Annotated in this window: 50 protein-coding genes (1 of these 50 running past the window's edge); 29 read left to right on the top strand and 21 right to left on the bottom strand. The window is 70.5% G+C overall.

Features of this window, described 5'->3' with window-relative positions; all coding sequences use genetic code 11:
- The 3 genes from IE246_RS15260 to IE246_RS15250 form a co-directional block, all read left to right on the top strand.
- Nucleotides 1-1,198: the 3' portion of a monovalent cation:proton antiporter-2 (CPA2) family protein gene (locus tag IE246_RS15260; protein ID WP_189991121.1), read on the top strand. 638 nt of this gene lie to the left of the window's left edge; 1,198 of the gene's 1,836 nt are visible here — the last part of the coding sequence; the start codon falls outside the window, past its left edge; it ends in the stop codon at nt 1,196-1,198.
- Between the two features lie 103 nt (nt 1,199-1,301).
- Nucleotides 1,302-2,840: a putative bifunctional diguanylate cyclase/phosphodiesterase gene (locus IE246_RS15255; RefSeq protein ID WP_189991119.1), complete on the top strand. Its 1,539-nt coding sequence runs from the start codon at nt 1,302-1,304 to the stop codon at nt 2,838-2,840.
- A gap of 81 nt (nt 2,841-2,921) precedes the next feature.
- On the top strand, nt 2,922-3,905 hold the full coding sequence (locus IE246_RS15250; RefSeq protein WP_189991117.1) for a DMT family transporter: 984 nt from the start codon (nt 2,922-2,924) through the stop codon (nt 3,903-3,905).
- Here IE246_RS15250 and IE246_RS15245 read toward each other — a convergent pair.
- Entirely contained in the window at nt 3,884-5,035 is a 1,152-nt protein-coding gene (locus IE246_RS15245; RefSeq protein ID WP_189991115.1) for an alpha-D-ribose 1-methylphosphonate 5-triphosphate diphosphatase, read from the bottom strand. The genes IE246_RS15250 and IE246_RS15245 overlap by 22 nt on opposite strands.
- Nucleotides 5,036-5,153: 118 nt before the next feature.
- Between IE246_RS15245 and IE246_RS15240 the strand changes: the two genes are divergently transcribed.
- Nucleotides 5,154-5,894 (top strand): DUF1045 domain-containing protein, encoded by a 741-nt coding sequence (locus IE246_RS15240; protein ID WP_229837213.1) that lies wholly within the window; start codon nt 5,154-5,156, stop codon nt 5,892-5,894.
- Nucleotides 5,895-5,916: 22 nt separating this feature from the next.
- On the opposite strand, the gene IE246_RS15235 is transcribed toward IE246_RS15240, so the two are convergent.
- Entirely contained in the window at nt 5,917-6,951 is a 1,035-nt protein-coding gene (locus IE246_RS15235; RefSeq protein ID WP_189991111.1) for a GlxA family transcriptional regulator, read from the bottom strand.
- A 178-nt stretch (nt 6,952-7,129) separates the two neighbouring features.
- Nucleotides 7,130-8,353: an imidazolonepropionase gene (gene hutI, locus IE246_RS15230; RefSeq protein ID WP_189991109.1), complete on the bottom strand. Its 1,224-nt coding sequence runs from the start codon at nt 8,351-8,353 to the stop codon at nt 7,130-7,132.
- Between the two features lie 83 nt (nt 8,354-8,436).
- Here hutI and IE246_RS15225 point away from each other — a divergent pair, with 83 nt between their 5' ends.
- From IE246_RS15225 to IE246_RS15200, 6 genes are all read left to right on the top strand, one after another.
- Nucleotides 8,437-9,783, top strand: coding sequence for a formimidoylglutamate deiminase (locus tag IE246_RS15225; RefSeq protein WP_189991107.1), 1,347 nt, complete (start codon nt 8,437-8,439; stop codon nt 9,781-9,783).
- Between the two features lie 96 nt (nt 9,784-9,879).
- Complete coding sequence (locus IE246_RS15220; RefSeq protein ID WP_189991105.1) at nt 9,880-10,242, top strand: ArsR/SmtB family transcription factor; 363 nt, start codon at nt 9,880-9,882, stop codon at nt 10,240-10,242.
- 34 nt (nt 10,243-10,276) lie between these two features.
- Nucleotides 10,277-10,615, top strand: coding sequence for a rhodanese-like domain-containing protein (locus IE246_RS15215; RefSeq protein WP_189991103.1), 339 nt, complete (start codon nt 10,277-10,279; stop codon nt 10,613-10,615).
- Nucleotides 10,616-10,722: 107 nt separating this feature from the next.
- Nucleotides 10,723-11,646, top strand: coding sequence for a sulfite exporter TauE/SafE family protein (locus IE246_RS15210; protein WP_189991101.1), 924 nt, complete (start codon nt 10,723-10,725; stop codon nt 11,644-11,646).
- On the top strand, nt 11,643-12,410 hold the full coding sequence (locus tag IE246_RS15205) for a TIGR02186 family protein (protein WP_189991100.1): 768 nt from the start codon (nt 11,643-11,645) through the stop codon (nt 12,408-12,410). Before IE246_RS15210 ends, IE246_RS15205 begins: the two co-directional genes overlap by 4 nt.
- A gap of 43 nt (nt 12,411-12,453) precedes the next feature.
- Nucleotides 12,454-12,948: a universal stress protein gene (locus IE246_RS15200; RefSeq protein ID WP_189991098.1), complete on the top strand. Its 495-nt coding sequence runs from the start codon at nt 12,454-12,456 to the stop codon at nt 12,946-12,948.
- A gap of 171 nt (nt 12,949-13,119) precedes the next feature.
- Here the strand turns inward: IE246_RS15200 and IE246_RS15195 are convergent, their stop codons facing one another.
- Together IE246_RS15195 and IE246_RS15190 are read right to left on the bottom strand one after the other, a co-directional pair.
- A complete protein-coding gene (locus IE246_RS15195) occupies nt 13,120-14,211 on the bottom strand; it encodes a TauD/TfdA family dioxygenase (protein ID WP_189991096.1) in 1,092 nt (363 codons plus the stop codon).
- Nucleotides 14,212-14,362: 151 nt separating this feature from the next.
- Nucleotides 14,363-14,701, bottom strand: coding sequence for a P-II family nitrogen regulator (locus IE246_RS15190; RefSeq protein WP_189991093.1), 339 nt, complete (start codon nt 14,699-14,701; stop codon nt 14,363-14,365).
- A 126-nt stretch (nt 14,702-14,827) separates the two neighbouring features.
- Here IE246_RS15190 and IE246_RS15185 point away from each other — a divergent pair, with 126 nt between their 5' ends.
- From IE246_RS15185 to IE246_RS15175, 3 genes are all read left to right on the top strand, one after another.
- Complete coding sequence (locus IE246_RS15185; RefSeq protein WP_189991091.1) at nt 14,828-17,707, top strand: molybdopterin oxidoreductase family protein; 2,880 nt, start codon at nt 14,828-14,830, stop codon at nt 17,705-17,707.
- A gap of 187 nt (nt 17,708-17,894) precedes the next feature.
- Nucleotides 17,895-18,704, top strand: a complete 810-nt coding sequence (locus tag IE246_RS15180) for a 4Fe-4S dicluster domain-containing protein (protein WP_189991089.1) — start codon at nt 17,895-17,897, stop codon at nt 18,702-18,704.
- Between the two features lie 13 nt (nt 18,705-18,717).
- Nucleotides 18,718-19,665 (top strand): dimethyl sulfoxide reductase anchor subunit family protein, encoded by a 948-nt coding sequence (locus tag IE246_RS15175; RefSeq protein ID WP_189991086.1) that lies wholly within the window; start codon nt 18,718-18,720, stop codon nt 19,663-19,665.
- 29 nt (nt 19,666-19,694) lie between these two features.
- Here IE246_RS15175 and IE246_RS15170 read toward each other — a convergent pair whose 3' ends face one another.
- The 4 genes from IE246_RS15170 to IE246_RS15155 form a co-directional block, all read right to left on the bottom strand.
- Nucleotides 19,695-20,078 carry a type II toxin-antitoxin system VapC family toxin gene (locus IE246_RS15170; RefSeq protein WP_189991084.1) on the bottom strand — a complete coding sequence of 128 codons (384 nt, stop codon included), beginning with the start codon at nt 20,076-20,078 and terminating at the stop codon, nt 19,695-19,697.
- Entirely contained in the window at nt 20,078-20,314 is a 237-nt protein-coding gene (locus IE246_RS15165) for a type II toxin-antitoxin system Phd/YefM family antitoxin (RefSeq protein WP_189991082.1), read from the bottom strand. The genes IE246_RS15170 and IE246_RS15165 overlap by 1 nt, the downstream gene beginning before the upstream one ends.
- Before the next feature lie 68 nt (nt 20,315-20,382).
- On the bottom strand, nt 20,383-20,853 hold the full coding sequence (locus tag IE246_RS15160; RefSeq protein ID WP_189991080.1) for a GNAT family N-acetyltransferase: 471 nt from the start codon (nt 20,851-20,853) through the stop codon (nt 20,383-20,385).
- Nucleotides 20,850-22,115: an MFS transporter gene (locus IE246_RS15155; protein WP_189991078.1), complete on the bottom strand. Its 1,266-nt coding sequence runs from the start codon at nt 22,113-22,115 to the stop codon at nt 20,850-20,852. Before IE246_RS15155 ends, IE246_RS15160 begins: the two co-directional genes overlap by 4 nt.
- A 96-nt stretch (nt 22,116-22,211) precedes the next feature.
- On the opposite strand from IE246_RS15155, the gene IE246_RS15150 reads away from it, so the two are divergent.
- Nucleotides 22,212-22,424, top strand: coding sequence for a DUF2842 domain-containing protein (locus IE246_RS15150; RefSeq protein ID WP_229837211.1), 213 nt, complete (start codon nt 22,212-22,214; stop codon nt 22,422-22,424).
- Here IE246_RS15150 and IE246_RS15145 read toward each other — a convergent pair.
- Nucleotides 22,421-23,008: a thiamine pyrophosphate-dependent enzyme gene (locus IE246_RS15145; protein ID WP_229837209.1), complete on the bottom strand. Its 588-nt coding sequence runs from the start codon at nt 23,006-23,008 to the stop codon at nt 22,421-22,423. The genes IE246_RS15150 and IE246_RS15145 overlap by 4 nt on opposite strands.
- Before the next feature lie 281 nt (nt 23,009-23,289).
- Between IE246_RS15145 and dctP the strand changes: the two genes are divergently transcribed.
- From dctP to IE246_RS15130, 3 genes are all read left to right on the top strand, one after another.
- A complete protein-coding gene (gene dctP / locus IE246_RS15140) occupies nt 23,290-24,336 on the top strand; it encodes a TRAP transporter substrate-binding protein DctP (protein WP_189991074.1) in 1,047 nt (348 codons plus the stop codon).
- A 132-nt stretch (nt 24,337-24,468) separates the two neighbouring features.
- Complete coding sequence (locus IE246_RS15135) at nt 24,469-25,059, top strand: TRAP transporter small permease subunit (RefSeq protein ID WP_189991072.1); 591 nt, start codon at nt 24,469-24,471, stop codon at nt 25,057-25,059.
- Nucleotides 25,052-26,428, top strand: coding sequence for a TRAP transporter large permease (locus IE246_RS15130; protein WP_229837208.1), 1,377 nt, complete (start codon nt 25,052-25,054; stop codon nt 26,426-26,428). The genes IE246_RS15135 and IE246_RS15130 overlap by 8 nt, the downstream gene beginning before the upstream one ends.
- 65 nt (nt 26,429-26,493) lie before the next feature.
- On the opposite strand, the gene IE246_RS15125 is transcribed toward IE246_RS15130, so the two are convergent.
- Together IE246_RS15125 and pseB are read right to left on the bottom strand one after the other, a co-directional pair.
- Nucleotides 26,494-26,997 carry a thiamine pyrophosphate-binding protein gene (locus IE246_RS15125; protein WP_189991070.1) on the bottom strand — a complete coding sequence of 168 codons (504 nt, stop codon included), beginning with the start codon at nt 26,995-26,997 and terminating at the stop codon, nt 26,494-26,496.
- 33 nt (nt 26,998-27,030) lie between these two features.
- Nucleotides 27,031-28,053: a UDP-N-acetylglucosamine 4,6-dehydratase (inverting) gene (pseB, locus tag IE246_RS15120; RefSeq protein WP_189991068.1), complete on the bottom strand. Its 1,023-nt coding sequence runs from the start codon at nt 28,051-28,053 to the stop codon at nt 27,031-27,033.
- A gap of 383 nt (nt 28,054-28,436) precedes the next feature.
- Here pseB and IE246_RS15115 point away from each other — a divergent pair, with 383 nt between their 5' ends.
- The 5 genes from IE246_RS15115 (at nt 28,437) to IE246_RS15095 (ending at nt 34,735) form a co-directional block, all read left to right on the top strand.
- A complete protein-coding gene (locus tag IE246_RS15115; RefSeq protein ID WP_189991066.1) occupies nt 28,437-30,020 on the top strand; it encodes an ABC transporter substrate-binding protein in 1,584 nt (527 codons plus the stop codon).
- Nucleotides 30,021-30,189: 169 nt separating this feature from the next.
- Nucleotides 30,190-31,131 (top strand): ABC transporter permease, encoded by a 942-nt coding sequence (locus IE246_RS15110; protein ID WP_189991064.1) that lies wholly within the window; start codon nt 30,190-30,192, stop codon nt 31,129-31,131.
- Between the two features lie 92 nt (nt 31,132-31,223).
- On the top strand, nt 31,224-31,997 hold the full coding sequence (locus tag IE246_RS15105; RefSeq protein ID WP_189991062.1) for an ABC transporter permease: 774 nt from the start codon (nt 31,224-31,226) through the stop codon (nt 31,995-31,997).
- 38 nt (nt 31,998-32,035) lie between these two features.
- Nucleotides 32,036-33,670: an ABC transporter ATP-binding protein gene (locus IE246_RS15100; protein WP_189991060.1), complete on the top strand. Its 1,635-nt coding sequence runs from the start codon at nt 32,036-32,038 to the stop codon at nt 33,668-33,670.
- Nucleotides 33,671-33,943: 273 nt separating this feature from the next.
- Nucleotides 33,944-34,735 carry a 2-keto-4-pentenoate hydratase gene (locus IE246_RS15095; protein WP_189991058.1) on the top strand — a complete coding sequence of 264 codons (792 nt, stop codon included), beginning with the start codon at nt 33,944-33,946 and terminating at the stop codon, nt 34,733-34,735.
- Nucleotides 34,736-34,912: 177 nt separating this feature from the next.
- On the opposite strand, the gene pseC is transcribed toward IE246_RS15095, so the two are convergent.
- The 4 genes from pseC to IE246_RS15075 all read right to left on the bottom strand — a co-directional run bounded on the left by pseC (nt 34,913) and on the right by IE246_RS15075 (nt 40,058).
- On the bottom strand, nt 34,913-36,136 hold the full coding sequence (gene pseC, locus IE246_RS15090) for a UDP-4-amino-4,6-dideoxy-N-acetyl-beta-L-altrosamine transaminase (protein ID WP_189991056.1): 1,224 nt from the start codon (nt 36,134-36,136) through the stop codon (nt 34,913-34,915).
- A gap of 4 nt (nt 36,137-36,140) precedes the next feature.
- Nucleotides 36,141-37,496: an HlyD family type I secretion periplasmic adaptor subunit gene (locus IE246_RS15085; protein ID WP_189991054.1), complete on the bottom strand. Its 1,356-nt coding sequence runs from the start codon at nt 37,494-37,496 to the stop codon at nt 36,141-36,143.
- A 16-nt stretch (nt 37,497-37,512) separates the two neighbouring features.
- A complete protein-coding gene (locus IE246_RS15080; protein ID WP_189991052.1) occupies nt 37,513-39,675 on the bottom strand; it encodes a type I secretion system permease/ATPase in 2,163 nt (720 codons plus the stop codon).
- A gap of 89 nt (nt 39,676-39,764) precedes the next feature.
- Nucleotides 39,765-40,058, bottom strand: coding sequence for a hypothetical protein (locus tag IE246_RS15075; protein ID WP_189991050.1), 294 nt, complete (start codon nt 40,056-40,058; stop codon nt 39,765-39,767).
- A 230-nt stretch (nt 40,059-40,288) separates the two neighbouring features.
- Here IE246_RS15075 and IE246_RS27920 point away from each other — a divergent pair, with 230 nt between their 5' ends.
- Entirely contained in the window at nt 40,289-43,882 is a 3,594-nt protein-coding gene (locus tag IE246_RS27920; protein WP_229837205.1) for a glycosyltransferase, read from the top strand.
- Nucleotides 43,883-44,062: 180 nt separating this feature from the next.
- On the opposite strand, the gene IE246_RS15065 is transcribed toward IE246_RS27920, so the two are convergent.
- Nucleotides 44,063-47,659 carry an ABC transporter ATP-binding protein gene (locus IE246_RS15065; protein ID WP_189991048.1) on the bottom strand — a complete coding sequence of 1,199 codons (3,597 nt, stop codon included), beginning with the start codon at nt 47,657-47,659 and terminating at the stop codon, nt 44,063-44,065.
- Between the two features lie 136 nt (nt 47,660-47,795).
- Here IE246_RS15065 and IE246_RS15060 point away from each other — a divergent pair, with 136 nt between their 5' ends.
- From IE246_RS15060 to IE246_RS15045, 4 genes are all read left to right on the top strand, one after another.
- On the top strand, nt 47,796-48,713 hold the full coding sequence (locus IE246_RS15060) for a LysR family transcriptional regulator (protein WP_189991045.1): 918 nt from the start codon (nt 47,796-47,798) through the stop codon (nt 48,711-48,713).
- A gap of 79 nt (nt 48,714-48,792) precedes the next feature.
- Entirely contained in the window at nt 48,793-49,086 is a 294-nt protein-coding gene (locus IE246_RS15055) for a BrnT family toxin (RefSeq protein ID WP_189991043.1), read from the top strand.
- Nucleotides 49,079-49,390, top strand: a complete 312-nt coding sequence (locus IE246_RS15050; protein ID WP_189991041.1) for a BrnA antitoxin family protein — start codon at nt 49,079-49,081, stop codon at nt 49,388-49,390. Before IE246_RS15055 ends, IE246_RS15050 begins: the two co-directional genes overlap by 8 nt.
- A gap of 121 nt (nt 49,391-49,511) precedes the next feature.
- Nucleotides 49,512-49,991 (top strand): GFA family protein, encoded by a 480-nt coding sequence (locus IE246_RS15045; protein ID WP_189991039.1) that lies wholly within the window; start codon nt 49,512-49,514, stop codon nt 49,989-49,991.
- A gap of 4 nt (nt 49,992-49,995) precedes the next feature.
- Here the strand turns inward: IE246_RS15045 and IE246_RS15040 are convergent, their stop codons facing one another.
- The 4 genes from IE246_RS15040 to IE246_RS15025 form a co-directional block, all read right to left on the bottom strand.
- Nucleotides 49,996-51,234 (bottom strand): MFS transporter, encoded by a 1,239-nt coding sequence (locus IE246_RS15040; RefSeq protein ID WP_189991038.1) that lies wholly within the window; start codon nt 51,232-51,234, stop codon nt 49,996-49,998.
- A complete protein-coding gene (locus IE246_RS15035; protein WP_189991035.1) occupies nt 51,231-52,514 on the bottom strand; it encodes an adenylate/guanylate cyclase domain-containing protein in 1,284 nt (427 codons plus the stop codon). Before IE246_RS15035 ends, IE246_RS15040 begins: the two co-directional genes overlap by 4 nt.
- The gene (locus IE246_RS15030) at nt 52,514-53,617 is read right to left on the bottom strand and encodes a Rieske 2Fe-2S domain-containing protein (protein WP_189991033.1); all 1,104 of its coding nucleotides are present in this window, start codon (nt 53,615-53,617) and stop codon (nt 52,514-52,516) included. Before IE246_RS15030 ends, IE246_RS15035 begins: the two co-directional genes overlap by 1 nt.
- A gap of 71 nt (nt 53,618-53,688) precedes the next feature.
- Nucleotides 53,689-54,153, bottom strand: a complete 465-nt coding sequence (locus tag IE246_RS15025; protein WP_189991031.1) for a hypothetical protein — start codon at nt 54,151-54,153, stop codon at nt 53,689-53,691.
- A gap of 317 nt (nt 54,154-54,470) precedes the next feature.
- Here IE246_RS15025 and IE246_RS15020 point away from each other — a divergent pair, with 317 nt between their 5' ends.
- Nucleotides 54,471-55,091 carry a carboxymuconolactone decarboxylase family protein gene (locus IE246_RS15020; protein WP_189991029.1) on the top strand — a complete coding sequence of 207 codons (621 nt, stop codon included), beginning with the start codon at nt 54,471-54,473 and terminating at the stop codon, nt 55,089-55,091.
- Nucleotides 55,081-56,157, top strand: coding sequence for a hypothetical protein (locus IE246_RS15015; RefSeq protein ID WP_189991027.1), 1,077 nt, complete (start codon nt 55,081-55,083; stop codon nt 56,155-56,157). The genes IE246_RS15020 and IE246_RS15015 overlap by 11 nt, the downstream gene beginning before the upstream one ends.
- The last annotated feature ends 98 nt before the right edge of the window (nt 56,158-56,255 follow it).

Here is a 56,255-nt window from a genome sequence, read left to right as displayed (position 1 = left end):
GCTGGTGGCCGCCGCCGACGTGCCGGAGCTGTTCACCGCCGCCGCGCTCCTGGTGGTGCTCGGCATGGCGCTGCTGATGGAGAAGATCGGGCTGTCGACGGCGCTCGGCGCCTTCCTGGCCGGCGTGCTGCTGGCCGACAGCCAGTACCGGCACCAGCTCGAGGGCGACATCGAGCCGTTCAAGGGCCTGCTGCTCGGGCTGTTCTTCATCGCCGTCGGCATGTCGATGGACCTCGGCCTGCTGGCGGAGGAACCGGTCGCGATCCTCGGCGTCGCCGTCGGCCTGATGGCGATCAAGCTGGTGGTACTGCTGGTCCTGGGACTGGCGGTCGGCATGCGCTGGGACGCGGCCCTGGCGCTGGCCGCCGTGCTGCCGCAAGGGGGCGAGTTCGCGTTCGTGCTGTTCGGCCAGGCCACCAGCGTCGGCGCGGTCGACCGGCCCATCGCCGACTTCCTGATCATGGCGGTCGCGGTCTCGATGGCGCTGACGCCGCTCTCGGTCGCCCTGGCCGATCGGGTTCGCCACGCCTTGCGGAACGGCGACGACGCGGCGGCGGCCCCGCTGCCGGAGGTCGACGAGCACGACCCGCGGGTGGTGATCGCCGGCTTCGGCCGGTTCGGGCAGATCGTCGGCCGGGTGCTGAACGTCCGGCGCATCAAGTTCGTGGCGCTGGATTCCGACAACGCCCGGATCGAGGTGGCGCGCCGGTTCGGCAACCTGGCGTATTTCGGCGACGCCAACCGGCTGCAGGTGCTGGAGGCCGCCGGCACCGGCAAGGCCGAGATCTTCGTGATCGCCGTCGACAACCCCGATCGGGCGGTCGAGATCGCCCGGATGGTGCGGATGCACTTTCCCGGAATCCGGGTATATGCCCGGGCGGCCGACCGGTTCCATGCCTACCGGCTGATGGAGGTCGGCGTCGACGCCGTGTTCCGCGAGATGTTCGGCTCCAGCATCGACATGGCGAAGGCGGTGTTCATCGGACTCGGCATGCCGTATCGGCGCGCCGACGAAATTACCCGTACCTTCAAGGAACATGACGAAACCTTGGTCCGCGAGCAGTACCGCCTGCAGGGCGACGAGTCGGCGATCATCCAGTCGACGCGGGAAGCCGCCAGTCATCTGGCGGGGCTGTTCGAGCACGACCGGGAGCTCTCCGGGGACGATGCCGACGGCAGCCGCGAGGCCGCCGAATAGTCGAAAAGCCCGATTCGAATAAGGTTCCGTTAACCAAATGCCTTTACGGTATCGAAAGATATCGTGAGCAGAGTGCGCCGACGCGAGGGAGATACGCGCGCATATGGCTGACACCACGTTCCAGGCGGTCATAGAGGCCGCCCTGCATGCCGCGCCCTGGCTGGCCGCCGGATGCGTGCTCGGACTGGTCGCCGCGCGATACCTGCGACGGCTGCCCAGAACGCTGCAGATCAGCGCCGGCCCGACCGGCCCGGGGCCCGATCCCCAGGGCGCCGAGCGGACCGGCCGCGAGGCCCTGTACCGGCGCCTGGACGCGGCCCTGGCCGGCGAGCGCGACGGCGACGGGGCCCCGGCGCTCATCGTGCTGAACCTGGACAACTTCCGCTTCATCAACGACGGCTTCGGGCACGCCGCCGGCGACGCGGTGCTGGCGGAGGCGTCGCGGCGGATCCGCCGCACGCTCCGCCACACCGACACGCCGGCCCGGATCGGCGGCGACGAGTTCCTCGTCCTGCTGGAGAACACCGCCGGCGCCGCCCCGTCGCTGGCGGTCGCCGAGCGGCTGCGCGCCGCGCTGTCCCGCCCCTACGATGTCGCCGGCCAGCGCTTCCAGCTGTCGGCCAGCGTCGGCATCGCCCTGGCCCCCCGCCACGGCCGCACCGCCGAGGACCTGACCCGAAGCGCCACCGCCGCGATGTCGGCGATCAAGCGGCGCGGCGGCGACGGGGTCGAACTGCCGACCATGATCGCGATGGCGGACGTGTCCGAGCGGCTGCGCCTGGAGGCCGACCTGCGTCTGGCCCTCGACCGCGGCGAGTTCGAGCTGCACTACCAGCCGAAATTCTCGCTCGCCGGCGGCACGCCGGAGCTGATCGGCTCGGAGGCGCTGCTTCGCTGGAACCACCCCGAGCGCGGCCTGATCCCGCCCGCCGCCTTCATTTCGGTCGCCGAGGAGACCGGCCTGATCGTCCCGATCGGCGACTGGGTGCTGCGCGAGGCGCTGGCCGCCGTGAAGCGCTGGAACGCAGCCGCCGACGACGCCGGGCCACGGCCGTCGGTCGCCGTGAACCTGTCGTTCAAGCAGTTCGACCGGCCCGACTTCTTCGAGTTCGTGCGCGACACGCTGCAGGAGGCCAAGGTCGATGCCAGGCTGCTGGAGCTGGAGCTGACCGAGAGCATCGTGATGCGCAACGCCGACAGCACGGTCGACGTGCTGCGCCGGCTGCGGGCCCTGGGGGTGCGGCTGTCGATCGACGACTTCGGGACCGGCTATTCGTCCCTCAACCTGCTCAAGCGCCTGCCCGTCCAGTGCCTGAAGATCGACCGGTCGTTCATGCGCGACGTGACGGTCAGCGACGAGGACGCTGCGATCGCGACCGCCATCCTCGGCCTCGCCCACACCCTCGGACTGGAGGTTGTGGCCGAGGGCGTGGAGACCGAAGCGCAGCTCCTGTTCCTGCGGGCTCGGAACTGCGACGCGGTACAGGGCTATCTGCTCGGCCGACCGATGCCGGAAACGACGTTCCGCTCGGCCCTCGACGAGGCCGCGCGACGGGCGGGACCGCGCGGGGCCGACCCCGGCCCCGCAATCGCCGGCGGTCTGTTCCCGCTCTCGGTGCCGTTGCCGGCCGCCAGCGACTGACCGTCACCCCGGGCGCCCCCGCTTGGCCGTACCGGCCGGGCACGCTAGAGAAGGCACCCGCCGCCCCGGAGTCCACCGATCATGACCCTGTCGAGTCCGGCCGTGCGCGCCGTCCTGCTCGGCAACGCGGCGCTGATCGTGACCGTGCTGTGCTGGGGCTCGATGCCACCGCTCATGCACGAACTGCTGAAGCGCTACGAGGCGGTGGAGATCGCGGTGCTGCGCTACACCGTGGCCGCGCCGATGCTGATCGCGATCCTGGTCTCGCCGATCGGCGGCCGGCCGCCGGCCTCGGGAACCATCGCCGGCGCCCTGCCCCGCCTGGTCGGGCTCGGCGGGCTCGGCGTCGTGGCGTTCGCCAGCGCCTATACCTTCGGCATCTACTACGCCGGCCCGGTGCAGGCCTCGATCGTCAGCAGCGCCGCCCCGGTGATCGCCGTGGCGATCGGCTGGCTGGTGCATCGCGACGTGCCGGATCGCACCCTTCTGCTGGGCATCGCGGTCGCAGCACCCGGGGCGGCGGTCGCGCTCGGCGCCGGCAACGCCGGCGCGACGGCGGCCGCGAGCCCGTGGACCCTGGCGCTCGGCGTGGCACTGGTGCTGCTGGCGAACGTTTCCTGGACGATGTACTCGGCGCTGGCCCGCCGCTGGCTCCCCGGCTGGCCGCCGGTCGCCCTGACGGCCGCGACCATCGCGTCCGGCGGCATCCTGTTCACGGTCGCCTACCTGATCGCCGGGTTCGCCGGCCTGGTCCGGTTCCCGCCGCCGGCCCCGACCGCGCTCGACGCCGGGCTGTTCACCGCCGTCGCGATGTTCGGGATCTGCCTGGGCGTGGTGTGCTGGAACTTCGGCGTCGGCCGGCTCGGCCTGTCGCTCGCCGCGCTCTACCTGAACCTGCTGCCGGTCGTCGCCATCGGCCTGTCGGCGATGCTCGGGGCCGCCGTTACGGCGCAGCATCTGCTCGGGGCCGGCCTGGTGATCCTCGGCCTCGGCGGCGCCCAGCTCAAACGCCTGTACGATGCCCGCGCCGCCGACGGCAGGCGTCAGGCGGCCGCCGAACGGTAGACGGCGGCGCCCTCGACCAGGGTGGCGGTCACCCGCACCGGGCCGACGCCGGGATCCTGCACCACCGCGAGATCGGCGCGCGCGCCCTCGGCGATCGTCCCGCGATCGTCCAGCCCGGCGGCCCGCGCCGGATTGCCGGACACCAGCGCCCAGGCCTGCGGGAACGCCGCGTCGCCGTCGCGGGCCAGCCGGAACGGCGCCTGCGCCAGGGCCGGGTAGTAGTAGTCCGACACCAGGATCGTGCAGCGCCCTTCGCGGATCTCGCGGGCCGCCAGGATGCCGTCGGGGCCGAGATGGCTGCCGCCGCGCACCACGTTCGGGGCGCCGCAGATCACCGGGTCGCCGAGCGCCACCGCGGCCTCGGCGGTCGCGGTGTTCATCGGGAACTCGGCGATCCGGCAGCCCATGGCGTGGAAACGGCGACGCATCTCCGGGGTGTGGTCGTCGTGGCTGGCCAGCGCCACGTCGTGCGCGACCGCCGCCGCCGCCAGCCGCTCGACCGAGGCCGGCACCGCCGGCTTGCCGTCCGCCACCCGGTGCAGCAGGGCGATGAACTCGTCGTGGCTGAGGCCAGTCCGGGCGGTGTAGGTGGCGGTCGACTTGCCCTTGGTCAGGATGCGGTCGAGGATCATGTCGGTGTGGTCGTTGAACGCCAGCAGGTCGACGCTGCCGTCGGCCAGCCAGTCGATCACCTCGCCCTCGGCCGCCAGGTTGTGGGTCTCGTGCCGCAGGTGGAAGCGGGTGTCGCAGGCCAGCCGCGGCTTCATCTCGGCCAGCGCCGCTTTCAGCGCGCAGGTCGACTCGCGGCCGCGCAGCCCCGGCTCCCAGGAATAGGTGACGCCGTGGTAGGCGGTGCTGACGCCGTTGGCGATCAGCTGGGCGTCGGTGTCCAGCAGGGCCAGGTCGGTCGGGAAGTGCACGCCCGGCCGCGGCATCATCTGGCGCTCGAAGGCATCGCCGTGCAGGTCGACGATGCCCGGCAGCAGCCAGGCGTCGCCGACGTTCCACTCCTCGCCCCGGCAGGCCTGGCCGATGCCGGCGATCCGGCCGTCCTCGACGGTCACGGTGGTGTCCTCGACGGACCCGTCGGCCAGCAGCACGCGTCGGCTCGCGATGGTGCGGGTGGTCACCGGCCTTCTCCTCGTCCGGGGGGCGTGCCATAACCCCGGCCGGGGTCGACGCCTCCTTGTTAGCGCCCGGCGCCGGCGAGCGCCAGACCCCGGATCGCCGTTTAACAGGAGTGTCACGGTGGCCGAGTTCCCCGCATTCCCGAACGGTCCGGTCGAGCCGGAGCCGGCATGGCCGCGCTACGCCGTGTACTATGCGCCGGAGCCGGGCTCGCCGCTCGCCGAGTTCGGCGCCGACTGGCTGGGCCGCGACTGCGCGAGCGGGGCGGAACGGCCGCTGCCGACGGTTCCGGGCGTGCCGCCGGAGCGGTTCGCCGAGATCACCGAGAGCGCGCGCGGCTACGGCTTCCACGCCACCCTGAAGCCGCCGTTCCACCTCAAGCCCGGCCGAAGCCCCGACGAGCTGGCGGAGGCGGTCGCCGGCTTTGCGGCGACCCGCGCGCCGATCGAGGTCCGGCTCGGCCTGCGCTCCCTCGGCGGATTCCTGGCGCTGATGACGACCCCGGCCGACCATCGGGTCTCGGCGCTGGCCGCCGACGTGGTGCGCGAACTGGACGGCTTCCGGGCCTTGCCCGGCGACGCCGAGCTGGCGCGCCGCCGCAACGCCGGGCTGTCGGCACAGCAGGAGGAGCTGCTGCAGCGCTGGGGCTACCCCTACGTGATGGGCGAGTTCCGGTTTCACATGACCCTGACCGCGCGGCTGCCGGAAGGGCCGGAGCGCGAGGCGATCGTGGCCGCCCTGGAACCGCGGGTCGCCGCGGTGACCGGGGAGCCGATCGCGATCGACGCGGTCGCCGTGTTCCGGCAGGACCGGCGCGGCGGGCCGTTCGCGATGACGGGGCGGTTCCCGTTCCGGGGCTGACGGCGCAGCGGCCGACCCGGCCTCAGAACTGGCCGGCCAGCCGGATCGGCAGGTCGGGCGCGGGCGGCGCCGAGCCGGACGAGGTGCCGGTCACGCCGCCGATCGCCCGCTCGGCCCGCGGGGTGCGGCCGAAGCACTCGCGGTAGCACTTCGAGAAGTGGCTGGCCGAGACGAACCCGCAGGCCAGTGCCACCGACAGGATCGACATCGAGGTCTGGACCAGCAGCTGGCGGGCGCGGTGCAGCCGCAGGGTCAGGTAGTAGCGGGTCGGCGTGGCCCCGAGATACTTGCGGAACAGCCGCTCGAGCTGCCGGGTCGACAGCCCGGCCCGCTCGGCCAGGTCGGTCTGGGTCAGCGGCTCCTCGAGGTTGCCCTCCATCTCGCCGATCACCGAGATCAGTTTCGGGTGGCTGACGCCGAGGCGCGACCGCAGCTCCATGCGCTGGTGGTCGTGCGGCTCGCGGATGCGGTCGTGGATGAACTGCTCGGACACCTGGTTGGCCAGCGCCTGGCCGTGCTGCCGGCCGATCAGGTGCAGCATCATGTCGAGCGCCGCGGTCCCGCCGGAGCAGGTGAAGCGGTCGCGGTCGATCTCGTACAGGTCCGAGGAGACCTCGATCTCCGGGAAGTCCTCGGTGAAGCCGCCGAGGTTCTCCCAGTGGATCGTGCAGCGCCGGCCGTCCAGGAGGCCGGCCCTGGCCAGCAGGTGGCTGCCGGTGCACAGCGCGCCCATGGTCGCGCCCTGCCGGGCCATCCGGCGCAGGAAGCCCAGGATCCGCTCGTCCTCGTAGCGCTGGACGTCGATGCCGGTGACGACCACGACGATCTTCTCGCGGTCGACCTCAGCCATCGACTTGTGCGGCACCACCTCGATGCCGTTGCTGGCGGCCACCGGTTTGCCGTCCGGGCTGAAGATCTGCCACTCGTAGAGGGTCCGGCCGGCCATCCGGTTCGCGGAGCGCAGGGGCTCCACGGCCGAGGTGAAGGCCATCATCGAAAAGTTCCGGATCAGAAGGAACCCGATTCGGGTCGGGACCGCGTTCGGATCGTCGAACATGGATCGGGCGCGCTCCGGAACCGCCTTTATTTCCTGGTCTTCGCGTCGGACGCCGGCCAGCGAAACGTCCCGACGAGATTACTTCGAACACACCGCACTATGCATTCGGAAAATATCGAAAAAAAGACACCGGCGTCGCCGCTTTCGCACCCGCTCGCGACGGCATCCGCGGCCCGCTCTAGCCGGACAGGGTCGGCGCCCCGTTGCGGATCACCGTCGTGCACGGATTGAACCCGATCCGGTAGGCGAGCTCGGCCGGCTCGTCGATCGACCAGTGCACGAAGTCGGCGACCTTGCCGGCCTCCAGGGTGCCCCGCTCGGCCTGCAGGCCGAGCGCCCGCGCGGCGTTCCGGGTCACGCCGGCCAGCGCCTCGGACGGGGTCAGGCCGAACAGCACGCAGGCCATGTTCATGGTGGTCAGCAGCGAGGTCACCGGCGAGGAGCCGGGATTGCTGTCGGTAGCGACGGCGATCGGGACGCCGGCCTTGCGCAGCCGCTCGACCGGCGGCCGGCGGGTCTCGCCGAGGGTGTAGAACGCGCCGGGCAGCAGCACCGCGACCGTGCCGGCCCTCGCCATCGCCGCCACCCCGTCGGCATCGAGGTACTCCAGATGGTCGGCCGACAGGGCACCGGCCCCGGCGGCCATCGTCGCGCCCCCCAGGTCGGTCAGCTGCTCGGCGTGCAGCTTCACCGGCAGCTTGAACAGCGCCGCCGCCTCGAACACCCGCGCGACCTGGGACGGCGAGAACGCGATGGTCTCGCAGAACGCGTCGACCTGGTCGACCAGCGACTGCTCGACCGCGGCCGGCAGCACCTCGTCGCACAGGAAGTCGATGTAGCCGTCCGCGTTCCCCTTCCACTCCGGCGGCACCGCATGGGCCCCCAGGAAAGTGGTGACCACGGTCACCGGCACCCGCGCCTCGATCGCCCGGGCCGCCCGCAGCATCTTCAGCTCGGAGTCCAGGTCCAGGCCGTAGCCGGACTTGATCTCGACCACGGTCAGCCCTTCGGCCAGCAGCGGGCGCAGGCGCCGCACCGCCGACTCGACCAGATCCTCCAGCGAAGCCGCCCGGGTCGCCGCCACCGTCGACAGGATGCCGCCGCCGGCCCGCGCGATGTCGGCGTAGCTGGCCCCCATCAGGCGCTGCTCGAACTCGCCGGCGCGCTGGCCGCCATGGACGATATGGGTGTGGCAGTCGACCAGCGCCGGCGTGATCCAGCCGCCCTCGCCCTCCTGCACCACCGCCGCCAGCTTCTCCGGCCGCCCGGGCAGCTCCTCGCGCGGACCGACCCAGGCGATACGGCCGTTCTTGACCGCGATCGCCCCGTCCTCGATCCTGCCGTACGGATCCGTCCCCGCCATGGTGGCGAGTCCGACATCGACCCACAGAGAATCCCACATGGCGCACCTCGTCGCACCGGTTCGCTGCCGCCCCGACGGCGCCGCGCCCGCAACGGCCCGACGGTAATCGGATGACGGTGGCGATGCAAAACCCGCGAGCGCGACGCTGGTTCGCCGACTGGGCGCTGACGCCGGCCGGCTGGGCCCGCGACGTCCTGCTGGAAGCGGACGCCCGCGGCACGCTGCTCCGGGTCGAGCCCGGCGCCGGTGCCCGGGACGCCGCCGGGGACGTCGAGCGGCTCGACGGCGTCGTCGTGCCCGGTCTGCCCAACGTGCACAGTCACGCCTTCCAGTTCGCCCTCGCCGGCCGGGCGGAACGGGCCGGCCCCGATCATGGCGCGCCGGGCGGCGGCGACAGCTTCTGGACCTGGCGCGAGGCGATGTACGGCTTCCTGGGCGACCTCGACCCCGACGGCATCGAGGCGATCGCCACCCGGCTGTACCGGGCCATGCTGGCACGCGGCTACACCGCCGTCGGGGAGTTCCACTACGTCCATCACGCGCCCGACGGCCGCCGCTACGCCGACCCGGCGGAGACCTCGCGCCGGCTGCTGCGGGCCGCCGAAACCGCCGGCATCGGCATCACGCTGCTGCCGGTCTACTACGAGGATGGCGGGTTCGGCGGAACCGCTCCCGGCGAGCGGCAGCGCCGGTTCCTGCACGACCCGGACGGCTTCGCCGGACTGCTGGAGGCGCTGGCGCCGGAGTTCCGCGACCGCCCCGACCGTCGCCTCGGCATCGCCCCGCACTCGCTGCGGGCGGCGCGACCCGAGCGGCTGCGGGCCGCCGTCGCCGCGCTCGATCGGCTCGACCCGACCGCCCCGCTGCACATCCACGTCGCCGAGCAGCCCAAGGAAGTGGCGGACTGCCTGGCATGGTGCGGGCGCCGCCCGGTCGAGCTGCTGTTCGACACCGTGCCGGTCGATGCGCGCTGGTGCCTTGTGCACGCCACCCATCTCTCGGAGTCCGAGCGGCAGGCGATCGCGCGCTCCGGCGCCGTGGCCGGGCTGTGCCTGACGACCGAGGCCAACCTCGGCGACGGGCTGTTTCCGGCCGCGGCCTACCTGGCCGAGGGCGGCGCGATCGGCATCGGGTCCGACAGTCACGTCTCGGTCGACCCGGCCGAGGAGCTGCGATGGCTGGAGAATGGCCAGCGGCTGTTCAGCGGGCGGCGGACCGTGCTCGCCGACGGACCGGGCGCATCGGTCGGGGTCGGCCTGCTGCAGCGGGTCTGCCGCGGCGGTGCGGGCGCCCTGGGCCGCCCGATCGGCGCCCTCGAGCCCGGCCGGCGGGCCGACTTCGTGGTCCTGCAGGATACGGCCGGGTTCGGCGACGATCCGACGGAGCTGGTCGACCGCTGGATCTTCGCGCCGGCCGGGGTCCGAATTGCCGCGACCGTGGTGTCCGGCCGCGCGGTCTCGCCGGCCTGAAGGCTCTCGCCTTTTCGTATAGTCGATGCGGCACTATTGCATCTTCCGTATGTGTTGCCATAGGAATCTCAATTCGACGGACGGGTTGCGAGCCAGATGACGCCAGTCGCGAAGTTGAGCGCCAACGACCTTCAGGCCCGAGCGGGAGACGCCGCCGCCCTGCTCAAGCTCATGGCCAACGACCGGCGCCTGCTGGTGCTTTGCGAGCTGGTCGAGGCGGGCGAGCGCTCCGTCACCGAGCTGGAGGCGGTCAGCGGCCTCAGCCAGTCCGCGCTGTCTCAGCACTTGGCGAAAATGCGCCACCATGGGATCGTCAAGACGCGGCGGTCGGCGCAGACGATCTACTATTCCCTCGCCTCGCACGAGGCGCGGGTCCTGATCGAAGTCCTGTGCCGGCTCTATCTGCCGCATGACGACACCAAGCCGGGCAGGGAAGCCAAGAGCGCCGTCGCCGGTTGAGGTGTCGCTGGACGAAGCGAGACCGAGCCGAGCCATGACAGAGCCGAAGACCCAGTTCATCGACCCCGCCACCCTGTCCGACTGGCTCAGCCAGGGCGGCGTGGCGCTGTTCGACGTGCGCGAGGAGGACGAGTTCGCGCAGGCACGGATCGCCGGCTCGACCCTGGTGCCGCTGTCGCGCTTCGATCCGGCGGCGATCGTCGCCGGCCCGGACGACCGCATCGTGCTGCACTGCCGCAGCGGCCGGCGCTGCGGGATGGCGGCGGAGCGGCTGCGGGCCGCCGGCGACTCGCGACCGCTGTACCGGCTGCAGGGCGGCATCATCGCCTGGGCCCAGGAGGGACTTCCGGTCGAGCCGGGGAACGGCCGCTAAACCTCACCAAACAAACGCCTTCTATCCGGCGTGGGATCGGTGTACCACTAATCGCACGTCCCCTGGTTCTCCTCGGGGCGCGTTCCCGTTTCCGCCCCGGGCGCAGGATGCACGTCTATCTCCCCATCGCCGAGATATCGGTGAACGTCTTCCTCGTTCTGGGGATGGGCGGGATGATCGGGGTGTTGTCGGGGGTGTTCGGGGTCGGCGGCGGCTTCCTGATGACCCCGCTGCTGATCTTCATGGGCGTCCCGCCGGCGGTCTCGGTCGCCACCAGCGCCAACCAGATCGTCGCCTCGTCGGTGTCGGGGGTCATCGCCCATTGGCGGCGCGGCAACGTCGACTTCAAGATGGGGCTGGTGCTGCTGGTCGGCGGCTTCTTCGGGTCGTCGGCCGGCGTCGCGCTGTTCGCCGTGCTGCGCCGATTCGGCCAGATCGACCTGGTCATCAACCTCAGCTACGTGATCTTTCTCGGGACCATCGGCCTGCTGATGCTGCACGAGAGCGTGCGCGCCATCCTGCGGTCGCGCAAGCCGACCGGCCGGCGTTCCAAGCTGCATCAGCACAACTGGCTGCACGGGCTGCCGCTGAAGATGCGATTCCGGCGCTCGAAGCTGTACATCAGCGCGCTGCTGCCGCTCGGGATCGGTTTCTCGGTCGGCGTCCTGACCGCCTTGATGGGGGTCGGCGGCGGGTTCGTGATGGTCCCGGCGATGATCTACCTGCTCGGCATGCCGACCGGCGTGGTGGTCGGGACCTCGCTGTTCCAGATCATCTTCGTGACCGCCAACGTCACCTTCCTGCAGGCCCTCAACACCCAGACCGTCGACGTGGTGCTGGCGATCACGCTGCTGGTCGGCGCGGTGATCGGCGCCCAGTTCGGCACCCAGATCGGCGCCAAGCTGAAGGGCGAGCAGCTGCGCAGCCTGCTCGCCCTGATGGTTCTGGGGGTCTGCATCAAGCTGGCGGTCGACCTGGTGGCCACGCCGGTCGACCTGTATTCGCTCGACTTCCACGTGATCCACGAATGAAGCGGCGGGTCGTCAGCTTCCTGATCACGGCCGGCCTGGTGCTGGCGGCGTTCGCCGCGGCCGCCCCCACCGTGAGCAGCCAGCAGGACCTGGTCGCCGACCTGTCGGACCACGAGATCGCCATCACCACCGGGTTCACCGGGGCCGAACTGCTGCTGTTCGGCGCGATCGAGGGCGAGGGCCAGATCGTGGTGACGGTCACCGGCCCGCGCCAGTCCATGACCGTGCGGCGCAAGCAGCGGGTCGCCGGGATCTGGATCAACACCGCCTCCATGCGATTCCAGAACGCGCCGTCGTTCTACGCGGTCGCCGCGACCGGTTCGCTCGACGACATCGACCCCGACGTGCGGGCCCGCCAGGAGATGGGGCTGGGCCATCTCAGCCTGCGCCCGGTCCTGCGGGACCGCGACACCCCGCAGGCCGAGATCAAGGCGTTCCGCGAGGGGCTGATCCGCAACCAGGTGCGGCACGGGCTGTACGCCGCCGGCACCGGCCGGATCTCGGTGCTGTCCGACCGGCTGTTCCGGACCCGGGTGTCGTTCCCGGCCAACGTGGTCACCGGGATCTACACGGTCTCGGTCTACTACATCCGCAACGGCAGCCCGGTGCACGCGCAGACCACGCCGCTGCGGGTCTCAAAGATCGGCGTCGGGGCCTACGTCTTCCGGTTCGCGCACACCAACTCCGCCGCCTACGGCGTGTTCGCGATCGTGATCGCGATTCTGGCGGGCTGGCTCGCCGCCGCGATCTTCCGTAAAGTCTGATCCTGGAACAGCACGACGGCAGATCGGCGTTTCGGAACGGGGCATGAGCGACACCGCAACCGAAGACCTGTCCGCGCACCCGCGCGTATTCCTCGTCGTCGTCGACGACAGTGAGGAGATGCGCGTGGCACTCCGGTTCGCCGGCCAGCGGGCCCGGCACACCGGCGGCCGCGTCGCGCTGTTCCGGGCGATCGAGCCGGTCGAGTTCCAGCACTGGATGGGCGTCGGCGAGCTGATGCGCGAGGAGGCCCGGCAGGAAGCCGAGGCGCTGATGGAGCGGATGAGCGAGCAGGTCGTCGAGATGACCGGGGCGATCCCGATCATCTACCTGCGCGAAGGCACCACGCGCGAGGAGCTGCTGACCCTGATCGACGAGGAGCGGTCGATCTCGGTCCTGGTCCTGGGCGCCGCCGCCAAGTCGGACAACCCGGGACCGCTGATCAGCTACCTGGCGAGCAAGGGGGCGGCGCGCCTGCGCATCCCGATCACCATCGTGCCCGGCTCGCTGACCGACGAGGAAATCGACGCCCTGACGTGAGGCCGGGCGGTAGCCGCCCGTGGCACCGTGGGTCCCGGATCTCCCGTGCTGGCGCACGGCTGTCCGGGATGACGGCATCGGATGGGCCCAACATGCCTCATCCCGGACGGACGCGCGGCAGCGCGACCGATCCGGAACCCAGCCGCAGCATCAGGCGATGAGCCGTTTCAGCTACGCCGCCTGCGAGGCGCCGCCGGTCATCATGCCGCCGCGGTAGGCGCCCGGCTCGGTCGAGCCCCAGGTCTCGCGGTAGCTCTCCGGCAGCGGGCGGGTCTTCGCCGGGGCGAACCACAGCCGGTACAGCAGCCGGTCGGCCCGGCTGGCGGGGTCGTCGGTGAACGGCGTGCGGCCGTGGTACACGACCAGGTTGTTGTAGAACACCATGTCGCCCGGGGTCAGGCGGAAGGTGTGGCACTGCTCCTCGGCGACCTCGGCCAGCAGGTCGAGCGCCTCGTCCATCGCCGCGGTCATCTTCGGCACGCCGTCGATGCGCTGCGCCTCCTCGACGAAGGTGCGGGAGTACTGGGTACAGAAATGGCCGTCGCGGAAGCCGAACACCGGCATAGCGTAGACCTTGCGGCCGCCGCCCACGTCCTGGGTCTCGCGGGTCCGCCAGTACGGCCGGCACAGCAGGTCGTGCAGGTCCGGCCGGCGCTTCAGGATCTCGTTGCGGACCGTCACCGCGCTCACGACCTTGCTCTCGCCGCCGGCACCGGCCTGCCGGACGCACAGCAGGCCCAGCACGTCGGCGCGGTCGGTGTGGAAGCGCAGCGGCCCGTTCGACTGCGCCTTCTGGGTCGAGGTCAGCGAGCCCTCGGCGGTCGACGGCGCATGCTTGGCGAATTTCCCCGAGGCCTCGTCGCGCACGTCGCGGATCAGCTTGCCGTCCAGCGACTGCGGCAGCAGCGGACCGACATGGGTGCCGATGCCGGCCCACAGCAGCCGCAGGTCCTCGTCGTCGTAGTCCTGCACCGGCAGGCCGCGCAGCAGTGCCACGCCGCGGCCGCTCTCGAGCTGGTCGAGCAGCGCCGCCAGCTTGCCGGCCAGCTTCGGCAGCGGGAAGTCGGCCTTGCGGACGGTCGCATAGTCCAGCCCGCGCGCCTTGGCGGCGCGGAACGCCGCGTCGATCTCCGCCACCTCGCCGGCGTCCAGCGCCTGGACCCAGCTGCCGTCGGCCGCCAGCTCGGGCGCGGACCAGGCCGCCGGGCCGACGATCGGATCGCGCAGGAACGCGTCGCGGGAATCGGTCGGAGAGGTCGACATGCTGCTTCTCCCTTCGGTCGGGCCGGGCGTTGCACCTGGCCATCCATGCTTCTCCGCGTCGGGCGTTGCACCCGACGGCCGGTCGCGCGGCCCCGCCTCGGCACCGTGGACGCGCCCAGCCTACGCCCGGCCGCCGGCGAGGCCAAGGCGGTCAGAGTGCGGCGCTGCCGGTCTCGCCGGTACGGATCCGGACGGCCTCGCCAACCTCGAACACGAAGATCTTGCCGTCGCCGATCCGCCCGGTGCGGCCGGCCGCGGCGATCGTCTCGACCGTGGTCGCCGCGCGATCGTCGTCGACCACGACCTCGATGCGGACCTTCGGGACGAACTCGACCGCGTACTCGGCGCCGCGGTAGATCTCGGTGTGGCCGCCCTGGCGGCCGTAGCCCTTCACCTCCGAGATCGTCATGCCCTCGATCCCTGCAGTCGCCAGGGCCGTCCGGACGTCGTCGAGCCGGAACGGCTTGATGATCGCCATGACCAGTTTCATCGCCTGCTCCTCGCTGTCCCGGCTTCGCGCCCACCGCTTCGCGCCGGACACCCGCCCCTCACCATGACTTGACCCGCGGAGGGCCAGCTTGCACCTTCCAGTCTCGCCAGTCTGGAGTCCGCCCGAATGATCCCCAATCCTTTCGAGACCGTGCGCGAGGTCGTCGACCCGTCGCCGCCGGTCTCCGACGCGGTCAAGTACACCACCTGCTACATGTGCGCCTGCCGCTGCGGGATCAAAGTCCACCTCAAGGACGGCAAGGTCCGCTACATCGAGGGCAACCGCAACCACCCGGTCAACAAGGGCGTGCTGTGCGCCAAGGGATCGGCCGGGATCATGACCCACTACTCGCCGGCCCGGCTGACCAAGCCGCTGAAGCGGGTCGGGCCGCGCGGCTCCGGCGAGTTCGAGGAGATCGAGTGGGAGGAGGCGCTCAGCACCGCCGCCGGCTGGCTGAAGGAGATCCGCGCCCGCGACCCGCGCAAGCTCGCCTTCTTCACCGGCCGCGACCAGTCGCAGTCGCTGACCGGCTGGTGGGCCAGCAACTTCGGCACGCCCAACCACGCCGCCCATGGCGGGTTCTGTTCCGTGAACATGGCGGCCGGCGGCCTGTACACCATCGGCGGCTCGTTCTGGGAGTTCGGCGAGCCGGACTGGGAGCATGCCCGCTACTTCGTGATGTTCGGGGTCGCCGAGGACCACGACTCCAACCCGATCAAGGCCGGCCTCGGCAAGCTCAAGGGCCACGGCGCCAAGTTCGTGTCGGTCAACCCGGTGCGCACCGGCTACTCGGCGATCGCCGACGAATGGGTCGGCATCCGCCCCGGCACCGACGGCCTGCTGATCCTGGCGATCGTGCACGAGCTGCTGAAAGCGCGGCGCGTCGATCTGGACTACCTGGTGCGCTACACCAACGCCCACTGGCTGGTGATCCAGGCGCCCGGCAGCGCCGACGACGGCCTGTTCGCCCGCGACGCCGACGGCAACCCGCTGTGCTTCGACCGCAAGGCCGGGTCGCTGGCCAGCGCCATGCTGCCGGACGTCGCCCCGGCCCTGGTCGGCGAGCACACGCTGGCCGACGGCCGCACCGCGGTCCCGGCGTTCCAGCTCCTGCACGACCGCTATGTCGACGACGAGTACGCGCCCGACGCGGTCGCCGAGCGCTGCGGGGTGCCGGCCGACACCATCCGCCGGCTGGCCGCCGAGATCGCCCACGCCGCCTTCGAGCAGGAGGTGGTGATCGAGCAGCCCTGGACGGACTGGGCCGGTCGCCGTCACGACCGCATGATCGGCCGGCCGGTGGCGATGCACGCCATGCGTGGCATCTCCGCCCATTCCAACGGCTTCCACACCTGCCGGGCCCTGCACCTGCTGCAGGTCCTGATCGGTTCGATCGACGCCCCCGGTGGGTTCCGTTACAAGCCGCCGTTCCCGAAGCCGGTGCCGCCGCCGGTCAAGCCGGTCGGCAAGGCCGATCAGGTCAAGCCGAACACGCCGATGGCCGGGCCGCCGCTCGGCTTTCCGCTCGGACCCGAGGACCTGCTGATCGAGGACGACGGCAGCCCCCGGCGCATCGACAAGGCGTATTCCTGGGAGGCGCCGGTCGCCGCCCACGGCCTGATGCACATGGTGATCCGCAACGCCTGGGCCGGCGATCCCTACCCGGTCGACCTGCTGTTCATGTACATGGCCAACATGGGCTGGAACTCGTCGATGAACACCGCCGGCACCATGGCGATGCTCACCGACAAGGACCCGGAGACCGGCGAGTACAGGATCCCGAAGATCATCTACGCCGACGCCTACGCGTCGGAGACCATCGCCTATGCCGATCTGGTGCTGCCGGACACCACCTACCTGGAGCGCTGGGACTGCATCTCGCTGCTCGACCGGCCGATCTGCGACGCCGACGGCGCCGCCGACTCGATCCGCCAGCCCGTCGTCGCCCCGGACCGCGACGTGCGGCCGTTCCAGGACGTGCTGATCGACCTCGGGATGCGGATCGGCCTACCGGGCCTGACCAAGGAGGACGGCTCGCCACGTTATCCCGGCGGCTATCCCGACTACCTGGCCAACCACGAGCGCTCGCCCGGCATCGGCCCGCTGGCCGGCTGGCGCGGCACCGACGGCTCGAAGGAGGGCAAGGGCGAGCCGAACCCGGACCAGCTCAGCCGCTACGTCGACAACCAGTGCTTCTGGCGCCACGAGTTCAAGCCGGAAGAGCGCTACTTCAAGCACGGCAACAAGGACTACCTTGAGACCGCGGTCGCGCTCGGCCTGATCGGCAAGGCCGACCCGATCGTCATCCAGCTCTACTCCGAGCCGCTGCAGCGCTTCCGCCTCGCGGCCCAGGGCCACGGAGACGTCCAGCCGCCCGAGCAGCACCGCGAGCGGATCGCCACCTACTTCGACCCGCTGCCGTTCTGGTACCCGCCGTTCGAGGGCGAGGCGCTCGACGAGGCCGCCTTCCCGATGCACGCGATCACCCAGCGGCCGGCGGCGATGTACCATTCCTGGGGCACCATGAACGCCTGGCTGCGCCAGATCCACGGCCTGAACAAGCTGCACATGAGCCGCGAGCGGGCCGAGAAGCTCGGCATCGCCGACGGCGACTGGGTGGCGGTCACCTCGCACCACGGCCGCATCAAGGCGCAGGTCAAGCTGATGGAGGGGGTGAACCCCGACACGGCGTGGACCTGGAACGCCATCGGCAAGCGCCGCGGCGCCTGGAACCTGGCGGCCGACGCGCCGGAGGCGACCAAGGGCTTCCTGCTGAACCACCTGATCGCCGAGCTGCTGCCGGAGCAGGGGGGCTACCGCTACGCCAACTCCGACCCGGTCACCGGCCAGGCGGCCTGGTACGATCTGCGGGTCCGGATCGAGAAGGTCGCCGCCGACGCTCCCGGCACCGTCGCCGAGCCGCAGTTCGACCCGCTGGCCGCCCCGCCGAACGCGCCGCGCGCCCCCGCCATCGTCCGCCATGGGGCGAAGGAGGCCGCGGAATGACTCCGACGATCGTCAATCGTCCGTATCGAGGCGGCGGGTGGGTTCCGGCTCTCCGCGACGATGATGTCGCTCCGGCCGGAATGACGACTGGTGAAGGAAATGGCGTGCCATCACTCCCATCGTCATTCCGGACGGCCGCGCTCGGGCGCGGCCGATCCGGAACCCACGGGGCGAAGGAGACCACCCGATGACCTCGCTCCCCGAGACCGCCACCGCCAGGAAACTCGGCCTGGTGATCGACCTGGACATCTGCGTCGGCTGCCATGCCTGCGCGGTGAACTGCAAGGAATGGAACACCGGCGGCCATTCCGCCCCGCTGACCGACTGGAACGCCTACTCGGGCACCGAGAGCAGCGACGGCGACGACGCCGGTGCCTGGGGCGTGTGGTTCAACCGCGTGCATACCTACGAGGTCGGCGACGGCGCCGAGGGCCGCACCGTGCACTTCCCGCGGTCCTGCCTGCACTGCGAGACCCCGGCCTGCGTGACCGTGTGCCCGACCGGCGCCAGCTACAAGCGCGAGGAGGACGGCATCGTCCTGGTCAACGCCGATCTGTGCATCGGCTGCAAGCTGTGCTCCTGGGCCTGCCCCTACGGCGCGCGCGAGTACGATCACGCCGACGGCGTGATGAAGAAGTGCACGCTGTGCATCGACCGGATCTACAACGAGAACCTCGAGGAGGTGGACCGGGTGCCGGCCTGCGTCTCGACTTGTCCGGCCGGCGCCCGGCACTTCGGCGACCTCGGCGATCCCGGCAGCGCGGTGTCGCAACTGGTCGCAGAGCGCGGCGGCTACGACCTGATGCCGGAGATGGGCTACAAGCCGGTCAACAAGTACCTGCCGCCGCGTCCCCAGAAGAAGACCTGCGGCGCCACCGGCGCGCCGAGCCGGCTGGAGCAGCTCGCCGCCGAGGCCGCCGACGCGGTGCCGGGTGGCGCGCCGCAGACCACCGGCGGGAAGTTCCTCGCCTGGGTCGACGCCGTGCTGTCGCGCTGACGGAGACGAAACGATGCATCCCGCCGCCTCCGTCATCTTCTTCACCACCGCCTCCGGCGCCGGCTACGGCCTGCTGTTCCTGCTGGGCCTCGCCGGTGCTGCCGGCCTGGTGCCGGCCAGCCTGGCGTTCGGGCTGGTCGGCTTCACCGTGGCACTCGGCCTGATCACCGCCGGCCTGATGGCCTCGACCTTCCACCTCGGCCATCCGGAGCGGGCCTGGCGGGCGCTGTCGCAGTGGCGCTCGTCCTGGCTGTCGCGCGAGGGCGTGGCGGCGGTCGCGACCTACCTGCCGGCCGGCCTGTTCGCGCTCGGCTGGGTGGTGTTCGGCACCGCCGGCGGCGTCTGGGGGCTGTTCGGCCTGCTGGCCAGCCTGGGCGCGGTCGCTACCGTGCTGTGCACCGGCATGATCTACGCCTCGCTGCCGACCATCCGGCAGTGGCGCCACCCGCTGACCGTGCCCGGCTACCTCGCCATCGGCCTGTACACCGGGGCGCTGTTGATGGCGCTGCTGACCGCGGCGTTCGGCGGCTCCGTGCAGATCTTCCTGTGGCTGGCGGTGGTCGCCGGGATCGGGGTGGCCGCCCTGAAGCTCGCCTACTGGCAGTCGATCGATTCCGGCGCGCCCGCCGCCACCGCCGAGAGCGCCACCGGCCTCGGCCGGCTCGGGCGGGTGCGGCTGCTGGAGGCGCCGACGACCTCGCAGAACTTCGTGATGCGCGAGATGGGCTACCGGGTCGCCCGCAAACACGCCCACAAGCTGCGGGCGATCGCCGGCGCCGTCGGCGTCGCCGCACCGGTCGTGCTGCTGCTGATCGGCGCGGTCGCCGGCGAGGACGCCGACGTCGTCCCGCTGTTCCTGGCGGCGCTGGCCGGCTCGGCCGGCGCGGTGGTCGAGCGCTGGCTGTTCTTCGCCGAGGCCACGCACGTGGTGACCACCTACTACGGCGCCGAGGCGGCGTAGATCGGGCGGCTGGGGTCAGGCGGCTGGGATCAGGCTGCCCAGATCTGACCGACCCTGCCGTAGTCGCAGATTGCCCGATCGGCGTGAACCAGAACAAGGTTCTCCATCGCCGCCTGCGCCACCAGCACTCTGTCGAACGGATCGGCGTGGTCCCAGTCGAGCGAACCGGCCATCACGCCGTGGGCCGGATCGATCGGCAGTGGGACGAACCCGCTGCCCTCGATGAGCCGCTCGAGAGGCCCCCGGAAAGCCATCCGCCCCTTGCGCGCCTTGATGGCGATTTCCCAGGGCGTGGCGGCGCTGACGTAGATGGTGTTGTCCGGGTCGCGGACCATGTCCCGCACATCCGGCCGCAAGCGTGCGTCACCTTCGTTCCACCACAACACCACATGGGTATCGAGCAGAAGGTCCATCAGTCCCGGCCTTCGAACATCTCGACGATTTCCGGATCGACCTCGTCGAAATCGTCGGCGATGTACGTGACCTGAATGACATGGGCCGGCTCGCGCGGCTTCCTTGGCTTTTCCACCGGCACCAGGCGCGCCATCGGCTTGCCGTGCTTGGCGATGACGATCTCCTCGCCGGCGGCGACCCGGTCGACCAGCGTCGAGAGATGGGTCTTCGCTTCGTACAGGTTCACCTGCGTCATCTCCCGCCTCGGCCGACTGCCTCACGACCTATGGAAGATGGTGGATCGGATTTTGTTGGTCAAGTTGGTCAAGGGCGAGTGTCATCTCCGCCCGGCGACCGCAGGTAGTAGTCGTCGTACGGCTCGTCGTGGGTCCACACGAAGCCGTGGCGCCTGTACAGCCGCGCCGCCGGGCTGCCCTTCAGCACGCCGAGCCGGATCGGCAGGCCGGCCGCGTCGGCCTCGCCGGTGAGCCGGGCCAGCACCGCGCCGCCGACGCCGCGGCCCTGCATCGCGTCGTCCAGATAGAAGTGCTCGAGTTCCAGCCCGTCGCCGGCCGGCTTGAGCGCGACGCAGCCGGCGAACCCGCCGTCGACCAGGATCAGCCGCAGATGGGTGGGATCGTAGCCGGCCCGGAAGTAGCGCCGGGCCCGCTCCGGGTCGAACCGCCCGACCCGCTCCAGATGCGGCCGCAGGACCCGGATGCGGAGGTCGAGCAGCCGCTCGAAATCGTCCTCGGTGGCCGGCTGGAAGTCGATCGTCGCGGTCGCGGCGGTCATGCCGGGCTCGTCTGGCTGGTGGTCGCGTCGTCTTCCCCGGGCGCCTCGGCCCGCGGGTCGAGCTCGGACACCACCGGGCTGGTGCGCGGCATCGCGACGAACGGCGCCTGGTCCTCGGGCGCCGCGCGGCGGGTCATCCGCCAGACCGCGAACAGCCCGACCGCCAGTGCCACCGCAGTGCCGAAGCCGTAGAACCCCCACGGCCCCACCAGCCCCATCGCGTTGGTCGCCGCGATCGGCCCGATGACGGCTCCCAGGCTGTAGGCCAGCAGCAGGCCGGCGCTGGCGGCCACCAGGTCGGCGGCGTCGATGTGGTCGTTGGCGTGCGCCACCGCGATCGAATACAGGGTCACCGCGACGCCGCCATAGGCGCCGGCCAGGATCACGAACGGCCAGAACCCGAGGCCGGGAACGAAGGCGAGCACCGCGCCCAGTGCCGCCGCTGCGAACAGCGAGGCGGTCAGCACGGTGCGGCGGTCGAACAGGTCCGACAGCTTGCCGAGCGGCCACTGCATCACCAGCCCGCCGAGGATGCCGGCCGACACGAAGATCGCGACCTGCGACACCTCCATGCCGATGGTGGTGGCGTAGACCGACGCGGTGGCGAACACCGCCCCCGCCAGCATCCCGCTGCCGAAGCTGCCGACGATGCCGAGCGGCGAGATCCGGTACAGCGCGACGAAGCCGAGCGCCGACGGCGCCACCTCGCCCGACGCCGCCGAGCGCGCCAGGGTGAGCGGCACCAGCGCCAGCGAGAACAGGATCGAGGCCACGCCGTACAGCACGAAGCTGGCCGGGTCGGCGAGGTTCAGCAGGAACTGGCCGGCGCCCATGGCGCCGTACTGCACCACCATGTAGATCGACAGCAGGGCACCGCGGGTGGCGTTCGAGGCGGCGCCGTTCATCCAGCTCTCGGCGACCATGTACACGCCGGCCATGCAGAACCCGAACATGACGCGCAGCACGAACCAGTAGACCGGCTCGACCGCGAAGGCGTGGCCGACGGCGGTCGCCGACACGATCGAGACCAGGGCGGCGAACGCCCGGACGTGGCCGACCCGCTCGATGATGCGGCCGCAGATCAGGCAGCCGAGCACCAGGCCGACGAAATAGCCGGACAGTACCAGGCCGGCGGTGCTGGCCGAGAACTCCGGATCGATGCCGAGACGGACGCCGAGCAGCGAGCTGAACAGGCCGTTGGCGCTCTGCAGCAGGGCGACACTGAGCAGCAGGGACGCAATCGAGGCAAAGGGGCTTGGCATGTCGGTCCTCCGCGCACCCGTCGGGCTGCGCTATCACGCCGCGGGGTCCGTGCCTACCCCGCAAGCGACTCCTTGCGGTCGGACGGCGGCTCGTCTATGCCGGGCGCCATGCGCTGGCGCACCCCCATCGGCGGCCTGGCCATCCTGGTCGGCCTCGCCCTCTATGCCGTCGCTGCCGCCACCCTCGGCGGCGCGCTGCCCGACAACGCCCTGCTGCAGGCGGTCTATTACCTGGCGGCCGGCCTGCTGTGGATCTTCCCGGCGGTCTGGATCATGGGCTGGGCCAGGCGCGACGACGGCGAGAGCTAGGCCGGCTTCCCTTCCGCCAGGAACGCCTTCATCCGCAGCCGCGCGGCGCCGGCGTCCATGTCGCGCTTGGCGCTCGGCGGCTCGGTCGGGGCGACCCGGGCCAGTACGAAGCTGCAGCCGCTGGCGTCGCGCAGGATGGCCCGGCCATGCTCGATGTCCGCCTCCGACGCCACCTTGGCCGTGATCCTGAAGCCGGCACCGCGGGCCATCGCCTCCAGGTCGGTGCCGCGGCCGGTGTGGGTCACCTGGCCGCCGGTCTCCAGGTAGTGGCCGTTGTCGACGCACAGCACCGACAGGTTGGCCGGGTCCAGGACCGCGATGGTGGCGAGCGTGCCGACACCCATCAGCAGCTCGCCGTCGCCGGTCACCACCATGACCCGGCGGTCGGGCCGGGCCAGCGCCAGCCCGAGCCCGGTCGACAGCGCCGCCCCCATCGCGCCGCCGAGCGCGAACAGGTTGGGACCGTCGCCGGTCAGGTGGCCGATGTCGCGCGAGGTGCCGCCGAGCCCGGTGACGAACAGGAAGTCGTCCGGGTCGCCGACCAGCGCCGGCACCGCGACCCGACGGTCGAGAACGTAGTCCATCGCCATGGTCACCTGGTCCGCGAACGAGGGGTGGGCCCGATGGCGAGAGTCTAGCGCTTGTTCCGGCAAACGGAATACCGATCTCGACCCAGGATCGGACCATCATGATGGCCTGTCCGCTGCTCTCTCTTGTACGGCCTGCCCCTCCTCCGCACTCGCATATTTGCCGAACCACTTCGGCCCGGTCATCATGGGCTGCCGCCAATTGGTCGTGAGACCGCAAATCACAATAAACGGCGACGGCACGCTGCCAGGTGCCACACAACAATGGGAGGAATGTCATGACTGCGAGTAGACACGGGCTGTCGCGCCGCACGGCGCTCGCCACCGGCGCCGCGCTGGTCGCCGCACCTGCATTCATCGGCTCCAGTTCGGCCCGGGCGCAGGAAAAGGTGACCTGGAAGGTGCAGTCGCACTGGCCGAAGGCCTCGGCCTCCTACGGCGACAGCCTGCAGGTCATCGCCGACGAACTGGCGGAGATCACCAAGGGCCGGTTCACCCTGAACCTTCACGGAGCCGGCGAGTTTGCGAAGGGCGCCGAGATCTTCCAGATCGTCAAGAAGGGCGTGGTCGAGATGGGCACCATCTCGCCCGGCTACATCCTCGGCGAAGCCCCGATGGCGGGCCTGTGCCTCGGTGTGCCGGGCACGTTCCGGGAGCCCTGGGAGTTCCAGCACTACCTGAAGAACATGGGCGCGGAAGCCATGTTCAACGAGGAGCTGGCCTACCACGGCGTCGTGAGCCGGGCCGAGAAGGTCTATCCGACCGAGCTCGTGGTCTCCAAGGAGATCGCGACGGCCGACGACTTCTCGGCCATGAAGCTGCGCTCCTCCGGTTCCTACCTCAAGTACCTGGAGGCCGCCGGCGCCGCACCGCAATATGTTGCGGGTCCGGAACTCTACCAGTCGCTGGCCTCGGGCGTCGTGGACGGTGCGCACTGGGGCGCGGCGCAGGGCGCCAAGTCCATGTCCCTGTGGGAGGTCGCCAAGTTCCACATGAAGCCGACGATGGGCCTCGCCATGGACACGCTGATCATGAACCAGAAGGCGGTCGATGCGCTGCCCGAGGATCTGCGGTTCACACTGATGACGCATCTGGAAACCCGGTTCTGGAAGCGGTGCGCCGAGTATCAGTACAAGGAGATGACGGCGCTGGCCGCCGGCATCGCCGAGCAGAGCGTCCAGGTGAAGCAGTTCCCGCAAGGCGTCCTCGACAAGTTCGCCGCCGCCTCGCGCGACATCCTCGAGGCGGAGCGCGCCAAGGGCGGCAACGCCGCCAAGGGCACGGACATGCTGGTCGAGTTCCTCAAGGTGCTCGGCTACGCCTGATCGCGACTCCGCCGGATCGACCGGGTCGGGGCGCGGATCCGCTCCGGCCCGCTTCGGCGGCGCGGCGCCCGGTCATGCGGCCGGGCGTCACGCCGGCGGATCCTCCGTACACTGAACAGAACGGATAGTGTCATGGGCGCCATTACGGCGATCGCCCGGGCGGTCACCACAACGAACCTCTGGATCGCCAGGGTCATCAACTGGGCCGTCCTGATCCTCTTCATTCTTCTGCTGATGGACGTGATCATGCGCAAGGTGGTCGGTGCGCCGATCTCGTGGTCGCAACAGGCGTCCCGGCTCATCTTCGGCGTCTACGCGGTCATTGGCGGCGGCTACCTGCTGGCCCGGCGCGAGCACGTCAACGTCGACCTGTTCTACGCGACCTTTTCGAAGAAGCGGAAGGCGGCGGTCGATATCGCGACGTCGTTTCTGTTCTTCAGTTTCATGATCGTGCTGCTGCCGAACGCCTACGACATGGCCGCCCAGTCCGTGTGCATGACCGAGGGCGTCCCGCCCTGGTGCAAGTGGGAGGTCGACGAGCTCGCTGTCTGGAAGGCGCCGCTCTGGCCGTCGAAATGGCTGATCGTCGTGGCGACGGTCCTCCTGCTGTTGCAGGGGATCGTCAAGCTGGCGGCGGACGTGATGATCGTGATGGGCATCGAGGTCGACGAATCCGCCTACGGTCCCGTCACCGACGGCGCGGAGGACAAGGTCGATGCTTGACATGGTCGCCGCCTACGCGGCCCTGGCCATTGAGTGGAAGACGTTCCTGTTCTTCGGCCTGCTGTTCCTGTTCATCCTGCTGGGCGTGCCGCTGACCTTCGTCCTCGGCGGCCTCAGCGTCATCTTCATCTTCGTCGAGTTCCAGGCGAACCCGGCATCGGACGGTCTCTACCTGGTCGCGTCGAAGATCTGGGACCTGATGGAGACGTCGGCGCTGATCGCGATCCCGCTCTACGTCTTCATGGCGATGGTGCTGGAGCGATCCGGTGTCGCCCACGCGCTCTACCGGATGATGCACCTCTGGTGGGGCGGGCTGCGCGGTGGCCTGGCCATCGGCACGGTGCTGATCTGCACGATCTTCGCCGCCATGTCGGGCATCTCCGGCGCCGCCGTCGTTACGATGGGCACCATCGCCCTGCCGCAGATGCTCTCGCGCGGCTACGATGCGCGGCTGGCCCTCGGTGCGATCAATTCCGGCGGCGGCTGGGGCATCCTGATCCCGCCGTCGATCCTGATGGTGCTCTACGCGCTGATCACCGAGGTCTCGGTCGGCAAGCTGTTCGCCGCGGGCGTCGGACCCGGCCTCCTGCTGTTCGTGCTGGTCTCCTTCTACATCGGCATCCGCTGTTGGGTGCAGCCGAAGCTGGGACCGTCGCTCCCGGCGGACGATCGGGGAAGCTGGTCGGAGAAGTTCGCCGCTCTCCGGTCCGTCCTGTTGCCGATCATGATCATCGTGATGGTTCTGGGCGCGATCTTCACCGGCCTGGCGACGGTGACCGAAGCGGCAGCGGTCGGTGTCCTGGGCGCCCTGGTGGCGAGCGCCGTGAACCGCAAGCTCGACGTGCAGCTGGTTCGGGAAGCCTCGATCCGCACCTTCCGCCTGACGACCCTGATCGCCTGGATCGTGTTCGCCGCCCATGCCTATTCGACGGCCTACACGGCGATGGGCGCCGAGGGCTTCATTACCGGCCTGACGGAACAGATTCCGGGCGGCGCCTGGGGGGCGCTGCTGTTCATGATGGCGGTGCTGTTCTTCCTCGGCATGGTGCTGGATCCGGTCGGAATCATGCTGATCACCCTGCCGGTGTTCCTGCCGCTGGTGAACGCGCACGGCTTCGACCCCGTGTGGTTCGGCATCCTCTTCGTCGTGATGATGGAAATCAGCTACATGACGCCGCCCTTCGGGTTCAACCTGTTCTATCTGAGATCGGTGACTCAGGCGGATCCGTCGATGCGACACCTGACCATGAAGGACATCTACTGGTCGGTCGGGCCCTACACGGTCGTCGAGCTGTTCGGCCTGTTCCTGATCGTGCTGTTCCCGTCGATCGCGCTCTGGCTGCCGGATCTGCTGTTCTCGGGAAAGTAGGGGTTCGCGCCCGCCATCCCCCGGGTCAGCCGTTCAGCTCAGGTATCGGGTGTCCGTCGGCGCCCCTAGAACGCCTTGGCGCCGAGCAGGCGCTGGGTCAGCAGCACCGCGGTCGGGCAGTTGCCCTTGAAGGCCTGGGCGATCGCCGCCGAGACGACGCCGGCGACGTCCTCGGCGCGGTCGACCCGCACGGTCCGGACGCCCATGGCCTGGAAGATCGGCTCGACCGCCCGACCCGCCGGATACTGCCACGGATTCCCCTCGCCGAAGTCGCCGCGCATGCTGACCAGGCACAGGAACGGGAACCGGCCGAGCGTAACCAGCGACAGCAGGTTGGCGCAGTTGCCGACGCCGCTGCTCTGGACCAGCAGGACGCCGCGCTGCCCGCCGAGGTCGGCCCCGGCCAGCAGGCCGACGCCCTCCTCCTCGGTGGTCAGCGACACCGCATGGACCTCGTTGTCGGCCAGCGCCAGCTCGATCAGGCGCTTGTGCCCGGCATCCGGGACATAGGCGAACTGGGTAATGCCGGCCGCCTTCAGCAGGCCGAATACCTGGTCCTGCCAGGGCACGGGCCCGGCGGAGGGGGCTGGGTCGGCCGGCACCTACAGCTCGCCGACCATGCCGGCCAGCTCGCCGGCGCTCAGCCACTCGTCGTTGCTGTCGCTGGCGTAGCGGAACTCCGGATCGACCGGCCGGGCGCCGCGCGCCGTCCAGTCGCGCATCGGGCCGTCGGTGAAGGCCGGCAGGACGATGTAGCGGTCGTCGATCTCGACGGTGGTGCGGGCGTCATCCTCCGGCACCATCACCTCGTGCAGCTTCTCGCCCGGCCGGATACCGACGACCTCGTGCGGCAGGCCCGGGCCCATGCAGGAGGCGACGTCGACGATCTTCATGCTCGGGATCTTCGGCACGAAGATCTCGCCGCCGTGCATCAGCTCCATCGACGACAGCACGAAGTTGACGCCCTGCTGCAGGGTGATCCAGAACCGCGTCATCCGCGGGTCGGTGATCGGCAGGCTGTCCTTCTTGTCGGCGACCAGCCTCTTGAAGAACGGGATGACGCTGCCGCGCGAACCGATGACGTTGCCGTAGCGCACCACCGAGAATCGGCAGCCGCCGGCACCCGACAGGTTGTTGGCGGCGATGAAGATCTTGTCGGACGCCAGCTTGGTGGCGCCGTACAGGTTGATCGGGTTGGCCGCCTTGTCGGTCGACAGCGCGATGACCTTCTGCACGCCGGTGCGGATCGCCGCCTTCACCACGTTCTCGGCACCGTCGACGTTGGTGCGCACGCACTCGAAGGGATTGTACTCGGCGGTCGGCACGTGCTTGAGGGCGGCGGCGTGCACCACGTAGTCGACGCCGCGCATCGCCATCTCCAGCCGGTCGACGTCGCGGACGTCGCCGATGAAGTAGCGGATCTCCCGGAACTCGGCGTCCGAGATGTCCTGCCCCATGTCGTACTGCTTCTGCTCGTCGCGCGAGAACACGATGCAGCGCCGGGTCTTGAAGCGACCGAGCACGGTGCGGATGAACTGGCGGCCGAACGACCCGGTGCCGCCGGTGACCAGCACCGTCTTGCCGTTCAGGTCGATGAAGCCGGTGTCGAACTGTCGGATCGCCATGTGACCCCGTGTCGCGCCCGCGCGGTTTGCGGCCGGGCGCCCGCGCCCGAATCGCCGCCATTGTCCCGCGCCGTCCGCGGATTGTGAAGCGCGGCGGTTGACAGCTCCGGTCCCGTGGGCGCTCGATTGCATACACGGCAGTTCGAAGGGCGGTCTCATGGCCGGTCTCCGGATTGCCGGTCTCTTGGGCATATGCCTGTCCCGATCGCCCGATTGACGGTCACGCGGAGCGGAAGGCCCGTCGGATTGTCTCCCAGAACGCCAGAATCCACGGTGTTCCGCGGGCATTGCGGATGGCATACGAATTGCGAAACCGGGCCGGCGCCGGTTGCCTCCCGAAGGGGACGGTCGGACGCACCGGCTAAGAAGCAAGGAGAGCAGGGATGAAGTTCAGTCGTCGAGCCTTCGTCGGAGGAGCGCTGGCCGCCCCCTTCGTCGCGTCGCTGCCGAGATCGGCAAGCGCCGCCGGCTCGGTCCTGCGGGTGATTCCGCACGCCGACCTGAAGAACATCGACCCGATCTGGACCACCGCGTACATCACGCGGAACCACGGGTACATGGTCTACGACACGCTGTTCGCGATGGACGAGACCCTGACCCCGCGGCCGCAGATGGTCGAGACCTACAACGTCAGCGACGACAAGCTGACCTGGACCTTCACCTTGCGCGACGGCCTGGCCTGGCACGACGGCCCGCCGGTCACCGCCGAGGACTGCGTGGCCTCGCTGAAGCGCTGGGGCAAGCGCGACGGCATGGGCCAGAAGCTCATGCAGTACACCGCGAGCCTGGAGGCGGTCGACGCCAAGACCTTCGTGCTCAAGCTCGAGAAGCCGTTCGGCCTGGTGCTCGACGCGATCGGCAAGATCTCGTCGAACGTGCCGTTCATGATGCCGAAGCGGCTGGCCGAGACCGACCCGTTCAAGCAGGTTCCGGAGGTCATCGGCTCCGGCCCGTTCAAGTTCCTGAAGGACGAGTGGGTCCCTGGCTCCAAGGTGGTGTACGCCAAGAACGAGGCCTACGTGCCGCGCAAGGAGCCGGCGAGCGCCGCTTCCGGCGGCAAGGTCGCCAAGGTCGACCGGGTCGAGTGGCTGTACATCCCGGATCCGACCACCGCGATGAACGCGCTGATCTCCGGCGAGGTCGACTACTACGAGCAGGTCCCGGGTGACCTGGCGCCGATCATCGGCCAGACCCCGGGCATCACCGTCGAGGTGCTCGACCCGCTCGGCAGCCAGGGCATGCTGCGGTTCAACCACCTGCTTAAGCCGTTCGACAAGCCCGAGATCCGGCGTGCCGTGATCACCGCGGTCCAGCAGGAGAAGTTCCTGCAGGCCGGCGTCGGCAACCCGGACTTCTACAAGGTCTGCGAGAGCTACTTCCCGTGCGGCTCGCCGCTCGAGAACGACGCCGGGCTGGACATGATCCGGCCGCACACCATCGAGGCCGCCAAGAAGCTGCTGGCCGAGGGCGGTTACGACGGCACCAAGGTGGTGCTGATGCAGCCGACCGACATCCCGATCACCTCGGCGTTCAGCCTGGTCGCCGCCGAGACCATGCGGTCGATGGGCATGGAGGTCGAGATCCAGGCGATGGACTGGTCGACCCTGACCTCGCGCCGGGCCAAGAAGGACCCGGTCGAAAACGGCGGCTGGAACGTCTTCCACACGTGGTGGATCGGCGGCGATCTGGTCAACCCGATCGCCGCGGTCGGCCTGTCCGGCGGCGGCACCGAGAAGGCGTGGTTCGGCTGGCCGACCGACGCCAAGATGGAAGAGCTGCGGGACAAGTTCGCGTTCACCAGCGATCCGGCCGCGCAGAAGGATCTGGCCAAGCAGATCCAGAAGCGGGCGATCGAGATCGGCACCCATGCCAACGTCGGCACCTTCTTCGTGCCGTGCGGCTATCGGGAGAACGTGAAGGGGATGATCAAGTCCCCGGTCCAGTTCTTCTGGAACATGTCGGTGTGACGAGCGTTCGGCTCCGGCGGCCCCGGCCGCCGGAGCCGGCACCGCCGTCGTCCGGAGTGGCGGGTGGATCCCGGAGGCGCTAAGCAGTCTCCCGGGTCCACCCGCCCCTCCGATCGGCTGTAGACTTGCCGCCGATCCGAGACCGACCACCCGAAAGGCACTCTCGACCATGTGGATGTTCATCGGCCGACGAGCGGTCGCCACCATACCGGTGATGCTGGTGGTGGCGTTCGTCGTGTTCATGATCCTGCGGCTGTCGCCCGGCGACCCGGCCACGGTGATCGCCGGCGACTACGCCAGCCCGGCCGACATCGCCCGGATCCGCGCGCAGCTCGGCCTCGACCAGCCGGTGGCGCTGCAGTTCGTCAGCTGGATCGGCCGCCTGGTGCAGGGCGACCTCGGGATCTCGATCTTCTCGAACCTGCCGGTGACCACGCTGATCGGCCAGCGGCTGGAACCGACCCTGATGCTGTCGCTGACCACCGTGGTGTTCTCGGTGCTGGTGGCGGTGCCGCTGGGTGCGGTGGCGGCCTGGAAGTCGGGCACCTGGATCGACCGCACGGTGATGGTGGTCGCCGTGCTCGGCTTCTCGGTGCCGGTGTTCGTGCTCGGCTACTTCCTGGTCTACGGCTTCTCGCTGGAGCTGAAGTGGCTGCCGGTGCAGGGCTACAAGAGCCCGGCCGACGGCATCGGCCTGTTCTTCCGGCACATCGCGCTGCCGGCCGGCGCCCTGTCGGCGTTCTACATCGCTCTGGTGGCGCGCATCACCCGGGCCAGCGTGCTGGAGGTGCTGGAGGAGGACTACATCCGCACCGCCCGCGCCAAGGGCCAGGTCGAGAGCAAGGTGCTGCTGGTGCACGCCCTGCGCAACGCGTCGGTGCCGATCGTCACGGTGATCGGCCTCGGCATCGCGGCGCTGATCGGCGGCGTGGTGATCACCGAGAGCGTGTTCAACATCCCGGGGCTGGGCCGGCTGGTGGTCGACGCGATCCTGAAGCGCGACTACCCGATCATCCAGGGCCTGATCCTGTTCTTCTCGTTCCTGTACATCCTTCTGAACCTGCTGATCGACATCGTCTACACGGTGCTCGATCCGAGGATCCGGTATTGACCGAGCAAACGTCATCCGCGGGGAGCCGCCGCCGTTCCGGGCCGTGGTCCCTGCTCGCCGGCCATCCGATCGGCATCATCGGCGCGGCCGTCATGATCGTCGTGGTCGCCGCCGCCATCCTGGCGCCGCTGCTGGGGACCAGCGACCCGATCGCGCTGAACCCGGTCAACCGCCTCAAGCACCCGAGCGAGCTGTTCTGGCTGGGCACCGACATGTACGGCCGCGACGTCTGGAGCCGCGTGGTCTACGGCGCCCGGGTGTCGCTGACCGTCGGGGTCTCGGCGGCGGCGCTGTCGGTGGTGTTCGGGCTGCTGATCGGCATGGTCGCCGGTTATGTGCGCTGGCTCGACGGCATCGTCATGCGGGTCATGGACGGGCTGATGGCGATCCCCGGCATCCTGCTGGCGATCGCGCTGGTCTCGCTGTCCGGCGCCAGCATCGTCACCGTGATCATCGCCATCACCATCCCGGAGATCCCGCGCGTGGTGCGGCTGGTGCGCTCGGTGGTGCTGTCGGTGCGCGAGGAGCCCTATGTCGAGGCGGCGATCTCGGTCGCCACCCCGGTCACCAAGATCCTGCGCAAGCACATCCTGCCGAACACCATCCCGCCGTTGATCGTGCAGGCCACCTATGTCTGCGCCTCGGCGATGCTGACCGAATCCTTCCTGTCGTTCCTGGGTGCCGGCACCCCGCCGGAGGTCCCGAGCTGGGGCAACATGATGGCCGAGGGCCGGCTGTTCTTCCCGCTGGCGCCCTGGATCGTGCTGTTCCCGGGCGTGGCGCTGGCGCTGACCATCCTGGCCGTCAACGTGCTGGGCGACGCGCTACGCGACAAGCTCGACCCGAAACTGGCGAGGCGCATATGACCGGGGGCGCTCCCATGACCGGGCCCACGAACGGGCCCATGACCGAGCGACGCACCGTCCTCGACGTCCGCGGCCTGACCGTCCGGCTGCCGGACGGCGCCGACCGGCGCCACGCGGTCGAGGACGTGTCGCTGACCGTCGGTGCCGGCGAGATCGTCTGCATCGTCGGCGAGTCCGGCTCCGGCAAGTCGGTCACCGCCTTCACGGTGATGGGCCTGCTGCCCAAGCAGCAGCTCAGGCCGGTGGCCGGCCAGATCCTGTTCGAGGGCGCCGACCTGCTGACCAAGTCGGCGGCCGAGCTGCGCGCCATGCGCGGCGAGCGGCTGTCGATGATCTTCCAGGAGCCGATGACGGCGCTGAACCCGGTGATGACGGTCGGCGACCAGATCGGCGAGGTGCTGGACATCCACACCAGCCTGGACCGCGGCGAGCGCGAGCAACGGGTGCTGGAGATCATGGACCTGGTCCGCCTGCCGGACCCGAAGGCCATGCTGAACGCCTACCCGCACCAGCTCTCGGGCGGCCAGCGCCAGCGCATCATGATCGCCTGCGCCCTGGTGCTGGACCCGGCGCTGCTGATCGCCGACGAGCCGACGACCGCGCTCGACGTCACGACCCAGGCGCAGATCCTGAAGCTGATCAAGGAGATGCAGGAGCGGCGCGGCACCGGCGTGCTGTTCATCACCCACGACTTCGGCGTCGTCGCCGACATCGCCGACCGCGTGGTGGTGATGCAGCGCGGCCGGGTGGTGGAGAGCGGCACCGCCGACGAGATCCTGCGGCGGCCGAGCCATCCCTACACCCAGATGCTGATCGGCTCGGTGCCGAGCCTGCATCCGCCGGCGCGCGCGCCGCTGCACCACGCGCCGGTGGCGCTGGAGACCCGCGGCCTCGGCAAGACCTACGGCGGCGGCGGGTTCTTCCGCAAGGACCGCACGGTCAAGGCGGCGACCGACGTCAACCTGGTGGTGCGCAAGGGCGAGACCCTGGGCATCGTCGGCGAGTCCGGCTCCGGCAAGTCGACGGTGGCGCGCTGCGTGGTCCGGCTGATCGACCCGACCGAGGGCGAGATCTACCTGCACGACGCCGAGGTGGCGAAGCTGTCGGCCTCGCTGCTGCGCAAGCACCGCAAGCGCGTGCAGATCGTGTTCCAGGACCCCTACCGCTCGCTGAACCCGCGGCAGACCGTGGCTGAGTCGATCATCGAGGGGCCGATGAACTTCGGGGTCAGCCGAGCCGACGCCCTGGCCAAGGCGCGCGAGCTGATGACCCTGGTCGGGCTCGAGCCCGACGCCGTCGACCGCTACCCGCACCAGTTCTCCGGCGGCCAGCGCCAGCGCATCTGCATCGCCCGCGCCCTGGCGATGGAGCCCGACGTGCTGATCGCCGACGAGGCGGTCTCCGCACTCGACGTCTCGGTGCAGGCGCAGGTGCTGGAACTGCTCGACGACGTCCGCAAGCGGTTCAACCTGGCGGTGCTGTTCATCACCCACGATTTGCGCGTCGCGGCGCAGATCTGCGACCGCATCATGGTGATGCACAAGGGTAAGGTGGTCGAGGAAGGCTCGACCGCCGAGGTTTTCGCCAACCCGCGCGAGGACTACACCAAGGCCCTGTTCGACGCCGCCCCCGGGCGCGGGTACGAGTTCGGCGGGGTGCGGGCGGCGGAGTAGCGGGGGCGGGGCGGAGGACGCGCATCGACCGCCCCACTCCTGTCGTCATTCCGGAGCGGGACGCCGGAGGCGGAACGCATCCGGAACCCACCGGCCGCCACCTGCGCCCGTCGCTTCGCGGGTTCCGGATGAGCCGGGCTGCTGCGCGTCTCTCCGGAATGACGGCGGGGAGAAATGGCTGGCGGGGAAGGCAACCGGTCACGCGCAGTCTTCCGAGAATCGGGGGATCCTGCTACCCCGTGCGGCGGACCGACCCTCACGGAGACACCGACCATGCTCGACCCGGCACGCGTGCAGGAGGCCGCCGACCTGATCTGGAAGCACTGGCAGGCCGGGACCGCGATGCCGGCACTGCCGGACGGGCTGCGCCCCGAAACCCGCGACCAGGGCTACAAGGTGCAGGCCGGGCTGGAGCGCTTCACCGCCCAGCCGCCGTACGGCTGGAAGATCGCCGCCACCAGCGTCGCCGGGCAGAAGCACATCGGGGTCGACGGGCCGCTGGCCGGGCGCATCCTGGCCGAACGGGTGCAGGCACCGGGCGCCACCGTCTCGCTGGCCGGAAACCGCATGCTGGTGGCCGAGCTGGAGTTCGCGTTCCGGTTCGCCCGCGACCTGCCGCCGCGCGCCGACCCCTACGACCGAGCCGAGGTGCTGGACGCGGTCGCCGCTCTGCACCCCGCGGTCGAGGTGCCGGATTCCCGGTTCGAGCGGTTCGAGACCGCCGGCGCCGCCCAACTGATCGCCGAGGCCGCCTGCGCCCGCGACTTCGTGCTGGGCGCGCCGACGACCGCGGACTGGCGAGCCATCGACCTGGCGGCGCACCGGGTGCTCGGCACCATGCCGCGGACCGGCGAGCACCCGGGCGTCGGCTCCAACGTGCTCGGCGATCCCCGCGTGGCGCTGACCTGGCTGGTCAACGAGCTGTCCGGCCAGGGCATCGCGCTCGCCGCCGGCCAGGTCGTCACCACCGGCACCTGCGTGGTGCCGATCCCGATCCGGCCCGGCGACCGGCTGCACGGCGATTTCGGCGTGCTGGGAACGATCGAGGTGGCGTTCGGGGGGTAGCCACCGGTCCGGCCCGTCGCTTCGTGGGTTCCGGATGCGTCCCGCCTGCGGCGGTTCGCTCCGGAATGACGACAAGGAGAGGGGGCGACGACGGCTTCTCCGATTTCCGACGTCATTCCGGACGGACGCGCCGCCCCGGCGCGGTCGAGCCGGAACCCACGGCGCGACGGTCGCCCGTTACCCGATCCCGAGCACCTCGCCGAGCGCGTCGACCACCCGGTCGACGTCGGCCTCGGCCATGCCCGGGAACAGCGGCAGCGACAGGCAGCGCGCGTAGTAGGCCTCGGCCCCCGGCAGCCCGGGGGTCGGGTGATGGTCGCGGAACCAGGGCTGGCCGTGCACGGGGACGTAGTGCACCTGGGTGCCGATGCCGCGCTCGCGCAGCCGGTTCATCACCGCCGCCCGCTCGATGCCGAGGGCGGCGAAGTCGATCAGCGCCACCGACAGGTGCCAGGCCGGCTCGCAGCCCTCGGCGACCGGCAGCGGCCGGACATGCGGGCCGAGCCCGGCCAACCGCTCGACATAGCGCACCCTGAGCGACCGGCGCGCCGCCACGAAGCGGTCGAGCTTGGTGAGCTGGCGCAGGCCGAGGGCGGCGTGGATGTCGGAGAGCCGGTAGTTGAAGCCCGGCTCCGGCATCTCGTAGTACCAGGGGTTCGCCGCTCCGGTGGAATCGAACGCCCGCGCGGTGTCGGTGAAGCGCGAAGGGTCGCGCACCATGCCGTGGTTGCGGAACCGCCGCATGCGCTCGTCGAGACCCGCGTCGCGGGTCGTCAGCACCCCGCCCTCGCCGGTGGCGATGGTCTTGACCGGGTGAGTGGAGAACATGGCGATGGCGCTGTCCGGCACCGCGCCGACCTTGTGCCGGCCCTGGTCGCGGGCCCGCATGCTGCCGCCGAGCGCGTGGCAGGCGTCCTCGACGATCGGCACGCCCGGGAACGCGTCGGCCAGCGCCGCCACGTCGACGCAATGGCCGTTCAGGTGCACCGCGACGAGCGCCTTCACCCGCTCGCGGCCGGCACGCGCGGCGGCGGCCTCGGCTTGCGCCACGGTCATCAGCCCGGTGTCCGGATCGACGTCGGCGAACGCCACGTCGGCCCCGACATAGGCGGCGCAGTTGGCGCTCGCCAGGAAGGTGACGGTCGGGACCACCACCGCGTCGCCCGGCCCGATTCCGAGCGCCAGCATCGCCAGGTGCAGGCCGGCGGTGCCGCTGGAGCAGGCGACCGCATGCGGCGCGTCGACGGCGGCCGCGAACGCCGCCTCGAAGGCGTCGACGGTCGGTCCGGTGGTCAGGAAGTCGCCCTTCAGCACCTCGACCACGGCGGCCACGTCGTCGTCGTCGATGACCTGCCGGCCGTAGGGCAGGAAGGGCGGCAGGGAGGGCGGAGGGACGCTCACCGGCCTACTTCTCCCGGAGCGCGGTCTCGAGCGAGCGCGCGATCGGCGCGATCAGGTAGTCGAGCATGGTCTGCTCCCCGGTCGAGATGATCGCCAGCGCCGGCATGCCGGGCACCAGGTCGATCTCGAAGCGTTTGAGCATCGCCGGGTCCAGCCGGATGCGCGCCTCGTAGAACGGCGGTCCCTGCTCCGGCCGCACCACGTCCGGCGAGATCTGGGTGACGTGGCCCTCGATCGGCTTGAAGGTACGTTGGTTGAACGAGGTCAGGCGGACCGTCGCCAGCGCGCCCTCGTGCACGCTGTCGATGTCGTTCGGGTCGAGCTGGGCCCGCACGATCAGTTCCTCGCCCTCCGGAACCAGGTTGAGGATCGGGTCGCCGGGCGCGATCACGCCGCCGCGGGTGTGGAACCGCAGCCCGTAGATCTGGCCGGATTCCGGGGCCGTGACGGTGGTCCGGTTCAGCGCGTCCCTGGCCGCGGTCAGCTGCTGGCGCAGGTCCTGGATCTCGTTCTGGACGGTGCGCAGGTCGGTCTCGATCTCGGCGGTGGTGTTCTCGACCAGCCCGGCCTTCTGGAACTCGGTCTCGGCGATCGTCTGCGAAGCCCGGGCCATCAGCGCCTCGCGGTTGTCGATCGAGCCCTCCAGCTCGGCCTGGGTACGCTGCAGGGCCAGCAGCCGCGGCTTGCGCTCCAACCCCTTCTCGTACAGCTCGCGGACGCCGAAGATCTCCTCGTCGATGATCGCCAGCTGCCGGCGGTCGGAGCGCTGTTGCGCCTTCAGGGCGGCGATCTCCTCCCTCGCCTTGGCGATCCGCCGGTCCAGCAGGTGCAGTTGGTTCTCTACCGCGGCCCGGCGTCCCTCGAACAGCCGCCGCTCGCCCTCGACGATCTCGGCCGCGTGGATCCCGTTGGGGTCGCTCGTCAGTTCGCCCGGAAACTGGACGGTCTGGGCGTTCGCGCGCTCCGCCAGCAGGCGCGCCTCGCGGCCGAGCGCCGCCACGTACTGCTGGTGGACCCGGTCGTATTGGGTCCGGGCCCGGGTCGGATCGAGCACGATCAGCGGCTGGCCGGCCTTCACCCGGTCGCCCTCGCGCACCAGGATCTCCTGGATCAACCCGCCCTCCAGGTGCTGGACGATGCGCTGGTTGCCGGAGACCTGAACCTGGCCCTGGGCGACCGCCCCGGACTCCAACGGCGCGAGAGCCGCCCACAGGCCGAACACCCCGAAGAACATGAACACAATGCCGTAGCCGATCCACAGCACCCGCTTCCAGCCGACCGGGTTGTGCCCCTCGTCTGCCCCCAGCGGGTCGTGCCAGGGGGACAGATCCCGGGTTCTGTCGTCGCGCACCAGAGCCATGGCCGACCGCGCCCCCTCAGCCGTTCCGGCGTTCCGGCCCGGCCGAGATCGCCTGGACGTTGTGGACCTTCAGCGAGGTGGACTGCGCGCGAATCGGACCGGGCGGGCGGACCACCACGCCGCCGCCGCCGATCGGGCGGGGCGCCTCGGCCTGGGGACGCTCGGGACCGGGCTCGGTCGCCGCGGGCGACGCGGCCTTGCCGTCGTCCTCCGGCGGAAACTCCTGCATGCGAGCCCCCGCGGCCCCGTCCGGGCCAGGCTCGTGATCGACCACCATGTCGGCGCCGGCACCCGCCAGTTCCGGCCGCGGCTGGGGACGCGGCTCGGGGCCGGATTCGGAGCCCGAGCCCGGACGCGCGTCCGGGCGCGTATCCGGGCGCACATCCGGGCGCGGCACAGAAGCCACACGGGGAGCCGTCGAGGCCTGCGGCTGCTGCGGCTGCTGGCCGGCCGGCAGGCGGGGTGCCGGACCGGCCACTCCCGGGCGGGCCGGCGCCGCCGCCGGCAGGGCCGGCATGATCTCCTCGCGGCTGCCGAAGCGCTGCATCATGCCGTTCTGCAGCACCAGCACCTTGTCCATCAGCGACAGGGTCTGCGGCCGGTGGGTGATCAGCACCAGGGTGACGCCGGCGGCCTTGAGCGCCCGCACGGCGTTCAGCAGGGCGTCGTCGCCCTGGCTGTCCAGGTTGGCGTTCGGCTCGTCCAGGACCACCACGCGCGGATCGCCGTACAGCGCCCGCGCCAGGGCCACGCGCTGGCGCTGGCCGCCCGACAGGATCTGCCCGGCCCAGCCGATCTCGGTGTCGTAGCCGTTCGGCAGCCGCAGGATCATCTCGTGCAGGCCGGCGAGGCGCGCCGCCTTGACCACCTTCTGCGGATCCGGCTCGGCCTCGAGCCTGGCGATGTTCTCGGCGACCGTGCCGGGGAACAGCTCGGTGTCCTGCGGCATGAAGCCGATGTAGCGGCCGAGTTCCTCGCCGTCCCAGGTGAACACGTCGGCGCCGTCCAGCCGCACGTTGCCGATGGTCGGCTTGGCGACCCCGACCAGCAGCCGCGCCAGCGTCGACTTGCCGGCCGCCGACGGGCCGATGACGCCGAGCGCCTCGCCGGCCGGCAGATCGAAGCTGATCCGCTGCAGCACCGGCTTGGTGAGGCCCTGCGGCTGGAAGTACAGGTTCTCGACCGACAGGTGCCCCTCGGGGGGCGGCAGTTCCATCTTCTCCAGCCGGCTCTGCGCCGCCTCCAGCACCGCCTCGATCGCCCGGTACGCCTGATAGGCCTCGATCATCGGCCGGGCCTGGCTGACGCCGCCCTCGATCGGCTGCAGGGCGCGCCCGAGGATCAGCGTCGAGGCGATCATCAGCCCGGAGGTCATCGGGGTGTGCGGGTCGATGATCTGCACCGCCGCCACCGTCATGATGATCATCTGGACCAGCATTCGCGCCGACTTGGAGATCGCCAGGAACACCGCCGCCCGGTCGCTGGCCCGGCCCTGCAGCTCGAGGACCTGCTCGTTGGCGGCGTGATAGCGCTTCAGTACCGCCTGCCGCATGCCCATGCTCTCGATCACGGCGGCGTTGCGGACCGCCGAATCGGCCGACTGGTAGGCCGTGACGGAATGGTTCTGCGCCTCGGCCAGGGCCGGCCGGGTCACCCGGTCGTTCAGGATGCCGAGCACCAGCATGACGATCGCCCCGCCGATCGCCGCCAGCCCCATCGGGGCGTTGATGTAGAAGATGATCACCAGGAACACCGGCACCCACGGCATGTCGAGCATGGTGAGCATGCCGGGGCCGGTCAGGAAGCTGCGCAGCACCGCCAGCTGGCGCAGGACCTGGGTCGAGCCGACCTTCGAGCGGTCCAGGGCGTCGACCACGATCGCCGACAGCAGCAGCGGGCCGATCCGGCGGTCGATCCAGCGCGACACCCGCACGAAGGCGAAGCCGCGGACGCTGTCGAGCGCCGCCTGCACCCCGAGCGCGACGGCCGCCATCAGGAGAAGCAGGAACAGGGTCGTGGAGCTGCGACTCGCCAGCACCCGGTCGAACACCTGGTACATGAACAGCGGCATCGTCAACATCAGCAGGTTGACGAAGAAGCTGAACACGCCGCAGGCGGCGAATGCCGTATAGCAGGCTTTCAGAAGTCGATGGACGGTGACGGGGCTGCGCGAGTGCATTCTCGCCTTCGCTGGACCGGGCCAAACGCGCGTGGTCGCGCGGGCGTCACCGTATCACACCCTCCGGCCGACGGCGACCGGACCGGCGGTCAGTCCTCGGTGAACTTCGCGAGGTCGATCTCGCCGTGGCGGAACGGAATCCAGTACTTGGTCTCCGGGTTGAACTGGATGCCGTAGATGTTCGTGCAGAACACCTTCTGCGGCGGCAGGGTTCCGCCGGCCTCCTGCTCGGTCCGGCCGTTGTCCACGAGGTCGGACGCCTTGAACTTCTCCCAGGCGGCCCCGACGTTGGCGCGCTCGGCCTCGGGAAGATCGTTGATCTCCATGGCGAGATCCCAAGTCTTCTCGAGATCGTTCCAAAGATCGTCCAGATAGGTGCCCATGACCCTCGCCCGTCACGCGTCTCAATCGCTCGTTCAGCGACGTCGGCTTATACCAAACACCGCCGCCGGTGAAACCCGAAACTTGGCCAGTACCGGCCGGCGCGAGTGTCTTATGAAACGCCTCGCCTTGTAAACCGCCTGTCATCAAAGGGAGGTCCGGCACGGCGAGCGCGTTGACCGGACTCGGGCAAACCGCTATCCGACCCCGTCACCCTTTGGAATTGGGGAACATGGCGACCAAGAACCCGCCCGACACCGGCGAGACCGCCCCGACCAGCGCCCCCACCAGCGCCCCCTGCGGCGCGCAGCCCGGCGCCAGCATCGGCCATCCCACCGCCGTCCTCGTCCTCGGCATGCACCGCAGCGGCACTTCCGCGCTCACCCGGGTGCTCAACGTTCTCGGCGTGGAGCTCGGCGACGACCTGCTGCCGCCGGCCGCCGGCAACAACGAGACCGGCTTCTGGGAGCATCAGGGAATCGTCGACCTGCACGGCGACCTGCTGGACGGGCTCGGCTCGAGCTGGGACGACCCGCGGGCGCTGCCGGCGGGCTGGGCCGACAGCGAGGCCGCGGGCAGGTTCCGGGAGGCGGCGGCGACGCGGCTGCGCGGCGACTTCGAGGGCCAGCCGCTGTGGGGGATCAAGGACCCGCGGATGTGCCGGTTCGTGCCGCTGTGGCGCACGCTGTCCGACGACCTCGGCGCGACCCCGGCCTGGGTCGTCATGCTCCGGCATCCGATGGAGATCGTGCGGTCGCTGCACCAGCGCGACGGCATGTCCTCCGGTCGAGCCTATCTGCTGTGGCTGCGCCATGCCCTGGAAGCCGAGCGGGCGACCCGCGGCCAGCCCCGGGCGTTCGTCGACTACACGGGGCTGATGTCGGACTGGCGGGCGACCATGCGCCGGCTGGCCGACCAGCTCGGCCTGCCGCTGAAGCTCGACGACGCCACCGCTCAGGAGGCGATCGACGGCTTCCTGAAGCCGCAGCTCCGCCACTTCGCGTTCCACGAGGAGGTGCTGGGCGAGGACGAGCGGCTGGCCCGCTGGGTCGGGGCAGTGCACGGCGCGCTGGCCCGGCTGGCCGCCGGTCCCGACCCGGAAGCCGAGGCGGCGCTGGACGCGGTCGCCGCCGAGCTCGACCTCGCCGGCTGGTACTACGACGACGTGGTCGCCGACTCGATACCGCGCGAGAAGCGGCTCGCCGAGGAGATCGACGACCTGCACCACCGCCTGCACGAGCGCCAGATCTGGGCGGCCGAGCAGGAAACCCGGGTCGCCGAGCGCGAGAACCGCATCGCCGAGCGCGACGCCCGCATCGCCCAGCGCGACGCCGCGCTCGAGAACGTGCACGCCTCGCTGCACGAGATCTCGTCGTCGCAGGCCCAGACCATCCAGGAACTGCGGCGGACCCTGGTCGAGAAGGAATCGGAAATCAGCATGGCGCAGGGCGAGGTCGCCCGGCTGCACCACAATTTCCGCTACATCAGCTCGACCTGGTCGTGGCAGCTGACCCGGCCGATGCGCCTGCTGGCACGGGTCGGCCAGGGCATCCTCGGGACCATGCGGCTGCGCACCTTCGAGATGACGCCGCTGACCTTCATCAACATCCGACACATCAGCCAGGGCCACTACTACGCGACCAACCCGCACCCGCACATCGTGCTGGGGACTCAGCGCGGCCGGCTGCCGACCGGCTGGATCGAGATCAAGTACCAGATCGAGGCCAAGCGGATCGCCTCGCCGTTCCTGTTCGTCGACCAGGGCGAAGGCACCGACGAGTCCGGCCGCATCCGCCTGCCGCCGACCCGCAACGGCCGCGGCCGCGCGATCGTCCGCCTGCCGGACCGGGTGACCGCGCTGCGGCTCGACCCGGTGACCTTCATGGGCGAGTTCCGGGTCGGCCCGATCGAGATCCGCGAGCTCAACGGCATCGTGCTGGCCGTCCAGCTCATGTGGGAGCGGATCGCGCCGGCGCTGAAGGACCGCGACGTCCGCCGCCGCACCTGGGACGGGCTGACCGCGGCGCTGAAGCGCGGCGGCCTCCGCGAGGTCAAGGAAGGCCTGCGCCACCAGGCGACCGAGCCGCTGCGCACCTACCGGAACTGGTGGGACACCTACGCCGCACTGGCCGACGGCGACCTCGAGGCGATCGGCCGGCACATCGAGGCGATGGGCAGCAAGCCGCTGCTGTCGGTGATCATGCCGACCTACAACACCGACCCGGAAGTGCTCGACAAGGCGATCCGGTCGGTGCGCGACCAGCTCTACCCGAACTGGGAGCTGTGCATCGCCGACGACGCCTCGACCCGCGAGGACACGCGCGCGACGATCCGCCGGCACGCCGCCGAGGACGACCGCATCAAGGTGGTGTTCCGGGAGAAGAACGGCCACATCTCGGCCGCCTCGAACTCGGCGCTCGACCTCGCCACCGGCGAGTTCGTCGTGCTGCTCGACCACGACGACGAACTGACCCGCCACGCGCTCTACATGATCGCGAACGAGCTGAACTTCCACCCGAACGCCGACGTCATCTACAGCGACGAGGACAAGATCGACGAGGCCGGCGAGACCGACCAGCCGTACTGCAAGCCGGACTGGTCGCCGGACATGTTCCTGGCGCAGAACTACCTCAACCACGTGACCGCCCACCGCCGCAGCCTGGTCGAGGAGGTCGGCCGGTTCCGCCTCGGCTTCGAGGGCAGCCAGGACTACGACCTGGCGCTGCGGATCATCGAGAGGATCCGGCCCGAGAACATCCGCCACATCCCGTTCATCCTGTACCACTGGCGGGCGGTCAGCGGATCGGTCGCCGACACCGAGGAGGCCAAGGACTACGCGCTGGACGCCGCCCGCCGGGCGATCCGCGAGCACCTGGAGCGCTCGAAGATCGACGCCGAGGTGGTGGCCGGCGCCGACACCTACAGCCACCGCGTGGTGTACGCCCTGCCGAAGCAGAAGCCGCTGGTCAGCCTGATCGTGCCGACCCGCAACCGCGCCGACATCCTGAAGCTCTGCGTCGACGGCATCCGCGAGAACAACGACTACGAAAACTGGGAGATGATCCTGGTCGACAACGGCAGCGACGAGGCCGAGTCGCTGGCGTATTTCGAGACCCTGGCCGAGGACCAGCGCATCACCGTGCTGCGCGACGACGGGCCGTTCAACTACTCGCGCCTGAACAACCGGGCGGCCCGCAAGGCCAATGGCGAGATCCTCGGCCTGCTGAACAACGACATCGAGCCGATCAACCGCGACTGGCTGACCGAGATGGTCCGCCAGGTGCTGCAGCCGGGGGTCGGGGCGGTCGGCGCCAAGCTGTACTACCCGAACGACACCCTGCAGCACGGCGGGGTGATCGTCGGCCTGGGCGGCGTCGCCGGGCATTTCGACAAGCGGCTGCCGCGCGAGAAGCGCGGCTATTTCGGCCGCGCCGCCATCGTGAACAACTTCTCGGCGGTCACCGCCGCCTGCCTGCTGACCCCGAAGAAGGTCTGGGACGAGGTCGAGGGCCTGGACGAGCACCACCTGGCGGTGGCGTTCAACGACGTCGACCTGTGCCTGAAGATCCGCAAGGCCGGCTACCGGATCGTGTGGACGCCGTACGCCGAGCTGTACCACCACGAGTCGGTCAGCCGCGGCGTCGACACCGCGCCCGAGAAGATGGAGCGGTTCGCCGCCGAGGTCCGCACCATGCAGGAACGCTGGAACACCCGGCTGGAGGCCGACCCGTTCTACAACCCGAACCTGACCCTCGACTACGAGCGCCCGCACCTAGCCGACCCGCCGCGCGCGACCCGGCCGTGGGAGGCGTACTACGAGGGTTGAGCGGGGGCTGCTTCAGTGCACCCCCGTCGCTTCGTAGGTTCCTGATCGGTCGCGTCGTAGCGCGCCCGTCCGGAATGACGAAGGAAGAGGGACGGCCGATTTCAATTCCTTTCGTCATTCCGGACCGGACCGCCAGCGGCGGGATGGATCCGGAACCCACCCGCCGCTCCGTCGCCCGGACTACTCCGCAGCCGCCGCCCTTCCCGCGCCGGATTGCCGGCTGACCAGCCGGGCGTACAGCCCGCCCCGGGCCAGCAGCTCGTCGTGGCGGCCGATCTCGGCGACCCGGCCCTGCTCCATCACCACGATCCGGTCGGCGTTGCGCACGGTCGACAGCCGGTGCGCGATGACCACCGTGGTGCGGCCCTCCTGCAGGCGGTCGAGGGCGCCGCGCACCAGCCGCTCGTTGACCGCGTCGAGGTGCGAGGTCGCCTCGTCCAGGATCAGGATCGGCGCGTCCTTCAGGAACGCCCGGGCGATCGCCACCCGCTGGCGCTGGCCGCCCGACAGGCTGGCCCCGCGCTCGCCGACCCGGGTCGCCAGGCCGTCCGGCAGGGCGTCGACCAGGTCGCCGAGGGCCGCGTGCTCGACCGCCGCCCGCAGCTCGGCCGCGGTGGCGTCCGGCTTGGCCATCCGGATGTTGGCCTCCAGCGTGTCGTTGAACAGATAGGTGTCCTGGGCGACCAGGGCGACCCGGTCGAGCACCTGGTCGATGCGGTGCTCCCGCAGGTCGTGGCCGTCCAGCAGGACGCGGCCGGATTCCGGGTCCCAGAACCGCATCAGCATCTGTGCGGTGGTGGTCTTGCCGGCCCCCGACGGGCCGACCAGCGCCACGGTCTCGCCGGCCGCAACCTCGAAGCTGACACCGTCGAGCGCCGGCCGGTCGGTGCCGGGGTAGCGGAACCGAACGTTCTCGACCGACAGCGCCGCCCCGCGCTCCGGCCGCGGGGTGTCGACGCCGGGACCGTCCTGCACCACCGGGGTCTCGACCTCGACCGCGTGGATGCGGCGGGTGGCGCCCAGGGTGTCGGCGAGCTGCCGGCCGATCTGCGCGATCTCCGAGACCGGCAGGAAGGCGGCGATGCCGAGCAGGGTCAGCAACGGCAGCAGGCCAGGATCGATCGCCCCTTCAGCCGCCCGCGCCGCCCCGGTCACCACGATCGCCAGGCCGCCAAGACCGGTCAGCACCTCCAGCAGGCTGTGCTGGGCGGTCAGCTCGCGGAAGAACGGCATGCGGTGGCCGACATGGGCGTCGGTCAGCCGGTCCAGGTCGTCGCCGCGCACCGTCTCCTGGCGGTTGGCGACGATCTCGCCGAGTCCCTGCACCGAGTCGACCGCATGGGCCGCCAGCTCGCCGGACGCCTCGCGGGCCTTCGAGCCGAGGGTGTCGACCCGGCCGCGCATCAGCCACGGGCACAGCCCGACCGCCAGCAGGAACGGCGCCAGTGCCGCCGCCAGCCAGAAATCGGCCCAGGCGAGCGTCGCCAGCACCGCCGCAGGCACCAGCACCGCCACGAAGGCCGGCGCGACGGTGTGGGCGAAGAAGTACTCGACCAGTTCCACGTCCTGGGTGGCGATGCCCATCAGGTCGCCGGTCCGCCGCCGCACCAGGTAGGCCGGCGCCAGCTTGTCGAGCTTGTCGAAGATCGCGATCCGCATCTCCGCCAGCAGCCGGAACGCAACGTCGTGGGCCAGCCAGGATTCCGCCCAGTGCAGGATGCCGGCCAGCGGCGCGGTGACGAACAGCCACGGCAGCAGCGGCTCGAACGGCCGGCCCTCCTTGAGCGCCAGCACGATCAGCGCGCTGATCACCCCGACGCCGATGAAGGCCACGACCCGCGCCACGCCGAACACGAAGGTCGCGGTCATCTTGCCCTTCCAGGGCCCGATCATCCCCATCAGCAGCGCGACCAGCCGGCCCCAGCCCAGGCCCTCGGCCGCGACGATGCCCTCGGTCGGCCCGCCCAGCACGTCGTAGCGGCGCGCCGCTGTCGCCGCCTCGGTATCCTCGGCCGCCGGCGCCTCGTCCAGCACCACGTCGCCGTCCGAGCGCTCGGCGTCGCGCACCTGCTCGGCCATCAGCGAGGCGTAGACCCCACCCTTGGCCAGCAGCTCGCGGTGCGGCCCCTCCTCGACGACCCGGCCCTCGTCCAGCACCAGGATGCGGTCGCAGTCGACGACGCTGGACAGCCGGTGCGCCAGGATCAGCGTGGTGCGGCCCTGCATCAGCCGGTCGAGCGCCGACTGGATGACCGCCTCGTTCTCGGCGTCGACCGCCGACAGCGCCTCGTCCAGCACCAGGATCGGCGCGTCGCGCAGGATCGCCCGGGCGATCGCCACCCGCTGGCGCTGGCCGCCCGACAGCTTGATGCCCTTCTCGCCGACCGGGGTGTCGTAGCCCTGCGGCAGGCCGGCGACGAAGGCGTGGATGTTGGCGGCCCTGGCGGCCTCGATCATCTGCGCCTCGGTGGCGTCGGGCCGGCCGAGCCGGATGTTCTCGCCGATCGTACCGTGGAACAGGAAGGCGTCCTGCTGGACCACCGCGACCCGGGAGCGGATCGCCTCGAACGGCAGGGTGCGCAGGTCCTCGCCGCCGATCCGCACGGTGCCGGAGTCGGGGTCGTAGAACCGCAGCAGGAGCCGCACGATCGACGACTTGCCGACGCCGGACGGCCCGACCACGCCGACCCGTTCGCCCGGACGGACGGCGAAGCTCAGATCCTCGTGGGTAACCCGGCGCGAGCCCGGATAGGCGAAGCGCACGCCCTCGAAGGCGATGCTCGGCTCCAGCTCGGGCACCGCACGGGCCGGGGCGTCGGCGACCGGCGGCCGGGCGTCGAACAGCTTGTACAGGCCCTGGGCGGCGGACAGCCCGACCATGCCCTGGTGCAGCACCGAGCGCAGGTCGCGCATCGGGCGGAAGATCTCGACGCCGAGCATCAGGATGACCAGCAGCGCCGACAGCTCCATGGCACCGCCCTGCACCCGGAAGGCGCCGAGCGCCAGGGCCGACGCAGCACCAAGCGCGATCGACGCGTCGGTGATGCCGCGCGCCAGCGTGTTGGTCCCGAGCACCCACATGGTGGTCTGGAACAGGTGGCGGGCCTTCTCCGCCAGCACCGTGGCCCGTTCGGCCGACCGGCCGAACGCCTTGAGGGTGGCGAGGCCCTGGATCGAGTCCAGCAGTTCGGCGGCGAACGCCGCGTAGGCCTTCTGCCGGGCGATCGAGTTGGCGGTGTCCTTCTTGTGCCAGGCCGCCGGCGCGAACAGCGCGACCAGGGCGAACCCGCACATCACCGCCGCCACCGGCAGGTCGAGCCAGGCGACGAAGGCGAAGATCAGCACCGGCGTCAGTGCCGCCACCAGCAGCTGCGGCAGGTACTGGCCGAAATAGGTCTCGAGCTGCTCGACCCCGTCGATCAGCACCAGGGTCAGGTCGCCGGAGCGCTCGGCGCCGACATAGGCCGGGCCGAGCGCGGTCAGCCGCTCGAACAGGTTGCGGCGCAGCCGTTTCTGGACGATCGCCGCAGTCTCGTGCGCGACCATCGTGCGCCACTGCTCGAAGACACCGCGCAGCACCATCACCACGGCGATGCCGGCGGCCGCCGGCGCCACGTCGGCCAGCCCGTCGCCGGCGAATACCCGGGCGATCAGCCAGCCCAGCAGCGCCAGCCGGGCCACGCCGAGCCCGACCGCGATCAGGCCGATCAGCACCGCCCAGGCGATCCGCATGCGGACGCCCTCGGTGAAGGCCCAGAGACGGGGTTCGAAATGCATGAGTGCCGCTCCGACTTTGCGAATGAGTCGCAGGACTTCTATGTCGAACAGTTTCGTTCGTCCGTAGACAAAATCGACGACCGCTCGTAGAGAAATGTACAGGCGGGCGGGCCGCCGGCGAAGCTATGATGGCCGCATGATTGGAGACTGGGACAATCTGCGCGTGTTCCTGGCGCTGGCCGAGGAGGGCAACCTGACGGCCGCGGCCCGGCGCCTGCGGGTCAGCCACCCGACGATATCCCGTCGCATCAAGGCGCTGGAGGAGGAACTCGGCACCCGGCTGTTCGACCGGCTGCCCGACCGCTTCCAGCCGACCGAGCAGGCGCTCGAGCTGCTGCACGACGTCAAGGAGATGGAACGAGCCTCGCTGTCGATCGACCGGCGCAGCGCCGGCCTGTCCGGCTCGCATCTCGGCACCGTGCGGATCTCGGTCGACGAGACCATGGCGGAATTCCTGGGCCGTCACCTGAGCGAGCTGACCACCAACCACAAATGCATCGAGTTCGAGATCGCGGTCGCCCACATCTCCGCCAACCTGTCGCGGCGCGAGGCCGACCTGCTGATCCGCCACCACGTGCCCGACCTCGCCAGCGTGGTCGGCCGCAAGCTCGCGACCTTCGCGTTCGCGCTGTACGGCACCGCAGAGCTGGCCGCCCGGACCGACGGCTCGCGCTCGGCCCTGGTCGAGCTGCCCTGGGTCGGCTTCGACGACGAGCACCAGTACATGCCGGGTCAGCGCTGGCAGGCGGCGCTGCTCGGCAACGGCCGGCCGGCGGTGCGCACCAACAACGGGGTGATGCTGGTCAACGCCATCCGCGGCGGCAACGGCGTCGGCGTGCTGCCCTGCTTCATCGGCGATGCCGACCCGGCGCTGGTGCGGATCACCCCGGTGATCGACGAGGCCGCCACCGACCAGTGGATGCTGGTCCACAGCGACCTGCGCAACGTGCCGCGGGTGCGGATCGTGATGGACGCCCTGGTGCAGCTGTTCAAGGCGCACCGCGCCGAGATCGAGGGCACCGCCGCGGCACCGACCCTGGCGATGTCGGCATAGCCGGCGACCAAAGCGCCCCACGCTCTTCCATAGACATCAGAGAACCGTCGATGTATCAAATCGTACTTACGATTAACGCATGTTGTTCGATTGGAGCGACGCGAAGGCCCGATACAACCGCGCGAAGCACGGCGTGGCGTTCGAGGCAGTGACCCGGTTCGATTTGGAGACTGCGCTCATCCTGTTCGACGACCGGCGCGACTACGGCGAGATCCGCGAGCAGGCGCTCCGCATGATCGACGACAGACTGCACCAGCTGGCGTTCACCCGCCGCGGCCATGTGCTTCGGATCATCAGCCTCCGACCGGCGAGCCGACGCGAGCGTGCCCGATACAATGCCTGGGTTGATCAAAACGAGCAGTCCGATGTCTGACAGCAAACCGAAGTGGCGGAGGCCCCTCGAGCTCTCGCCCGAGGAAGACGCGGCGATCACGGCGGCGGCGGAGAGCGACCCCGATGCGCTACCGCTGACCGACGAGCAACTCGCCCGCATGCGCCCGTTCGCCGAGGTACACCCCGACCTGGTGCGCCGCCGCGGCCCGCAGAGGAAGCCGACCAAGGTTTCGGTCACGATCCGCCTGGACCCGGACGTGGTCGAACGCTTCAAGCGCGACGGGCCGGGCTGGCAGGCCCGGATCAACCTCGCCCTCCGCAAGGCGGTCGGCCTGGATCGGTAGGAACCGTCGCGCGCCCATACTGCCGGAACGGTGGCAGCAACCCTCGATGGCGTCAGTTGTCCCGTCCCGGCGACCATGCCAATGATGTCCCCCCCCCTGAGGCACTGACGCGGAGACGGCCATGACCACCGAGTTCAACGCCGAGGGCGGCTGCACCTGCCGGCAGGTCCGTTACCGGATGACCAGCCGGCCGCTGTTCGTGCATTGCTGCCACTGCAGCTGGTGCCAGCGCGAGACCGGCTCGGCGTTCGCGCTCAACGCCATGATCGAGGCCGACCGGGTCGAGCTGACGAGCGGCGCCCCGGAGTGCGTCGACACCCCGTCGGCCAGCGGCAAGGGCCAGAAGATCTGGCGCTGCCCGAGCTGCCGGGTCGCGGTGTGGAGCAACTATTCGGGGGCCGGCGAGGCCGTGAACTTCGTGCGGGTCGGCACCCTCGACGAGCCCGGACGGCTGCCGCCGGACATCCACATCTTCACCTCCACCAAGCAGCCCTGGGTGGTGCTGCCGGACGGCGTGCCGGCGATGGAGGAGTACTACCAGCGCAGCAGGTACTGGCCGGCCGAGAGCCAGGAGCGCCTCAGGACCCTGCGCGGCGGCTGACCGCTCAACCCGCCATGCCGTAGGCGGCCGGCGCGAACTGCCGGGCCAGGACGACCACGCCGAGCGCGACATAGGCGGCGCAGCCGAGCGCGATCGCCTCGATGCTCACGCCCAGATCCAGCAGCACGCCCAGCAGCACCGGCGACAGCGCGCTGGCGACCACCGAGCACGCGGTCACCATGGCCCGGATCGCCCCCAGGTGTCGCACGCCGTAGAGCTCGGCCCACAGGGTCCCGAGCAGGGTCGAGCTGAAGCCGGCGGTCGCCCCCGCCGCCATCAGGAACAGGAAGCCCGACCAGATCGGGTCGAAGGCGGCGAGCACCACCAGCCCGAGGCCGAGGGGCGCCAGGTAGAACCGGCAGGTCCGGCGCGCCCCGATCCGGTCGATCACCGGCCCGGCGACCAGGGCGGTGCCGACCTGGAACGCCGCGTAGCCGATGTAGCCGCCGGCGAAGACCGCGAGGCTCCAGCCCTTGACCTCGCTCAGGTGCACCTGGTGGAACAGCACGCCGGTGACGATGAAGGACGGCGCCATCGCCGCGACCAGCACCCGGTGGAACACCCGGTCGCGCAGCACCTCGCCCCGTGTCCATTGCCGGATGCCGTCGCTGCCGTCGCCGCCTGTCGTCCGCCCCAGCAGTGCCGCATGGCGGTCGCCGTGGCCCGCCAGCAGCAGCAGGGCGACCGGCAGGATCAGTATGAGCACCAGCAGCGCGGTGCCGCCATAGGTCTGACGCCAGCCGAACGTGGCGATCGCCGCCACCACCAGGACCGGGCACAACGCCTCGCCCGCCGGAAAGCCGAGTGTCGCCACGCTGACCGCCTTGCCGCGGACCGCCGGATCGGCATAGCGCGCCGTGGCGGTGACCGCGGTATGCGAGGCCAGCCCCTGCCCGAAGAACCGCAGCAGGAAGATCGACACGCCCAGGGCGACCGGCCCGGCTGCCCATGCCACCCCGCCGGCCGCCAGCGCCAGCCCGGCGAGCACGCCAGCCGCGAACAGCCGGAGGTCGAGCCGGTCGATCAGCCCCCCGGCCCAGGTCAGCAGCAGGCCGCTGGTCAGGGTCGCGACCGAGTACACCGCGCCGAAACCGGCATGGCCGAGGCCGAAGGCGTCGCGGAACTCCTGCGAGAACAGCGAGATGAAGTAGGTCTGCCCGGCACTCGACGCGAACGCCATCAGGAACCCGAACGCCAGCAGCCGCCGGTCCGCCAGCAGTGCCCGGAGCCCGGAAAACCTCATGCCGCGACCCCGATCGCCAGCAGCTCGGGCGGGTTCTCGACGCCGGGGAGCGGCACCGTCCCGCGCGACACTGCGACGGCGGCCGCGCCGGCGGCGTCGACGACCGCCCGGCTGGCCAGGACCCGGTCGCCGGTCACCTTGCAGGCCTGCTCGATGCGCGACGCCAGGTTGACCACGTCGCCGATGACCGTGAACTCCAGCCGGTCGGCGGTCCCGACGTTGCCGACCAGGGCCGGGCCGGCATGCAGGCCGATGCGCTGGGCCAGTTCGGGTTCGCCGCGCGCCGTCCGCTCGCGGTTCATGGCGGCGAGCTGCTCGGCCATGCCCAACGCCGCCCGGACGGCACGCGCGGAAGCCTCCTCCCGGACGCCGGTGGCCCCGAAGGTCGCCAGGATGCCGTCGCCCAGGAACTTGTCGACCGACCCGCCCTCCGCGAAGATCGCGGTCGTCATCCGCCCCTGGTAGTCGGCCAGCAGCTTCAGCGTCTCGTCCGGACCGATGGCGTGGGCCAGCCGTGTGAACGCCGTGAGGTCCGAGACCAGCACCACCACCTCGCGCATCCGCCCGCCCGGCCGCAGGAACGCGGCATCGGCACCGGCTATGCGTTCGGCCACCTCCGGCGAGAAGTAGCGCCGGAGCTGGCCGTTCGCCTTCTCCAGGGACACGGCACGGCGCACCGTCAACCGCGCCACCCAGGCGACCAGGGCGATGCCGAGCCCGGCGGCGCCGGTCAGCCCGATCGTGTAGGCGACCTTGCCGGGATGCAGGGCCGGACCCATGACGTGCTCCTGCCACGTCGCCTCGCTGGCGAAGCCGGTCCGCGGGTCGTCCAGCGCGACCGCCAGCAGCAGGAGCTGATAGGCCACCGTCAGTGCCGTCACCGTGAGCGGGTACCGCGGGTGCAGGGTCAGCGCGCTCAACGCACAGACCACCAAGGCGGCGGGCAGGCCGGTCTTGATCACGTAGGCGGCCGGCACCAGGTCGACGCCCGCCGCCCGCCACTCCAGCACCGGCGACGGTGCTATCATCGCGAAGGCCACGGCGACCGTGAGGTAGCCGACCACGGTCAACGCCTTGCCCCGGTTCAGCGCGCGGAGCAGCAGCGCAAGAATGCCGACGGTCACCAGGCCGCTGCCGAACACGAAGGCCTTGCCGGTGTCGGCCGTGATGAACACCAGGCCGCCGACCGCCCAGCCCAGGGACGCCACGGTCAGCGCCATCAGGAACCACCGCAGCCCCTGCACCTCGCGTTGGCGCAGCAGGGCCGGGGTGTCGTCCATCAGCTCCGCCAGCGCAGCGTGGTCTCGCGGACCGGATTCTCGAACGGGACGCCGTCGCTGCGCCACGCGGCATAGGCCTTCTTCAGGCGGAAGTACCACTTGGCCTGGACGTCGGCGTCGTTGATCAGCATCAGCGTCGGGTTGTGGGCGAGGCCGCGCTGCTGGCGCACCACCACGTCGCGGTCCTGGCCCAGGAACCGGCGGGCGAACGGCGCCAGGATCGGCTTCAGCAGGCTGAGCCACGGCACCGTCCAGAAGATCATGTGGGTGATCTCGGTGGTCTTCTCGTCGACCGGGGTCACCGCGGTCACGCCGCATACCCGGTGCCGGCCGATCTCGATGTCCTCGACCCTGAGGCCGGGCAGCCGGAACCGGATCTCGGTGGTCGGGGTGCCGCCGAGCAGCTTGTAGGCGGCGGAGTTCCTGGACGGCTGGTGGCGGAGCATCGCGAAGCCGAGGTCGCTCGGCCCGAACCGCTTGGCCTTCTCGTGGATCGACTTGCGGGTCCGCCACCACCAGCTGGTGTGCACGAACGGGCCGTGCGCCGGGTCCATCAGGCCGATCACCGCGTGGTCGACATGGCAAGGGAAGGTCATGCGCTGGACCATGCCGGGCGCCCTGTCGGTGACCGCCGGCAGCGCGGGCGGCGGCACCACCGGCTCGGCGGTGGAGCGCAGATCGGCGCGCATGTAGACCCAGATGCCACCGTGGCGGTCGACCGTCGGGTAGGTGGCGACCCGGATCTTCTCGACCTCCATCGCCTGGTCGGCGGTCAGCGACGGGATCGCCGTGCAGCGGCCGTCCGGGGCGAACCGCCAGCCGTGGTAGCAGCACTCGACCTCGCCGGCCTCGAACCGGCCGTCCGACAGCGGGATGCCGCGGTGCGGGCAGATGTCGCGCATGGCGAACACCGAACCGTCGTCGCCGCGGCCGAACAGCACCGGCTCGCCGAGCAGGGTCTTGGCCAGCATCCTGCCGGGAGCGAGGTCGCCCGACGGCATGGCGAAATACCAGATGTCGCGCAGGAATCCGTCGTCGCGGGCCGACGGACCGCGGCTCGGCGTGTCGGGACGCGGCGCTTCTGTTGTCTCGGTCGCTGGCATGGCGCGGACATTGCCACCGGCCCCTGGTGGTGGCAACTGCGGTCGTGGTCGCAGGATCGGCGGCTTTGCCGTCAGGCGACGCCGCTGGGTCCGGCGTCGGCGATCGGGAACACGCCGCGCAACGCGTCGGCCGGCAGGCGGGCGACATGGGTGATGAAGCAGTCGATGCCGCGGCCGCTGCGCGTCACCGGCAGGATCAGCTTCTCGTGCAGCACCCGGCCGTCCTCGCGCCGGTAGAAGTCGTCGCGCTCGGAGCGAATCAGCAGGTGAGTCGAAACGTAGGGCCAGCGGCTGGTACGCGCGGTGTCATAGCCTCGGCGCACCGCATCCCCGAGCTGCGCCGGATAGCTCGACATGTACTGGCCGGTCATGTCGACCCCGAGGTCGGCAACCACCGCCCCGCCGAACACCCGGCACAGGTAGTCGTCGGCCGCCTCGTCGCGGTCGTAGACGCACAGCGACCCGATCACGCTGCCGAGCTCCACCACGTCGAAGGCGTCCCGAGGCACCATCCATTCGCCGCGCCCGGCAGCCATCCAGCGTCGGAAAAGGCGCCGATTCGCCTCCGCGAGAAGGGCGCTCTCGTCCCCCGGGCCAAGCGATGCTTCCCGCGCGATCGTCCAGTTCAGCTCGAAATCCGACTGCTTCGGAGCAGGCATCCGACCGGGGTCCCCCCTACCGTCGGGCCGGAACGCTAGTATCGTTCCCATCTCGAATCCAGCCCCCAAAGCGCCCCGCGGCCCCGTCGGATCCGACATGGGACAGATTGCCGCCCGCCAACGCGATCGCATTGCGTTGGACACCGCGACCGACCGGGTCCGACAATCGCCGCCGGCAACGACGGAGATCGAGAATGTCGGCCTGGATCGAGATGATCGCAGACGAGGACGCCGGCCCGGAACTGCGGGAGGTTCTGGCGCTGGCACGGACGCCGCACGGCACCGTCGACAACGTGATGCGCGTGCACTCGCTGCGCCCGAACACCATGCGCGGCCACGTCATCCTGTACCGGGCGGCCCTGCACGACGACGCCAACACGCTGCCGACCTGGCTGCAGGAGACGATCAGCTCCTACGTGTCGATCCTGAACGACTGCCCCTACTCGCTCGCGAATCACTGGGCCAATGCCGCCCACCTGATCGGCGACGACGGCCGGGCCGCCGAGATCCGCGCCGCCCTCGACGCGCGGACTCCGGAGCGCGCCCTCGACGGACGCGAGCTGGCGCTCCTGCGCTACGCCGAGAAGCTGACGCTGCGCCCCGGCGAAATGACGAAGGCCGACGTCGACGCGCTGCGGGCGGCCGGGCTCGACGACGGCGAGATCCTCGAGGCCAACCAGATCGTCGGCTACTTCAACTACGTCAACCGGCTCCTGAATGGCCTCGGCGTCACCACCGACGGGGACATCGTCGGCTACTACAAGAGCGACGACCGGCGACGGCCGACCGCGGAGGGGACGGACCATGACCGCTGACGCGATCGCCGGCGCCCGGAACCTTCTGGTCGATTGCGCACAGGCGAAGCCGGGCGACCGGGTCCTGATCGCGTTCGAGCCGCCGTCGTTCGGCTACTACGAGGCGGACGCCCTGGAATGCCTGGTCGCCGCGGCGCGCACGATCGGCACCGAGGTGACGACTCTCGACGTCGGCTTCGAGCCGGAGGCCCCACGGCTGACCGACGATCTGCTGGAGGCGGTCCGCGCCGCCGACGTGATCGTCTTCCTGGCCCGGCTCGGCGACCAGCTGCGGTTCTCGGACATGCCGCCCGGCAAGACCTTCGTGGTCAGCTTCGCGCTCGCCGGCGGCATGTTCGCCTCGCCGTTCGGGCGCGCCGACTACGGGTTCTTCGTCAAGCTCAAGAAGCTGATCGACGCCCGCCTCGCCGCATCCGGGAGCGTGCGGATCACCTGCGCCCGCGGGACCGACGTGGTCGGCCGGCCGGACATCGACCTGGCGGTCGACGGCGACACCACGGTCCGGCGGTTCCCGATGCCGGTGTTCACGCCGGTGCCGGCGCACAGCTTCAGCGGCCGGGTCGCGCTGCCGGGCTTCCTGACCGGAACCGGGTCGATGTACTACGACCCGTTCACGATCGAGTTCGCGGAGCCGCTGTTCGCGATCCTGGAGAACGGCCGGCTGGCCGGCTTCGACGGTTCCGCCGCCGAGGTCCGCCGGGCCGAGGCGCATTACGACTTCGTCGCCGGGCGCTTCGGGATCGACCGCGACTGCGTGCATTCGTGGCACGCCGGCATCCACCCGGGCTGCGCGTTCCCGTGGCCGGCCCGGGAATCCTACGAACGCTGGAGCGGCGCCGCCTTCGGCAACCCGCGGGTCCTGCACTTCCACACCTGCGGGTCCTACCCGCCGGGCGAGATCTGCTGGAACGTGATCGACCCGACCGTGTCGATCGACGGCACGGCGCTCTGGCAGGATGGCGTGCTCGAGGTCGAGCGGGTACCGGGTGCTTCGGAGCTGCTGGCCGCCCATCCGGGCATCGCCGCGCTGTTCGCGGCCCCGTCCCGCCAGATCGGGATCGACTGAGCGCGCCGGCGCGCGTTCAGTACACCAGCTGGTCGTCGCCGCCGGAGCCGCCGATGACGATCTCGCCGCGGTCGGCCAGGTCCTTGGCCGACTGCACC

The sequence above is a fragment of the Thalassobaculum fulvum genome (genome assembly GCF_014652915.1).
GTDB lineage: Bacteria > Pseudomonadota > Alphaproteobacteria > Thalassobaculales > Thalassobaculaceae > Thalassobaculum_A > Thalassobaculum_A fulvum.
The sequence above is the reverse complement of the archived record's forward strand: the minus strand, read 5'-3'. Positions and strand labels throughout refer to the sequence as shown.

Excerpts from the sequence above, each read along its gene's own strand:
- IE246_RS15020 (WP_189991029.1), top strand. The coding sequence starts at position 54,471 with ATGTCGGCCTGGATCGAGATGATCGCAGACGAGGACGCCGGCCCGGAA.
- IE246_RS15185 (WP_189991091.1), top strand. The coding sequence starts at position 14,828 with ATGATCCCCAATCCTTTCGAGACCGTGCGCGAGGTCGTCGACCCGTCG.
- IE246_RS15180 (WP_189991089.1), top strand. The coding sequence starts at position 17,895 with ATGACCTCGCTCCCCGAGACCGCCACCGCCAGGAAACTCGGCCTGGTG.
- IE246_RS15195 (WP_189991096.1), bottom strand. The coding sequence starts at position 14,211 with ATGTCGACCTCTCCGACCGATTCCCGCGACGCGTTCCTGCGCGATCCG.
- IE246_RS15055 (WP_189991043.1), top strand. The coding sequence starts at position 48,793 with ATGTTGTTCGATTGGAGCGACGCGAAGGCCCGATACAACCGCGCGAAG.
- IE246_RS15080 (WP_189991052.1), bottom strand. The coding sequence starts at position 39,675 with ATGCACTCGCGCAGCCCCGTCACCGTCCATCGACTTCTGAAAGCCTGC.
- IE246_RS15095 (WP_189991058.1), top strand. The coding sequence starts at position 33,944 with ATGCTCGACCCGGCACGCGTGCAGGAGGCCGCCGACCTGATCTGGAAG.
- IE246_RS15030 (WP_189991033.1), bottom strand. The coding sequence starts at position 53,617 with ATGCCAGCGACCGAGACAACAGAAGCGCCGCGTCCCGACACGCCGAGC.
- IE246_RS15165 (WP_189991082.1), bottom strand. The coding sequence starts at position 20,314 with ATGACGCAGGTGAACCTGTACGAAGCGAAGACCCATCTCTCGACGCTG.
- IE246_RS15085 (WP_189991054.1), bottom strand. The coding sequence starts at position 37,496 with ATGGCTCTGGTGCGCGACGACAGAACCCGGGATCTGTCCCCCTGGCAC.
- IE246_RS27920 (WP_229837205.1), top strand. The coding sequence starts at position 40,289 with ATGGCGACCAAGAACCCGCCCGACACCGGCGAGACCGCCCCGACCAGC.
- IE246_RS15200 (WP_189991098.1), top strand. The coding sequence starts at position 12,454 with ATGAGCGACACCGCAACCGAAGACCTGTCCGCGCACCCGCGCGTATTC.
- IE246_RS15135 (WP_189991072.1), top strand. The coding sequence starts at position 24,469 with ATGGGCGCCATTACGGCGATCGCCCGGGCGGTCACCACAACGAACCTC.
- IE246_RS15160 (WP_189991080.1), bottom strand. The coding sequence starts at position 20,853 with ATGACCGCCGCGACCGCGACGATCGACTTCCAGCCGGCCACCGAGGAC.
- IE246_RS15155 (WP_189991078.1), bottom strand. The coding sequence starts at position 22,115 with ATGCCAAGCCCCTTTGCCTCGATTGCGTCCCTGCTGCTCAGTGTCGCC.
- IE246_RS15250 (WP_189991117.1), top strand. The coding sequence starts at position 2,922 with ATGACCCTGTCGAGTCCGGCCGTGCGCGCCGTCCTGCTCGGCAACGCG.
- IE246_RS15215 (WP_189991103.1), top strand. The coding sequence starts at position 10,277 with ATGACAGAGCCGAAGACCCAGTTCATCGACCCCGCCACCCTGTCCGAC.
- IE246_RS15110 (WP_189991064.1), top strand. The coding sequence starts at position 30,190 with ATGTGGATGTTCATCGGCCGACGAGCGGTCGCCACCATACCGGTGATG.
- IE246_RS15045 (WP_189991039.1), top strand. The coding sequence starts at position 49,512 with ATGACCACCGAGTTCAACGCCGAGGGCGGCTGCACCTGCCGGCAGGTC.
- IE246_RS15035 (WP_189991035.1), bottom strand. The coding sequence starts at position 52,514 with ATGGACGACACCCCGGCCCTGCTGCGCCAACGCGAGGTGCAGGGGCTG.
- IE246_RS15015 (WP_189991027.1), top strand. The coding sequence starts at position 55,081 with ATGACCGCTGACGCGATCGCCGGCGCCCGGAACCTTCTGGTCGATTGC.
- hutI (WP_189991109.1), bottom strand. The coding sequence starts at position 8,353 with ATGTGGGATTCTCTGTGGGTCGATGTCGGACTCGCCACCATGGCGGGG.
- IE246_RS15205 (WP_189991100.1), top strand. The coding sequence starts at position 11,643 with ATGAAGCGGCGGGTCGTCAGCTTCCTGATCACGGCCGGCCTGGTGCTG.
- IE246_RS15130 (WP_229837208.1), top strand. The coding sequence starts at position 25,052 with ATGCTTGACATGGTCGCCGCCTACGCGGCCCTGGCCATTGAGTGGAAG.
- IE246_RS15235 (WP_189991111.1), bottom strand. The coding sequence starts at position 6,951 with ATGTTCGACGATCCGAACGCGGTCCCGACCCGAATCGGGTTCCTTCTG.
- IE246_RS15100 (WP_189991060.1), top strand. The coding sequence starts at position 32,036 with ATGACCGAGCGACGCACCGTCCTCGACGTCCGCGGCCTGACCGTCCGG.
- IE246_RS15225 (WP_189991107.1), top strand. The coding sequence starts at position 8,437 with ATGCAAAACCCGCGAGCGCGACGCTGGTTCGCCGACTGGGCGCTGACG.
- IE246_RS15025 (WP_189991031.1), bottom strand. The coding sequence starts at position 54,153 with ATGGCTGCCGGGCGCGGCGAATGGATGGTGCCTCGGGACGCCTTCGAC.
- IE246_RS15075 (WP_189991050.1), bottom strand. The coding sequence starts at position 40,058 with ATGGGCACCTATCTGGACGATCTTTGGAACGATCTCGAGAAGACTTGG.
- IE246_RS15190 (WP_189991093.1), bottom strand. The coding sequence starts at position 14,701 with ATGAAACTGGTCATGGCGATCATCAAGCCGTTCCGGCTCGACGACGTC.
- IE246_RS15040 (WP_189991038.1), bottom strand. The coding sequence starts at position 51,234 with ATGAGGTTTTCCGGGCTCCGGGCACTGCTGGCGGACCGGCGGCTGCTG.
- IE246_RS15115 (WP_189991066.1), top strand. The coding sequence starts at position 28,437 with ATGAAGTTCAGTCGTCGAGCCTTCGTCGGAGGAGCGCTGGCCGCCCCC.
- IE246_RS15150 (WP_229837211.1), top strand. The coding sequence starts at position 22,212 with ATGCCGGGCGCCATGCGCTGGCGCACCCCCATCGGCGGCCTGGCCATC.
- IE246_RS15170 (WP_189991084.1), bottom strand. The coding sequence starts at position 20,078 with ATGGACCTTCTGCTCGATACCCATGTGGTGTTGTGGTGGAACGAAGGT.
- IE246_RS15220 (WP_189991105.1), top strand. The coding sequence starts at position 9,880 with ATGACGCCAGTCGCGAAGTTGAGCGCCAACGACCTTCAGGCCCGAGCG.
- IE246_RS15210 (WP_189991101.1), top strand. The coding sequence starts at position 10,723 with ATGCACGTCTATCTCCCCATCGCCGAGATATCGGTGAACGTCTTCCTC.
- IE246_RS15065 (WP_189991048.1), bottom strand. The coding sequence starts at position 47,659 with ATGCATTTCGAACCCCGTCTCTGGGCCTTCACCGAGGGCGTCCGCATG.
- pseB (WP_189991068.1), bottom strand. The coding sequence starts at position 28,053 with ATGGCGATCCGACAGTTCGACACCGGCTTCATCGACCTGAACGGCAAG.
- IE246_RS15255 (WP_189991119.1), top strand. The coding sequence starts at position 1,302 with ATGGCTGACACCACGTTCCAGGCGGTCATAGAGGCCGCCCTGCATGCC.
- IE246_RS15145 (WP_229837209.1), bottom strand. The coding sequence starts at position 23,008 with ATGGACTACGTTCTCGACCGTCGGGTCGCGGTGCCGGCGCTGGTCGGC.
- IE246_RS15175 (WP_189991086.1), top strand. The coding sequence starts at position 18,718 with ATGCATCCCGCCGCCTCCGTCATCTTCTTCACCACCGCCTCCGGCGCC.
- IE246_RS15060 (WP_189991045.1), top strand. The coding sequence starts at position 47,796 with ATGATTGGAGACTGGGACAATCTGCGCGTGTTCCTGGCGCTGGCCGAG.
- IE246_RS15105 (WP_189991062.1), top strand. The coding sequence starts at position 31,224 with ATGATCGTCGTGGTCGCCGCCGCCATCCTGGCGCCGCTGCTGGGGACC.
- dctP (WP_189991074.1), top strand. The coding sequence starts at position 23,290 with ATGACTGCGAGTAGACACGGGCTGTCGCGCCGCACGGCGCTCGCCACC.
- IE246_RS15050 (WP_189991041.1), top strand. The coding sequence starts at position 49,079 with ATGTCTGACAGCAAACCGAAGTGGCGGAGGCCCCTCGAGCTCTCGCCC.